The 53,275-nt window shown below is 69.1% G+C and carries 60 protein-coding genes and 2 pseudogenes (1 of these 62 cut by a window edge); 12 read left to right on the plus strand and 50 right to left on the minus strand.

Annotated features, from left to right (window positions below):
• From ACRWK7_RS12715 to ACRWK7_RS12730, 4 genes and pseudogenes are all read right to left on the minus strand, one after another.
• Nucleotides 1–311 (minus strand): annotated as a pseudogene (locus tag ACRWK7_RS12715) (SPRY domain-containing protein); the annotation flags it as partial.
• The gene (locus tag ACRWK7_RS12720) at nt 308–1,198 is read right to left on the minus strand and encodes a hypothetical protein (protein WP_431856598.1); all 891 of its coding nucleotides are present in this window, start codon (nt 1,196–1,198) and stop codon (nt 308–310) included. The gene ACRWK7_RS12720 and the pseudogene ACRWK7_RS12715, both read right to left, overlap by 4 nt.
• Before the next feature lie 10 nt (nt 1,199–1,208).
• Nucleotides 1,209–2,774, minus strand: coding sequence for a hypothetical protein (locus ACRWK7_RS12725; RefSeq protein ID WP_431856599.1), 1,566 nt, complete (start codon nt 2,772–2,774; stop codon nt 1,209–1,211).
• Nucleotides 2,774–9,145: a tape measure protein gene (locus tag ACRWK7_RS12730; RefSeq protein WP_431856600.1), complete on the minus strand. Its 6,372-nt coding sequence runs from the start codon at nt 9,143–9,145 to the stop codon at nt 2,774–2,776. Before ACRWK7_RS12730 ends, ACRWK7_RS12725 begins: the two co-directional genes overlap by 1 nt.
• 99 nt (nt 9,146–9,244) lie before the next feature.
• On the opposite strand from ACRWK7_RS12730, the gene ACRWK7_RS12735 reads away from it, so the two are divergent.
• Complete coding sequence (locus ACRWK7_RS12735; protein ID WP_431856601.1) at nt 9,245–9,832, plus strand: hypothetical protein; 588 nt, start codon at nt 9,245–9,247, stop codon at nt 9,830–9,832.
• A 10-nt stretch (nt 9,833–9,842) separates the two neighbouring features.
• Here ACRWK7_RS12735 and ACRWK7_RS12740 read toward each other — a convergent pair whose 3' ends face one another.
• The 24 genes from ACRWK7_RS12740 to ACRWK7_RS12855 all read right to left on the minus strand — a co-directional run bounded on the left by ACRWK7_RS12740 (nt 9,843) and on the right by ACRWK7_RS12855 (nt 27,365).
• The gene (locus ACRWK7_RS12740) at nt 9,843–10,082 is read right to left on the minus strand and encodes a hypothetical protein (protein WP_431856602.1); all 240 of its coding nucleotides are present in this window, start codon (nt 10,080–10,082) and stop codon (nt 9,843–9,845) included.
• A gap of 20 nt (nt 10,083–10,102) precedes the next feature.
• Entirely contained in the window at nt 10,103–10,504 is a 402-nt protein-coding gene (locus ACRWK7_RS12745) for a hypothetical protein (protein ID WP_431856603.1), read from the minus strand.
• A 102-nt stretch (nt 10,505–10,606) separates the two neighbouring features.
• A complete protein-coding gene (locus tag ACRWK7_RS12750; RefSeq protein ID WP_431856604.1) occupies nt 10,607–11,083 on the minus strand; it encodes a hypothetical protein in 477 nt (158 codons plus the stop codon).
• A gap of 67 nt (nt 11,084–11,150) precedes the next feature.
• A complete protein-coding gene (locus ACRWK7_RS12755; RefSeq protein ID WP_431856605.1) occupies nt 11,151–11,540 on the minus strand; it encodes a DUF3168 domain-containing protein in 390 nt (129 codons plus the stop codon).
• A complete protein-coding gene (locus tag ACRWK7_RS12760) occupies nt 11,537–12,016 on the minus strand; it encodes an HK97 gp10 family phage protein (protein WP_431856606.1) in 480 nt (159 codons plus the stop codon). The genes ACRWK7_RS12755 and ACRWK7_RS12760 overlap by 4 nt, the downstream gene beginning before the upstream one ends.
• Complete coding sequence (locus ACRWK7_RS12765; protein ID WP_431856607.1) at nt 12,016–12,339, minus strand: phage head closure protein; 324 nt, start codon at nt 12,337–12,339, stop codon at nt 12,016–12,018. The genes ACRWK7_RS12760 and ACRWK7_RS12765 overlap by 1 nt, the downstream gene beginning before the upstream one ends.
• Entirely contained in the window at nt 12,336–12,647 is a 312-nt protein-coding gene (locus tag ACRWK7_RS12770; RefSeq protein WP_431856608.1) for a head-tail connector protein, read from the minus strand. Before ACRWK7_RS12770 ends, ACRWK7_RS12765 begins: the two co-directional genes overlap by 4 nt.
• A 49-nt stretch (nt 12,648–12,696) precedes the next feature.
• Nucleotides 12,697–13,161, minus strand: coding sequence for a hypothetical protein (locus tag ACRWK7_RS12775; RefSeq protein ID WP_431856609.1), 465 nt, complete (start codon nt 13,159–13,161; stop codon nt 12,697–12,699).
• A gap of 50 nt (nt 13,162–13,211) precedes the next feature.
• Nucleotides 13,212–14,735 (minus strand): phage major capsid protein, encoded by a 1,524-nt coding sequence (locus ACRWK7_RS12780; protein ID WP_431856610.1) that lies wholly within the window; start codon nt 14,733–14,735, stop codon nt 13,212–13,214.
• A 37-nt stretch (nt 14,736–14,772) separates the two neighbouring features.
• On the minus strand, nt 14,773–15,378 hold the full coding sequence (locus ACRWK7_RS12785; protein ID WP_431856611.1) for an HK97 family phage prohead protease: 606 nt from the start codon (nt 15,376–15,378) through the stop codon (nt 14,773–14,775).
• Complete coding sequence (locus tag ACRWK7_RS12790; RefSeq protein WP_431856612.1) at nt 15,368–16,663, minus strand: phage portal protein; 1,296 nt, start codon at nt 16,661–16,663, stop codon at nt 15,368–15,370. The genes ACRWK7_RS12785 and ACRWK7_RS12790 overlap by 11 nt, the downstream gene beginning before the upstream one ends.
• Entirely contained in the window at nt 16,660–18,339 is a 1,680-nt protein-coding gene (locus ACRWK7_RS12795) for a terminase large subunit (RefSeq protein WP_431856613.1), read from the minus strand. Before ACRWK7_RS12795 ends, ACRWK7_RS12790 begins: the two co-directional genes overlap by 4 nt.
• Nucleotides 18,329–18,904: a phage terminase small subunit P27 family gene (locus tag ACRWK7_RS12800; RefSeq protein WP_431856614.1), complete on the minus strand. Its 576-nt coding sequence runs from the start codon at nt 18,902–18,904 to the stop codon at nt 18,329–18,331. The genes ACRWK7_RS12795 and ACRWK7_RS12800 overlap by 11 nt, the downstream gene beginning before the upstream one ends.
• Before the next feature lie 144 nt (nt 18,905–19,048).
• Nucleotides 19,049–19,207: an HNH endonuclease gene (locus tag ACRWK7_RS12805; protein WP_431856615.1), complete on the minus strand. Its 159-nt coding sequence runs from the start codon at nt 19,205–19,207 to the stop codon at nt 19,049–19,051.
• Between the two features lie 298 nt (nt 19,208–19,505).
• Nucleotides 19,506–20,153 (minus strand): hypothetical protein, encoded by a 648-nt coding sequence (locus ACRWK7_RS12810; protein ID WP_431856616.1) that lies wholly within the window; start codon nt 20,151–20,153, stop codon nt 19,506–19,508.
• A 327-nt stretch (nt 20,154–20,480) separates the two neighbouring features.
• Nucleotides 20,481–22,160 (minus strand): DNA primase family protein, encoded by a 1,680-nt coding sequence (locus ACRWK7_RS12815; protein ID WP_431856617.1) that lies wholly within the window; start codon nt 22,158–22,160, stop codon nt 20,481–20,483.
• 225 nt (nt 22,161–22,385) lie between these two features.
• Nucleotides 22,386–23,126 (minus strand): MT-A70 family methyltransferase, encoded by a 741-nt coding sequence (locus ACRWK7_RS12820; RefSeq protein ID WP_431856618.1) that lies wholly within the window; start codon nt 23,124–23,126, stop codon nt 22,386–22,388.
• The gene (locus ACRWK7_RS12825) at nt 23,123–23,434 is read right to left on the minus strand and encodes a hypothetical protein (RefSeq protein WP_431856619.1); all 312 of its coding nucleotides are present in this window, start codon (nt 23,432–23,434) and stop codon (nt 23,123–23,125) included. Before ACRWK7_RS12825 ends, ACRWK7_RS12820 begins: the two co-directional genes overlap by 4 nt.
• Nucleotides 23,431–25,128, minus strand: coding sequence for a bifunctional DNA primase/polymerase (locus tag ACRWK7_RS12830; RefSeq protein WP_431856620.1), 1,698 nt, complete (start codon nt 25,126–25,128; stop codon nt 23,431–23,433). The genes ACRWK7_RS12825 and ACRWK7_RS12830 overlap by 4 nt, the downstream gene beginning before the upstream one ends.
• 130 nt (nt 25,129–25,258) lie before the next feature.
• Nucleotides 25,259–25,783, minus strand: a complete 525-nt coding sequence (locus ACRWK7_RS12835; RefSeq protein ID WP_431856621.1) for a GNAT family N-acetyltransferase — start codon at nt 25,781–25,783, stop codon at nt 25,259–25,261.
• Nucleotides 25,776–26,228 carry a hypothetical protein gene (locus ACRWK7_RS12840; RefSeq protein WP_431856622.1) on the minus strand — a complete coding sequence of 151 codons (453 nt, stop codon included), beginning with the start codon at nt 26,226–26,228 and terminating at the stop codon, nt 25,776–25,778. Before ACRWK7_RS12840 ends, ACRWK7_RS12835 begins: the two co-directional genes overlap by 8 nt.
• Before the next feature lie 9 nt (nt 26,229–26,237).
• Entirely contained in the window at nt 26,238–26,507 is a 270-nt protein-coding gene (locus ACRWK7_RS12845; protein ID WP_431856624.1) for a hypothetical protein, read from the minus strand.
• The gene (locus ACRWK7_RS12850; RefSeq protein WP_431856625.1) at nt 26,504–26,863 is read right to left on the minus strand and encodes a hypothetical protein; all 360 of its coding nucleotides are present in this window, start codon (nt 26,861–26,863) and stop codon (nt 26,504–26,506) included. The genes ACRWK7_RS12845 and ACRWK7_RS12850 overlap by 4 nt, the downstream gene beginning before the upstream one ends.
• Nucleotides 26,864–26,873: 10 nt before the next feature.
• Entirely contained in the window at nt 26,874–27,365 is a 492-nt protein-coding gene (locus tag ACRWK7_RS12855; RefSeq protein ID WP_431856626.1) for a phage regulatory CII family protein, read from the minus strand.
• A gap of 240 nt (nt 27,366–27,605) precedes the next feature.
• Here ACRWK7_RS12855 and ACRWK7_RS12860 point away from each other — a divergent pair, with 240 nt between their 5' ends.
• Nucleotides 27,606–27,890 (plus strand): hypothetical protein, encoded by a 285-nt coding sequence (locus ACRWK7_RS12860; RefSeq protein WP_431856627.1) that lies wholly within the window; start codon nt 27,606–27,608, stop codon nt 27,888–27,890.
• Between the two features lie 104 nt (nt 27,891–27,994).
• Here the strand turns inward: ACRWK7_RS12860 and ACRWK7_RS12865 are convergent, their stop codons facing one another.
• Complete coding sequence (locus tag ACRWK7_RS12865) at nt 27,995–28,216, minus strand: hypothetical protein (protein ID WP_431856628.1); 222 nt, start codon at nt 28,214–28,216, stop codon at nt 27,995–27,997.
• 87 nt (nt 28,217–28,303) lie between these two features.
• On the opposite strand from ACRWK7_RS12865, the gene ACRWK7_RS12870 reads away from it, so the two are divergent.
• The 4 genes from ACRWK7_RS12870 to ACRWK7_RS12885 all read left to right on the plus strand — a co-directional run bounded on the left by ACRWK7_RS12870 (nt 28,304) and on the right by ACRWK7_RS12885 (nt 30,465).
• Nucleotides 28,304–29,023: a LexA family transcriptional regulator gene (locus ACRWK7_RS12870; RefSeq protein ID WP_431856629.1), complete on the plus strand. Its 720-nt coding sequence runs from the start codon at nt 28,304–28,306 to the stop codon at nt 29,021–29,023.
• A 164-nt stretch (nt 29,024–29,187) separates the two neighbouring features.
• Nucleotides 29,188–29,397, plus strand: coding sequence for a hypothetical protein (locus ACRWK7_RS12875; protein WP_431856630.1), 210 nt, complete (start codon nt 29,188–29,190; stop codon nt 29,395–29,397).
• A gap of 388 nt (nt 29,398–29,785) precedes the next feature.
• Nucleotides 29,786–29,992, plus strand: a complete 207-nt coding sequence (locus ACRWK7_RS12880) for a hypothetical protein (protein ID WP_431856631.1) — start codon at nt 29,786–29,788, stop codon at nt 29,990–29,992.
• Between the two features lie 8 nt (nt 29,993–30,000).
• On the plus strand, nt 30,001–30,465 hold the full coding sequence (locus tag ACRWK7_RS12885; RefSeq protein ID WP_431856632.1) for a hypothetical protein: 465 nt from the start codon (nt 30,001–30,003) through the stop codon (nt 30,463–30,465).
• A 51-nt stretch (nt 30,466–30,516) separates the two neighbouring features.
• Here ACRWK7_RS12885 and ACRWK7_RS12890 read toward each other — a convergent pair whose 3' ends face one another.
• On the minus strand, nt 30,517–30,948 hold the full coding sequence (locus ACRWK7_RS12890; RefSeq protein ID WP_431856633.1) for a hypothetical protein: 432 nt from the start codon (nt 30,946–30,948) through the stop codon (nt 30,517–30,519).
• A gap of 240 nt (nt 30,949–31,188) precedes the next feature.
• Here ACRWK7_RS12890 and ACRWK7_RS12895 point away from each other — a divergent pair, with 240 nt between their 5' ends.
• Both ACRWK7_RS12895 and ACRWK7_RS12900 read left to right on the plus strand, forming a co-directional pair.
• Entirely contained in the window at nt 31,189–31,503 is a 315-nt protein-coding gene (locus ACRWK7_RS12895; protein WP_431856634.1) for a helix-turn-helix transcriptional regulator, read from the plus strand.
• On the plus strand, nt 31,439–32,563 hold the full coding sequence (locus tag ACRWK7_RS12900; protein ID WP_431856635.1) for a tyrosine-type recombinase/integrase: 1,125 nt from the start codon (nt 31,439–31,441) through the stop codon (nt 32,561–32,563). Before ACRWK7_RS12895 ends, ACRWK7_RS12900 begins: the two co-directional genes overlap by 65 nt.
• Nucleotides 32,564–32,817: 254 nt before the next feature.
• Here ACRWK7_RS12900 and ACRWK7_RS12905 read toward each other — a convergent pair whose 3' ends face one another.
• The 3 genes and pseudogenes from ACRWK7_RS12905 to ACRWK7_RS12915 form a co-directional block, all read right to left on the minus strand.
• On the minus strand, nt 32,818–33,495 hold the full coding sequence (locus ACRWK7_RS12905) for a hypothetical protein (RefSeq protein WP_431856636.1): 678 nt from the start codon (nt 33,493–33,495) through the stop codon (nt 32,818–32,820).
• A gap of 94 nt (nt 33,496–33,589) precedes the next feature.
• Nucleotides 33,590–33,811 (minus strand): hypothetical protein, encoded by a 222-nt coding sequence (locus tag ACRWK7_RS12910; RefSeq protein ID WP_431856637.1) that lies wholly within the window; start codon nt 33,809–33,811, stop codon nt 33,590–33,592.
• A 513-nt stretch (nt 33,812–34,324) separates the two neighbouring features.
• A pseudogene (locus ACRWK7_RS12915) lies at nt 34,325–34,978 on the minus strand (phage capsid protein); the annotation flags it as partial.
• Nucleotides 34,979–35,369: 391 nt separating this feature from the next.
• Here ACRWK7_RS12915 and ACRWK7_RS12920 point away from each other — a divergent pair.
• Entirely contained in the window at nt 35,370–37,448 is a 2,079-nt protein-coding gene (locus tag ACRWK7_RS12920) for an ATP-binding protein (RefSeq protein ID WP_431856638.1), read from the plus strand.
• 154 nt (nt 37,449–37,602) lie between these two features.
• Here ACRWK7_RS12920 and ACRWK7_RS12925 read toward each other — a convergent pair whose 3' ends face one another.
• From ACRWK7_RS12925 to ACRWK7_RS12955, 7 genes are all read right to left on the minus strand, one after another.
• Nucleotides 37,603–39,453: a putative bifunctional diguanylate cyclase/phosphodiesterase gene (locus tag ACRWK7_RS12925; protein WP_431856640.1), complete on the minus strand. Its 1,851-nt coding sequence runs from the start codon at nt 39,451–39,453 to the stop codon at nt 37,603–37,605.
• Nucleotides 39,454–39,638: 185 nt separating this feature from the next.
• Nucleotides 39,639–40,304: a capsid assembly protein gene (locus tag ACRWK7_RS12930; RefSeq protein WP_431856641.1), complete on the minus strand. Its 666-nt coding sequence runs from the start codon at nt 40,302–40,304 to the stop codon at nt 39,639–39,641.
• A gap of 19 nt (nt 40,305–40,323) precedes the next feature.
• Entirely contained in the window at nt 40,324–40,569 is a 246-nt protein-coding gene (locus ACRWK7_RS12935; RefSeq protein WP_431856643.1) for a hypothetical protein, read from the minus strand.
• Nucleotides 40,562–42,061 (minus strand): portal protein, encoded by a 1,500-nt coding sequence (locus ACRWK7_RS12940; RefSeq protein ID WP_431856644.1) that lies wholly within the window; start codon nt 42,059–42,061, stop codon nt 40,562–40,564. The genes ACRWK7_RS12935 and ACRWK7_RS12940 overlap by 8 nt, the downstream gene beginning before the upstream one ends.
• A 3-nt stretch (nt 42,062–42,064) precedes the next feature.
• Complete coding sequence (locus tag ACRWK7_RS12945) at nt 42,065–42,514, minus strand: hypothetical protein (RefSeq protein WP_431856645.1); 450 nt, start codon at nt 42,512–42,514, stop codon at nt 42,065–42,067.
• A 37-nt stretch (nt 42,515–42,551) separates the two neighbouring features.
• Nucleotides 42,552–42,923: a hypothetical protein gene (locus ACRWK7_RS12950; protein WP_431856646.1), complete on the minus strand. Its 372-nt coding sequence runs from the start codon at nt 42,921–42,923 to the stop codon at nt 42,552–42,554.
• A gap of 68 nt (nt 42,924–42,991) precedes the next feature.
• On the minus strand, nt 42,992–43,360 hold the full coding sequence (locus tag ACRWK7_RS12955) for a hypothetical protein (RefSeq protein WP_431856647.1): 369 nt from the start codon (nt 43,358–43,360) through the stop codon (nt 42,992–42,994).
• A 196-nt stretch (nt 43,361–43,556) separates the two neighbouring features.
• On the opposite strand from ACRWK7_RS12955, the gene ACRWK7_RS12960 reads away from it, so the two are divergent.
• Nucleotides 43,557–44,189 carry a S24 family peptidase gene (locus ACRWK7_RS12960; RefSeq protein ID WP_431856648.1) on the plus strand — a complete coding sequence of 211 codons (633 nt, stop codon included), beginning with the start codon at nt 43,557–43,559 and terminating at the stop codon, nt 44,187–44,189.
• A gap of 59 nt (nt 44,190–44,248) precedes the next feature.
• On the plus strand, nt 44,249–44,563 hold the full coding sequence (locus ACRWK7_RS12965) for a hypothetical protein (RefSeq protein ID WP_431856649.1): 315 nt from the start codon (nt 44,249–44,251) through the stop codon (nt 44,561–44,563).
• A 98-nt stretch (nt 44,564–44,661) separates the two neighbouring features.
• Here the strand turns inward: ACRWK7_RS12965 and ACRWK7_RS12970 are convergent, their stop codons facing one another.
• The 3 genes from ACRWK7_RS12970 to ACRWK7_RS12980 form a co-directional block, all read right to left on the minus strand.
• Nucleotides 44,662–45,048 carry a hypothetical protein gene (locus ACRWK7_RS12970; RefSeq protein WP_431856650.1) on the minus strand — a complete coding sequence of 129 codons (387 nt, stop codon included), beginning with the start codon at nt 45,046–45,048 and terminating at the stop codon, nt 44,662–44,664.
• Nucleotides 45,049–45,116: 68 nt separating this feature from the next.
• Nucleotides 45,117–46,055, minus strand: coding sequence for a DMT family transporter (locus ACRWK7_RS12975; RefSeq protein WP_431856731.1), 939 nt, complete (start codon nt 46,053–46,055; stop codon nt 45,117–45,119).
• 5 nt (nt 46,056–46,060) lie between these two features.
• Nucleotides 46,061–46,918 carry a branched-chain amino acid aminotransferase gene (locus ACRWK7_RS12980; RefSeq protein ID WP_431856651.1) on the minus strand — a complete coding sequence of 286 codons (858 nt, stop codon included), beginning with the start codon at nt 46,916–46,918 and terminating at the stop codon, nt 46,061–46,063.
• A 139-nt stretch (nt 46,919–47,057) separates the two neighbouring features.
• On the opposite strand from ACRWK7_RS12980, the gene ACRWK7_RS12985 reads away from it, so the two are divergent.
• The gene (locus tag ACRWK7_RS12985; RefSeq protein ID WP_431856652.1) at nt 47,058–47,246 is read left to right on the plus strand and encodes a hypothetical protein; all 189 of its coding nucleotides are present in this window, start codon (nt 47,058–47,060) and stop codon (nt 47,244–47,246) included.
• A 30-nt stretch (nt 47,247–47,276) separates the two neighbouring features.
• Here the strand turns inward: ACRWK7_RS12985 and ACRWK7_RS12990 are convergent, their stop codons facing one another.
• The 7 genes from ACRWK7_RS12990 to ACRWK7_RS13020 form a co-directional block, all read right to left on the minus strand.
• On the minus strand, nt 47,277–47,918 hold the full coding sequence (locus tag ACRWK7_RS12990; protein WP_431856653.1) for a trimeric intracellular cation channel family protein: 642 nt from the start codon (nt 47,916–47,918) through the stop codon (nt 47,277–47,279).
• A gap of 210 nt (nt 47,919–48,128) precedes the next feature.
• Nucleotides 48,129–48,905 carry a succinate dehydrogenase iron-sulfur subunit gene (locus ACRWK7_RS12995; protein WP_431856654.1) on the minus strand — a complete coding sequence of 259 codons (777 nt, stop codon included), beginning with the start codon at nt 48,903–48,905 and terminating at the stop codon, nt 48,129–48,131.
• A gap of 31 nt (nt 48,906–48,936) precedes the next feature.
• Nucleotides 48,937–50,724, minus strand: coding sequence for a succinate dehydrogenase flavoprotein subunit (gene sdhA / locus ACRWK7_RS13000; protein WP_431856655.1), 1,788 nt, complete (start codon nt 50,722–50,724; stop codon nt 48,937–48,939).
• A 6-nt stretch (nt 50,725–50,730) separates the two neighbouring features.
• On the minus strand, nt 50,731–51,132 hold the full coding sequence (gene sdhD, locus ACRWK7_RS13005; protein WP_431856656.1) for a succinate dehydrogenase, hydrophobic membrane anchor protein: 402 nt from the start codon (nt 51,130–51,132) through the stop codon (nt 50,731–50,733).
• A gap of 14 nt (nt 51,133–51,146) precedes the next feature.
• The gene (sdhC, locus tag ACRWK7_RS13010; protein WP_431856657.1) at nt 51,147–51,536 is read right to left on the minus strand and encodes a succinate dehydrogenase, cytochrome b556 subunit; all 390 of its coding nucleotides are present in this window, start codon (nt 51,534–51,536) and stop codon (nt 51,147–51,149) included.
• 278 nt (nt 51,537–51,814) lie between these two features.
• Nucleotides 51,815–53,200 (minus strand): glycosyltransferase family protein, encoded by a 1,386-nt coding sequence (locus ACRWK7_RS13015; RefSeq protein WP_431856658.1) that lies wholly within the window; start codon nt 53,198–53,200, stop codon nt 51,815–51,817.
• Between the two features lie 18 nt (nt 53,201–53,218).
• A protein-coding gene (locus ACRWK7_RS13020; RefSeq protein WP_431856659.1) for a hypothetical protein crosses the window boundary here: on the minus strand, nt 53,219–53,275 show its final stretch. 207 nt of this gene lie beyond the right edge of the window; the window shows 57 of its 264 coding nt (coding positions 208–264); its start codon lies beyond the right edge, outside the window — the gene reads right to left on this strand; the stop codon is at nt 53,219–53,221.

The following is a 53,275-nucleotide window of genomic DNA, read 5'->3' on the forward strand; positions in this document are numbered from 1 at the left end:
GCGTCGGTGGTCGAGACGTACAGCTGGGTGATCAAGGACAGCGTGGCGTGATTGCCGCGCATTTTACCAGCCCCAGGATCAGCATCGGCGGTGCCAGTGTCCCAGACCACCGCGAAGGTGGGCACCACCACCGCGAGCAGATCCGACATATTGCCGACAGCATTGCCGACTGTTGCCATATCAGCAACCGCCCGCTCCCAGTTGGCGTCCATACCGCCTGTGCCAGAGAGGCCATAGGGATTGGCAGAAGCGTCGTATCTGTCGAGGTTGTACAGCGCCAGACGCGCAACGGCTTCGGAGAGCGCGCTCATTCCTTCCATTCCTCCAAGGTGATGGTGCAGCCCACGTACTCCGACGACACATACTTGTGTTCGTGATCGTCGGCGCGGCGGAACAGGCCGCCGTAGCGGAAGCACTCTTCGGGACGGTCCACGTTCGGCAGCCACACCACCGGCTTGTTCTGGCCCGCGCGCTTGGACATGTCGAAGAGCGTGTCGCGCACCGGCTTGCCGACCGCCGGCATGGAGAGCTGCGCACTGCGGCGAGAAACGCCGGGTTCTACCCACACGCCGCCGCCGGGCGTGACGAGCTTGTCGTCGTTCGACTTCACGCCCTCGCCGGAGCCGCCAACGACGTGCTGAAGACCGACACCGTCACCCGCCCAGGCGAGACCAATCCGATACCCGGTATCGTTGCTGTCGTCGGCCCGGTACGCGCTACCCCACAGCGTCCACCGAACCGCGATGGGGCGGCACAGCGGTACAGCCACGTGCAGGTGCGTCGGGTACAGGCGGAAGTCCCTCGGTTCGAGGTCGCCTCTCATCTGGTTGGGGGCGCCGGCCCGCATGTACCGCGGATCGGTAAGGCCCGGCACGACACGGCGGTCGCGGCCGTCCGCCGCGGTGGTGGTGAACAGCAGGTCCGTCCGGTCTTCGTCGCCCCAGGCATCGAACCGGAAGTAGGACGCCTGCCGCAGGTTCGTGTCGTGAAGGCCGCCGTAGGTCAGGAAGATCGGCGCATCCCAGACGATGTCGATCTGCACCGGTTCGGCCGCTGTGCCGAGCGCCAGCGATTCCGCAGCGTCGATCATCGGCAACGTGCGCAACGAGGTGAGCGGTGCAGTCTCCGCCCAATCCACGTTGCTGGTGATCGTGCAGGCGCTGTCCGCAACCTCGTTGCGGTCGGCCAGATACCCCACTCCCATGGGTCTACCTTTCGACGTAGAGGGTCGCGCCGCCGCCGCGGTCGCGGTTGGTGCGGCCGGTGACGACGACGGTCGCCCCGGCCTCGAAGCCGGCGACATCGTCGGTCACCTTGCAGGCGCCGCCGATCCACAGGCCGGGGGCGCCATCTCTGACCTTCAGCTCGTACGGCATCGGCGGGTCGCCCTTCTCCGCGGCCCACAGCGGCGCTTCCGCTTCGGCGTCGGCCTGCAAGGTGAGCGCCGTCTCGATGTACGCAACCTTTGTCGAGGTGCCCCAGGCCGCGACGATGGCCGCGTCCACCTCGGACGCGGCTTCGCGCCACGCCTTCGACCACAGCGCCACGTCGCCGGCCGACGCCGACGCGGCGGTCTGGTCGCTGGGCGACGGGTTGCCGGCGTACCGTACCACCGCCTGTTTCGCGGGGACGGTGCGGGTTCCCGTCATCGGGCGAAGGCCGGGCGTTTCGCCTGCCACCTTGCGGTAGCTGCGCGACGGCGTGGCCTCAACCGCGCGCAGCAGGCGCGTCACGACGAGCTGGTCGGTCAGGTCCGTGTACCACCGTCCGCGCGGCACCGAGCCGACGAGGCGGTCGTACAGATCGGCGTGGGTCGTGGTGTCGCCGGCCGGCAGGGACACGCCGATGGTGCGCGGGATCGCATCCATCCCCGACACGTCCACCGTCGAGGCGAGCCCGGCCGTTGTGGCAAGGTGGCTGATCACCGCGCCGATGTGACGGCGCCACACCCCGCCGGTCTTGTCGCCTTTCACCTCGCAGCGGAAGTCTTCCGGCTTGGCGCCGCCAACGAGGATGATTCCGGTGGAGGTGTTGACGCTGTACTGCCCAGTGGTACTGGGCGTGCCGACGACGAGCGTGTACGGCGCGGCCTTGTCCCAGGCCTTCGGCACGCCTTCGATGGGGTGCCCGCCGTTGACCGAGTACATGTGCTTCCCGGTCACCGTATCGACGCCCAAATAGGTCGGGATGACCACGGCGTGCCAGCCGAAGCACCGTTCCTTGGTCACGTTCGCCAGTTCTGCCGGTCCCTCTGTGCCGCCGGTACCGGCGTAGGTCCCCGTCAGCACCGGCGCGTCGAAGTCGCCCTGCCGGTCGTACACCGGCAGGCGCAGCTCGGTCCGGTCCGGGGCAAGGATGCCGGCCTTGGCCCGCCACGTGACCACTGCCGTGCTGTAGGACGCGCCTTCCTCGACCTCCCGCTCGACGATGGCCTGCACCACGTAGTCGGTGACCAGCGGGTTGAGCGGGCGCAGGCCGAGGGACACGCGCAGCCACACGCCGTCCGTCAGGTCGAAGACGTTCGCCCAACGGGGCAGAGCGTCGGCCGAGCGGACGTTGATCAGCCTCAGATCATCGACGGCGATGCCCTGCCCGCCACCGCCCGAGGCCTGCACCGCCACCGACGCCCACTGACCGACGAGCGGCAGCCAGGTCACCGATGCCGGCGTGTCATCGCTGCGCGAGCGGTAGCCGGGCGCGGTCGCCAGATGCCACCGGTGCAGGTGGCCGGTGGCGCGGTGGTGGGCGACGATTTCGTACAGCCGGATCCGCATCACCTACCCCCTGCCGCCGCGATGCGGCGCGGCAGCTCTTCCAGTTCGGACTTGATCGCGTCGAGCTTCTGTTCCGCGCCCACGGCGATGCGCGAGCGCTGCCCCTGCGCCGCGCCCTCGTGCGAGCGCATGTCGCTGCGCAGCTCGTCGATCTTGCCGCCCAGGCGGTCCACCGCGGCGGCGAGCACCACCACGCCGCCATCGGTTCCCGACGCGCGGCGGTCGTTCGCGGGCGGCTGCCCCCAAGCGTCCACCATCGGCACCCGGCCGGTGCGGTTGATGGCGTCGAGCACCGGCAGGGTGCGGTCGTTGACGGCGGTTGCCCGCGTCACATGCTCGCCGCCGGCCAACAGGATCTCCCCGCCGCCCGCGTAGCGCGCCCGCACGCTGTCCACGTTCCAGAGACCGTTGCCGACAATGCCGCCGGCTTCGTAGCCGCCGACGATGCCACCCAGCCGGTAGGCCTTTCGAGATGCCGCGATCTGCTGGTGCAGGGCCAGCGCCTGCAACACCATCGCCCGCTGCACCGGGTTGTTCTCCAGCCACTTGATGGCCGCGCCGTCCTTGAACTCGCCGCCGAAGCCGGCGGCCCGCGTGAGGTCGCGCCACACGCGGCCATCCGCCGTCATGCCGAACAGGGTCACCTCGCCGGCCGGGCCGGTGTCCTGCGGAGACGTGCGGGCCGCCGCCTCCATCAAGGCGCCGCCAAGCGATTCGCCGCCGGTGGTCGAGGGCGACAGCTTCGACACCGCCGCGGTCAGAGCCGTGGTCGCTTCCGTGAGCTTCGTGGACAGGTCGGCCGTGCTGATCCGGTCAAGGTCGAAGGCCGCCGTCGCCTTCTCCCGCAGCTTCTTCAGCTCGCTCACCGTGTCCTGCTGCGCCTTGAGCTGCTGGTCGGCCAGGGTCGCGCCCACGTCCAGGCGGTCGGCCACCGTGTTCATGGCCGCCTGGGCCTCGTCGAACGTGGTCGAGCGGGTGGTCGCGAACACGGCCTTCTCCGCCTCGATGGCGGTGCGGCCGAGCGTGTCGAGGCGGGCCGCCGCCGCCCGGCTTTCCTCGTCCAAGGGGTCGTTGTCGTTGGCGACCGCGAAGGCGGCGCGGAACGCCGCTTCCGCCTTCTGGAGTCGCGTCAGGGGATCGTACTTCGACAGGCTGGCGTCGGTGTCCAGGCCAGCGGCCTGCTGGCGCAGAGAGGTGGCGAGCTGCTGACGCGCCGTCAGCTCCTGCTCGGCCACGCTGATGGAGCGCTCGCGGATGGAGATTTCCTTGTCGATGGCCGCGCCCACCTGCTCGACCATCGTCCGCGCCCGCTCGACGGCCAATACCTCCATCAGGCCGCTGACGTTCCCGCCCGCCGCCGCGGTCGCGCTGACCTGTTGGAACGCCTGGGCGTCGAAGGTGTAGAGGGCATTGCGGTAATCGCGACCGACCGCCGCGTTGGCGCGGGCGGCGAGGCTGGTGGTGTCGGCGCGCCACTGCTCGGCCTTCGCCGCGGCGGCGCTGGCGTTGGCAGCGTCGAGCATGCTCTGCGCCAAGTTGCCCATCCAACTGCCGAGGTTGCCGGCAGCGGTGGTCAGATCCTCGACCGACAGTCCCTTCAGAACGGCCTCAACCTGCCGGGTGACCAGCGAGGCGGCCATATTGGCAGCCTCGTCGGCGCTGTACCCGACAGCGACAAGGTTACGCCGGTAGGAATCCTGCTGCCCGGTGATACCGCCGATCTGCGTGAGGTAATCGCGCCCAAGAGCGCTGTTCATGAGCGCGTTGTATTCCGCCGTCGCCTGTTGCTTCAGCTTCATCAGGTTGTTGCCGAAACCCTCCTTGATCTTCTGACCCGCCTCCGCCGCGGTGTAGCCAACCGCCTCCAGGGTGGATTGCATGTTGTCCCACTGCGCCTTCATCTGGATGGCCGCAGCTTCCCAGGTCGTGTAGGTCTTCGGGTCGGCACCGGAGACCAGAGTATCCACCCACTGCTTGGTGGCGGTGTTGGCCGCGGTGACATCGAGCTTCAGCTCAACCGCCGTATCCCTGAACTCCTTGATGGACTTCGCCAAGTCATCGGACGCCTGCTTACCCGTCTTCTTGGCCTGATCCTCCAAGCCGACGCTGTCTGTCATCGCGGCGAGACGATCACGGAAGGTGATCGCATAGTCCAGGTGCTTAATCAGCGTATCGGAGTCCTGGGCCGTCGAATTTCTCAACGCCGTGATGACATCGGCGTTGCCAGTCACCGTCGGGCCGGCCTTCCCCGGGTTGTTGATCAGGTACTTCATCGCGGCGGCGGCGGCGACGGCTGGGTCTTCCGAGGTGGAGACCACCGGCCCCTGCCAGCCGCCCAGCTTGGTTGTCCACTTGCCGTTCTCGGTGGCCCCGGCCACGATCGTGTTGTGCGACAGCGTCAGGTCGCCGGCTTGGGCAATGGCAGCCATGACGTCGGACGTGGCCTTCACGTTCCGCTCGATGGCGGGAAGGTTGTCTTCCTGGGTGGAGTCGGCGCCGGAGCCCTGCCGCACGACCTTGCCGTTGGCGTCGGTCTCGACGTAGGCACCACCGTACAGGCTCGACTTTTTCTGGGTTCCCACCGCGCCCAGGATCGCACCAATGACGGCACCGATGGCGGTTCCCCAGCCCGGTAGGATCATGGTGCCGTACATGGCGCCGACCGCGGCGCCGCCGGCCGCGCCGACGGCCTTGCTGTTAGTCGCGGTGCCGAGCGCGCCGCCGATGCCATAGGCCGCCATCGCGCCGCCGATAACCGTGCCGGCGGCGCCCATCGCGCCACCCACCGTCATGCTGGAGGTGGCCGCCGCGCCGCTGGTGGTGCCGCTGTAGGCGGCGTTCAGATAGGCGAGGTTCCCCGCACCGGCGATGCCGTTGGCGGCGTTCAGCGAGCCGGCGGTGGCGACGCCGGTGGTCGCCAAGCTGCCGGCGCTGGTGGCGCCGATGGCGCCGGCGTAGGTCGCCGCGGGCAGCGCGACGGCGGTCCCGCCGAAGCCTAGCGACGTGTTCATGAAGCTGGTGTACTGGTCACCGTAGCCGAAGTAATCCGCGGCCCGACCGATCAGCCCCTGGGTTTGCGAGCCGCCAGCCGCCTGCCCCATCTGGTTAAAGACGTTGCCCCAGCCGCCGCCCTGCTGTGCCCCAGTCGCCCCGCCAGCCCCGGCCGGGGACTGGATGCCAAACAGCCCAGGCACAGCGCCAACAACGGTCTGCACCACAGGCATGATGAACTTCTGCGTGGCGATCTCAATCGCCATCCGCTTCAGCAGGTTGCGCCACCAGTCAATGATGCTGCCACCCTTCTCAAACATCTTCTCGGCAAGAGAGGTCGCGATGTTGGCCGCCGTCTGCCGCACCTCGCCCTGGAAGGTCTTCAGGGCCTGAACATCGGCGATCTGCTCCTGAAGCTTCACCCACTCCGCCACGTTCTCGGCGGTGGTGGACTTCATCATTTCGGCGGCCTGCTGCTGGATGCGCAGGCTGGCAAGGGCGCGCTCGCGCACCGGCTCCGCCTGCCCCATCAGGTCCAGTTCGCGCCGAGCGAGGGTCAGGTTGTCGTTGGCCGTGCGCTTCTGTTCCTCGAAGAAGCGGTTGTCGTTGGCTCCACGGTTGCGCCGGTACGCCTCCATGGCATCGTTCAGCGCCTTCTGGGCGTCGGTGCCCGCCTTGGTCGCGTCCGTCCCAAGCTTGCGGATCATCGACAGGCGGTACTCTTCCTCCTGCGCAGCCCGGTACGCCTCGCCGCCGGCCGCCATGGCGACGGTCAGGCGGTTGGTGTTCGCCGTCTCAAGGTCGAGGGCGCGAACCGTGTCGTTGCGGATCGACACGATGGCCGCCGCCTCTTCCCGCAGGTTCGCCTCACGCTGCTGGGACAGGGAGATGAGCCCCTTCGCGGCGGCCTCCGCTTCCTTGTTGGCGTAGTTGGCCGCGCGCTGCGCCGCCTCGCCGGCACCGGCTGCAGCCGCCAGCCGGTCGGCGGCATCGGCCTGCAACTGCATCTGCTGGGTGAGCTGCGCCACCTCGCCGGACAGCTTGGCCGACGCGCTCTTCTCCATGGCACCCCACAGGCTTTGCAGCTCGGGCGGCAGGGTCTTCAGGACGGTGCCGAAGTCCTTCGTCGTCAGGATGGTGTTGGCGGTGGCGGCGCCGAGGGCCGGGTACTTCAGCACCTCTTCCGCCAGGGCAACGCGGTTCTCCGCGTGCGCCTTGGCGGTCGCGGTCAGAGCGCCGGCCAGCAGCTTCTGGCCAGCGGCCTGCCGCTCGACCTGCGTCGTCTCGTTCTTCGTCTCCGCCGTCACCAAGCGCGACAGGGTGATGCGCGCGGCGGCCTGATCGGCCTGCCACTTCTGGAACGCCACGTCGTCGTCATTCGTCCGGCGGTCCTGAAGGCTGGTGACAACAGGCACCTTCGGTTCGGGCGCGGGGCCGGTGATCTCCGCAAGCCGGCGCTCGAAGCCCTCGGGGAACGCCAGCAGCTTCAGCTTGGCGGCGAGGTCGGCCACTGCCGCCCCCACCGCGCGGAAGGGTTGCGCGGCGGCGGTCGCCTTCTCCCCGAGCCCGATCAGCGTCTTCTGCCCTTCGGTGGCCGTGCCGTTCAGCACCGCAAGGCGGGCGTCCGCTTCCTCAACCTGCCGCTTCGCGACCGTCAGGGGCTCGGCCCAGGCGGCGAAGGCCTGCGCCACCGGCTTCAGGCGCTCGTCCTGCCGCGCCAGCTTGTCGATGGCGGCGAACAGCTCTTCGGCGCCGAGCTTGCCGTCAAGGAACTGCTGTTGCAGATCGCGAACCGGCCCGAACACCTTGGCCGCGTCGGCACGCGACAGGCCGCTATCGAAGGTGGCACGGTCGATCTTGAAGTTACCGGCGCGGGCGAAGGTCTCCTGTTGGGCGACGGCCTTCTGCGCGGCGTCGCGCGCCGCTTCCAACTGCTGAACGCGCAAGGCCTTCACAGCATCGGTCATGTCCTTGACCTTGCCGGTGCTGCGGTCGATGGAGTCGTCGAAGCTGCGCAGGGCCGCCTCGTGCAGGCGGGTTGCCTTCTCCGCCTCGGTCTCGGCCGTGGCGAAGTAGGTCACAGCACCGGCGGCGGCAAGGAAGGCGGCGCCGACCGGACCGCCGACGAAAGCGAGCGCCGTGTTCAAGCCAGCCATGGCGCGCGACGCTACCGTCTGTACGGTGGACAGTGCCACCGCCCCCGCAGTGCTGCGCGCCAACGCCGCCTGATAGGCGTCGTGCGCCGCCGACAGCGTGGCGATGGCGGCCCGCTGCCGAACGAAACCGCCGGTCACCGCATCCTGGGCGCGGGCAGCGATCAGTTGCGCCTGGGCGCCGCGCAGATTGGCGGTGGCCGCGGCAAGCGCTGCGTCCTTGCCGTCGAGCCACGCGTTCATCAGTCGCCGGCCAGCAACCACCGCCTCGGTCGAAGCGGCGACAGCGGCACCCACACCGCGGGCCACGTAGACCGCAGCGACAGCGCCGCCGGTTGCCAGCGCCGCCGCCGCGACAGCGTCGAGGTTGTCGGCGAGCGACACGACGCCCTGCGACAGCCGCGCCGTGGCTCCGAGCGCCTGATCGGTGCGACCGACCAAGCGCACAGCGGCGTTGCCCAGCATGGTCATGGCGTCCGACACCGTGACGCCCATCTTCTTGTATTCGGCGTCAATGGCGGTGGACTGCTTGAGCAGGGCATCGACCACCTTGTCGGCGGTGAGTTGCCCCTGCTCTGCAAGCGCGCGCAGCTGCTCGCGCGGCACCCGCAACCCATCTGCCAGCGCCTGGGCGAGGCGTGGCGCCGCCTCCATGACGCTGTTGAACTCGTCGCCGCGCAGGACCCCGGAACCGAGCGCTTGTGCAAGCTGGGTGATCGCGCCCGCCGCCGCCCCGGCCTCGGTGCCGCTGATCTTGAAGGTCTTGTTGATGGTCTCGGTCAGACCGACGGCATCGTCCTGCGTCTTGCCAAGACGATCCATCGACGTGGCGAGGCTGGCGTACAGGCCGATGGTCGGTTCCAGCGCAGCCCGAGACCGCTGCGCCACCCGGAACAGATTTTCATGAACCTGGGCGGCGTCATCCGCCGACTTGCTGTAAAGGGCGAGTTTGCCTTCCGCCCGCGTCCAGGCGTCGGCCGCTGCGAGCGCCTTCTGCGCCAGCGCGCCCAGCGTGCCGGCACCGGCGACGGCGGCGAGCTGGTCGAGGCGGCGAACCATCCCCTCGGTGCGGGCGTTGACGGCGGCAAGCGCGCCGTCGATTCGCCCCAGCGACGAACCAATCGACCGCTCGGCGCGGTTCACTGCCTGCTCGGCCGACATAAAGCCGCGACGCAGTGGGGCATCGTCAGCCGTCAGGCGGACGGAAAGGCCTTCAGTGTCAGCCATTGGGGCGCTCCGGGGCAGACCCGCCGCAGGGCGGCGGGTTGACAGGCGTCAGTGAGCGATACGACATTGGACCGGGCTCAACCGATGGAGGCGGCGCCCGTGGGGACGATCAGGATACTTGCCGGCGACATCGAGCCGTCGTGGGGCACGCCGGTAAGCCTGCGGTTCGGAAGCATCAGCTACACACCCAAGGGCGCGTGGACGCCGACGACGATCCGCGTTCCCGACGACGTGGCCGCGGTCGAAAAGCACGATGAGCATTCGGTCCGCAAGCTGGCGGGCATGGCCGGATGGGCAGCACTCGGCGGTCTGCTCGCCGGCCCGGTGGGCGCCATCCTCGGCGGCATCTTCGGCGGGCACAGCACCGACGTGGTCTTCGTCGTTAAGCTGACGGACGGGCGGCGCTTCCTCGCCACCGCGGAGCCGCAGACCTTCACCGCACTGCAAGCCCGCATGTTCGGCAAGCCCACGCCCGAAACCATGCCAACGCCCGCGCTGCCGTCCGCGTCACCTCTGCGAACCACGCAGAGGATTGAGGAAACCGCGGACGAGTTGCACCGCCGACGCGACGTGCTGCTGCGCGAGCAGCAGACGCTCACCCGCACGAACCCACCCGGCTCCGCCATGCGACTGGCCGCCATCGCCATCGAACTCGATTCCATCGAACGCGATCTCCCCGCGCGGTGAGCGGAGGCCCTCAGGCCTCCGCCGCTCCCCGGTAGTTCTTGTGCGAGCGGAAGAACTCGGCCAGCCCAGCAGCAACCTCGTCGTCGCTCTTGGGCGGCGCGGCCTGGGACGGCTCGTCGCCGCCCCATGGGTTCGTCATCCGCACGAACTCGACCTTGCCGTCGAGGGCCATCTCGATGTGGAAGATCGACGCCCGGAGGGTGACCCCCGGCGTCCACCCCAGCCATCCGGTGGCGCGCTGAAACAGCAAGGCCGCGTACTCCCGGTAGGTCAGGCGCCGAGCAAAGGGTCGGCGGCGTCCTTGCCGGCCCCCTCGGCGCCTTCGGCCTCGGCCGCGAGCTTCGCCGTCTCCTCCTTCATCACCTCGTCGGGGCTCTTGCCGGCGTTGAACATGCGGAAGACGAAGTCGGTGGTCGGCTCGATCAGGGCGGACACGCCGGCCTTCATGATCAGCGACGGGAGCGTCTTCGCCTCCTTGTCGCTGTAGCCCAGGCCCTGCCGCAGCACGAAGGCGATGGCGCTCACGTCGTTGCGCGTGATCTTCCGGATCAGGTCGGCGTAATCGTCGTACCGGTGGTTGATCTGGCTGAAGGCGGCCATGGTCGGCCGCAGCACGTGCTCGGTGCCTTCGACGGTGAAGCGGACTTCGCCCTTGGTGAGGGGGTTCGACATATCGGGAACTCCAGTCTTTCGGAATTGCATCGGGATCGGGAAGGATGGGCCGGCGGCGTCCCGATAGCGCCGCCGGCCCGGCTCTCGCGCGCGAGTTCGGTGTTAGGAGCCGGCGGCCTTGGCGCCTTCGAGCACGTCGCCGTCGATGCCGAGCTGCACGGTGGCGCCGACGACGCGGTTGCCGTCGCCGATCACCGGGCGGTACGCCATCACCTTGCAGGGGAAGAAGAAGCGGGTCGGCTTGGCACCGGCGCCGCTGGGCTTGTCGTTCAGCTCGACCTTGACGTTGATGTTGTCGTAGCTGGCGAGCGCCTCGATCAGATCGGCCTGCCCGGCGTCGTCGGGGTTGCGGGCGAGTTCGAGCTGAAGGTTGCCGTTGTCGAGCGCGCCCTTCAGGCGCTTGACGACGCCGGTCTCGATGGGCGTGTACGTGATCTCCTGATACTGCGGCCCGAACTCGCCGTAGTTGGTCACGTCCGAGACGGCGACCCAGGTCAGGGCGTCGTACTCCGACACGGTGTCGCAGGCGGTGGTGCCGCCGACGGACAGCTTGGTCTTGGATGCGGTGATGGCCCCCATGGGCTCTCTCCTTTCACGAAAAAAGCCGCCCGAGGGGGCGGCCGGGGACTTCGGCGGACCGAAGAACTCAGGGGCTCTGCAACAGCCCGGTGAAGCGGATCACGCCGTGCCGGGTCCGGCCGTCCGGCTCGACGAAGCTGGTCTCGAAGGCGAAGCGCAGCGACACGAGGTGCTGGCCGGCAACGGTCAGGCGCTGCTCGTGCAACGCGGTCTTGACCTTGCCCATCAGCTCCTTGATCTCCTTCCGCCCGGCGTAGCGGCTCCACACGTGCACGGTCGTGTCGAGCTCTTCACCGTCGCGGTCCACCGTTGACCAGTCGGTCACGGTGTCTTCGCCGATCACCACGTAAGGGAAGGCGGTGTTCGTCGACACGTCGTCGAGCACCGGCACCGGGTTCAGCGCCGGCTTCAGCGCGGCGACGATGGCGACCTGCAAGGGCCAGGAAGCGGCGCTCATCGGGCGGCGGCCTTCTCAAGGGCGTAGCGGACCGCCGCGCGAATGCGGCGGATGCTGCGTGCGCGGTTTGCTTTGTAGGCGGGGAAGAGGAACGGCTGCGCCCGCGCGCCGGGGTGGTGGATCACCGTGCCGTCAGGCTGCGGGATGTCGTGCGGGGCAACGCCAAACTCCACGAGGTGGATGTGTGCAGCGCGGCGGCGACCCCAGGAGCCGACGCGGGCCTGCAATCCGTCGCGGCTGATCCGTACCGTGAACTTGCGCTTCAGCTCGCCGGTGGAATAGGGGTGCGCGCCGGGCTCCGGAATGTGGGCGGACGCGTCGCGGAAGATATCCTGCGCCGCCTCAGCGATGGCGAACTGCAACTCGGCCTTGATCGCCTCGGGCAGGTTGCGCAGGAAGCGGCGCAGCTTCGCACCGCCGGAGATGCGGTTGCTGTCGCGCCAGCGAGCCTGGGCTTCACGGAAGGTCTCGGCCATCAGAGGGCAACTCCCGCCTCGCAGTCGAGGATCACGAACGGCTCGCGCGGGCCTGCGTCAGCCACGTGCCGGATGTTGTGGGCGCGGCTCAGCCAGATCACCCGCATGTCCGCCGACACGTCGGTGCGGCGGCGAATGCGGAAGCGGACCATCGCGGAGGCCTGCACCTGCTGCGCCTCGGCGCGCTCGCGGCCGGAGACGGGCCATTGCTCCGCCCAGACCTCGGCGAGCAGCGCCCAGCCCTCGACCGCACCGCCGCCCTCGTCTTCGACGCGGGAGCGCTGCTCGATACGGATGCGCTGATCAAGCTTGCCGGCGCTCATGCGAAGGGCACCTTCCGGTACGGCGACAGAAGCCGCTCAACCGTGGGGTTCACGGTGTGGATAGTGCCGACGATGGAAGCCTCACGGATCGCGTAGAGGTCGCCCAGCAGCAGCAGGACGGCGGCCTTGACCGAAGCAGGAACCGGTACTTCGATGCCCGCAGCATCGGCCCACGGCACCGGCCGGTTGAGGTACTGCACGGCAGCATCCTGCGCAGCTTCAAGCTTCAGCGTGATGTCCGCGTCGTCGTCGGCGCCATCGACGCGCAGGTGCGCCTTGGCTTCGTCCAGGGTCACGATGGAGGGCATGGGCTCGCCTCGGAACGGAGACGGGCGGCCTGGAGGCCGCCCGCTCGGATCACAGCTCGGAAGGGCTGGACAGGACGTAGACGACCGACACCTTGGCGGTGTCCGTGTCCGCCGCGGAGAGGTTCGGCTTTTCCTTGAAGCGCACGAACCGCTTGGCCTCGGCGAGGTTGCAGCCGAGAGCGGCGGCGCCGGTCTCGGTCGAGCCGCCGGCACCGCCGGTGAGCGTCAGCATCGTCTCGTCGGTGCCGATCTCCGTGTAGGTGGCGCCGTCGTCGGAGTGCTCCCAGATGCCCGTGACGACGAGCGTCGCGGCGACGGCGAGCGTGGCCGTCGCCGCGATGATGGCGATGGCCGTGCCGAAGCGCTTGGTGCCGAAGTCGTCGCGTAGGTCGAGCGCGGCGCATGTCTGCTCGGCGTTGTCCGAGCCGGCACCGGCGGTGAGGTCGTATTCGGCCTTGGCGAAGGCCGGGGTGAACAGAGCCGCGTCGTCGCGGCCCATGGCAGGCGTAAACATGCCGGTTGTTCCTTCTGCTGGTGATCAGGCGGGCAGGAAGCGGGTGGCGATCAGCCGCCCCACTTCACCGCGTTGAGCAGCGCGAAGGCCTGCTCGTGCCGCAGGGCGAAGTCGTGGCTCATGTCGAGCTTGATGCCGAGCATGCCCTGCGCCCACAGGTTCACCTGATTCCCGCCGGCATCCTTGAAGGACGCCTGATCGGACGTGGACAGCGTCATGGTGACGGTGTCGCCGATCATCGCAAACCGGTGCGCGCCGAAGAAGATTTCGCCACCGTCTCCCTCCGGCGCGGTGATCTGGGTGGTGGTGTCCACCGGGTAGCCGTAGAGCGTCGGGTTCTCACCCTCCAATGTCGGGAAGGCCTTGTTGTCGCCCTGGTACAGATCCTGAAGGTAGAGCAGCACCGACTCGTGCATGAACCAGCCGGGGTTGTTGCCGGCCTTCGGCACGTTGGCGTTCGCCACCACCTTCAGCAGCTTGCGCAGATCGGCGCGGACCTCGGCGTTGGTCGGCGCCGTCTTGTTCACGGCGGAGAAGCGGTGGGCGTCGGGGATGGCGAAGGCGTAGCCCTTCACCTGCTTGCCGGTGCCGGTGCCGTAGAGGAACATGCGATCCTCGAACTCCGCCGCAGCGCGGATCAGCTCGTCGCGGCAGTACACCTCGACGCCGAAGGCGGTGTTGCGCAGCAGCTTCTTGCTGATCGGCAGGATGGCGCTGATGTCCTTCTCGCGCATCGAGAGCATGCCCCAGGTGACGCCCGTCGCCTGCCCCTGCTCGTTCTCGCCGACGTAGCCCACGGCGGCGCCGGTCTTGCCCTTCAGGTAATCGGCGTTGCCGGGCACCACCTGCGCCCGGCGGCGGACGATGGTGGACGGACCGAACAGCTTGATGATCTCGGCGGCGTAGGTGGGCACCACCGCCAAGCCGCCGCTGGCGTTGTCGGACATCGTCTGCGCGCGGGCGACGTTCTCGGTCACCGGGTGGCGCTCGCCGTACAGTTCCTTGGCCGCCTCGGCGGCGGTCAGGAAGCCCGTGCCGGAGCGGATGGAGTACTGCGACATGGCGTAGGAGCGGACGAAGCCGCCGAACTCTTCGCCCAGGTTGCGCTGCGGTGCCGGTTGAGCGGCGAGCGGCAGCAGGGCAGCGCGCTGCTCGACCGGATCGCCAGCGCCCTGCCCGCCCGCCTCGGTGCCCTGCGGGGCGACCGACACCGCCACCGAGCGGCGTGCGTTCTCCATGGTCTCGGCGCGGCGGAGGTCTTCGTTGACCTTCGTCAGTTCGGCTTCCTTGGCGTCGAAGGCGGAGCGGGTTTCGTCGGTCAGGTCGCCCTTGGAGAGCGCCTCCATTTCCTCGATCAGCTTGGCGCGCTTCTGCTTCAGCTCGGCGACCGTGAAGCCGCCGAGCGCGACAGAGGCGAACAGCTCGCCGGGCGAGAGACCGAAGACCGACGTGGCGACCTCCGACAGGGAGGTCGCGGCGAAGGCAGCGGCCGGGGACAGGACATCGAGCAGGAAGGCGGCGGCCAGCACCAGGCACAGCGTGGCGAGCGCCGCCGTCAGGGGACGGTGCGTCATGAAGGGAACTCCCGTTAGGTGGACAGGCGGTGAAGCGTCAGGCCCGGAGCTTCGCGATGCGAAGGCGGAGGTCGAGCGATCCCGGCAGCAGAGAGGCCGACCGGGTGATCAGCGAGCGGATCGCCACGCTGGTCTTGGGGTAAGCAGGCATCGACGTAATGGTGATCTCACGCAGATCGACCGACTGGTGCGACACCCGCACCAGCCGGCCGCGCTCGTCGAAGTCCTGCTTCATCTTCAACGGCATGAACCCGAAGGACATGCCGGTGTAGTTGCGCACCCGGACGTTCTCATACGTGTCGCGGCCGAGCTGGGTGTCCGGCAGGTTCATGCTGAACTTCAGGCCGCGGGCATCCTCTTCGAGCACGAGGTTGCCCGCCGAGGTGCGCGCCAGCAGGGAGCGGTAATCGTGCTCGACCAGCGCGCGCACGTCAGCCTGCTTCGCCAGCGTGTCGGCGAAGCAGGCCGGTTCGAGCACCTCTTCGAACTCACCGGACCATGACCGGATCTTGGTCTTGACGTTGAAGGCAGCGGCATAGCCCTGCAAGGTGCGCGCAGTGTCATCGACAGCCCGCATTTCGATATCGACGGCGAATCGCACCTCAAGATCCGCCGGCTTCTCACCATCGGGTTCACGCAGCATCGACCGCATCCCTCTTCTGCTGTTCGGCCGCGGGTTTCGCGCCGATGCCCTGCGCGGCCTGCCGCAGCGGCACCGAAGCCGAGTTGATGTACAGCTCGTCGCCGCCCGGCAGCGGCGGCTTATTGCTGATGGCGCGGGCCTCGTTCGGCGTATAGCGGGCGCTCTGGATGCCCTTTTCCAGCACCTCCCCCAGCGTCTTCTGATCGCCGAGCAGCAGGATGGTGGGGTCGTGCTCAACGTAAATCGTCTCCCGCTCGGCGGGCGTGAGCAGATCCTTACGCATCGTCTGACACAGGTCGATCAGGTGCGGGGTCAGGCAGTGCTTGTAGTGGGCGAGGTCGAGGTGTTCGATGTTCGAGAACGTCGCCTTTTCCAGATCGTTGATCAGGTGCGCCGAAACGCGCAGGATGCCGGCGATCACCGACCGGTTGAACTTGCGCGTTTCGAGCTGCTGCGCCTCTTCCGCCGTTTGGTTCATGCGAACGAAGGTCGCGTCGTGCCCGAATACGCCGATCTTTCCGGCGTTGCCGGGGCCAGCGTAGCGGTCCTGCACCTGCTCTCGGATCTCCTTCGCCACCGGGTCCGACAACGGCGCCTTCACCGAAATCAGCCCAGACAGGACCGCGCCGTTGGCGAGAGCGCTGTTCGCCGATTGCTCGACCGACAGGGCGCCGCCGATGGTCTCCGCTTGGTAGTGTTGCCAGACCGACAGGCCGTCGAGGCAGTAGTACGCGCCGCGCAGGATCGGCAGGTTCTGGACGTGGAAGATTTCATCCTCCAGGAACACGGCGTTCCGACCGCTGGGCGCGGTCACGCGGTACGCACGGCGCTGAAGACCGGTCTCCGGATCGTTGTACCAGAACGGCAGCACCCGGCCGCGCTCGATGGGATAGAGGCCGCGCAAGCGCCCCGTCGCCGGGTCGATGTCCTTCAGCGAGTAGTGTTTCCCGTAGTGCAGCTTTTCAAAGATCACGAGCTTGAAATAGGCGAACGCCGTCATGAACGGGTTCGGCGCCACCGTCAGCAGTTCGAACAGGTCATGATCCGTCGCCAGTTGCTGATTGGGCTTGCGCCCACGGTACGGGTAGAGAGGCAGCATCGCCACGCCCTCGGCGATGACATTGATGCACGAGAACACCGTGTGGTGGCTGATTGGGTTCTCGGACGTGACGGCAACACCGGCCGCCGTAGCCCCATAACCAAAGAAGGGGATGTTCTGCCACTGATCGTAAGGCGCTTCCGAAGAGCGACGCGACAGACGAAACTCGAACGGACCGATCTTCATACGAAGCCTCCGAACACTTCTGCGGCCGAAGCCGGGACGCAGCCCCCCTGCTCTTGCGGAGCCGTCGCGCGCCCCAACGCCATGATGCCGGCGACGATGCCGTCGATGCGGTTGGGGGTCTTCCGGCGCGGCGGCTTGACCGGCTTCATGTTGCCGGCCGCGTCTTCCTCGAAGGTGGTGCAACGCGCCATCCAGCGGGCGACCGGGTTGCCCCCGTGGTTGATCCGATGGCCGATCACCAACCGCTCGAACTCCTTGGACGGGGCGGACATGGACACCATGCCCTGCCCGAACGGCACGACCGTCACACCGTCGCTGGTAAGCTGCGTCGTGATGTGTGTGGCGTTGAAACGGTCGATCGCGAGTTCACGCAGGTCCACGACTTCGACCAGGGGGCGACCGCCGGGAAGGCCGATCAGACGAGACAGGTCGGTGTCACCGCCGGTGATCTCCGCGCGGATCACGTCGTAGTCGATCACGTCGCCCTCGGTGCCGCGGATCCAGCCATCCTTGATCCACTGGTCGAGAGCGACGCGGTCGCGGGCCACGCGCTCAGCCAGCGCCTTGGACGAGGGCACCGGCAGCCAGAAGCGCCACCACACGTCCCAGACGCCGGAAAGATCCTCGGCCGGCGAGAACAGGGCCAGCGCCGAGAGGTCGGTCGTGCTCGACAGGTCGAGGCCGCCCCAACACGGGCGACCCGCGAGCAGGTCGAGGGTGACGGGACGAAGATTGCACTTGTCCCAATCGTCCATGGGCAGGCCGCCGTTGACCTGATCGACCCATTGATTGAGGTGGAAGCGGCGGAAGTTCGCCTCCCGGCGCGGATTGCCCTGGATCTTCGCCACCTCGGCGGCGAGGTAGTCGGGCTTCACCGACGTGCCAAAGTTCGGGTTGGCCTTCTTCCAAGCGGCGGGGTCGCGGTAATCCGCCTCGGGATCGGCGGCGAAGATCACCGGCAGGAAGGTCGGATCCTCGATCTCCCCGCCCAGCACCTTCAGGGCGTAGTCGTGCAGTTCCCAGCCGTAGCCGACGCCGGTCTGCCCGGCGGTGGTGATCAGGATCTCAAGCGGCTGACGGCGCGCCGCCGTGCCCTTGTGCACCACGTCGTGCAGTTCGCCGTCCGGCCACTCGTGCAGCTCGTCGGCGACCGCGCCGGACGGGCTGAAGCCGTGCTTGGACGAGGGCGACGACGACAGCGGCTTAAAGCTGGCCGCCAGCTCCGGGCAGTAGAGCGCGGTCTTGTAGACCTCGACCGCGGCGGCCAAGTCGGGCGACAGGCCGACCATGACGCCGGCCTTGCGGAAGACGATCTCCGCCTGCTCCTTGTTGACGGCAATCGAGTAGACCTGTCCGCCGTACTCGCCGTCGGCCACCATGATCAGCAGCGACAGGCCGGCGGCGAACTCGGTCTTCCCGTTCTTGCGCGGAACCTCAAGGTAGCCCTGCCGGATCAGGCGCGTGCCGTCCGCCCGCTTCCAGCCGAACACGGCGCGGACGAAGTTCGCCTGCCACACCGACAGCTCGAAGGGCTTGTTGTACCACTCCGCCTCGGTGTGGCGCAGGTACGTGGGGAAGAAGGCGACCGCCGCGTCGGCCGCTGCGGCGTCGAACCACGCGCCAAGCTTATCGCCGCCGCGCGGCATCGGCGGGACGGCCTGCATCTCAGTGGACACGGGTCTGCGCCTTCGCGAGCAGGCCAACCGGAGAGGCGGGCGGCTTCGGCGGGCTGACGGGCTGATCACCGGCGGGCTTGGCCGGATCCTCGCCAAACAGACCGCCGGCCGGCAGCGCCGGGGGCGGCGCCGACATCATGCGCTGCAAGAGCTGCTGACGCGCCGCCGGGGAGAGGCCAAAGCGATCCTCCAACGTCTCAAGGCGCGATTCGATGCGCTCGCGCACGAGGAAGTCGGGATCCACGCGGCGCATGGTGCCGTGGGCGCTCTCGGTCACGTAGGTCTCGCCGCCCTTCTTCTCCAGCGCCTTCGTCAGCTCCCACCACCGGCATAGGTGCAGGCAGTAGCGCGCGAAGGCTTCGCGGTCGGTCGAGCGCAGGAACTTCAGGCGGGCCAGCTCCGGAGCCAGCTCGTCCCAAATCTTGCGGGCACGCGCGGGCAAGTCGGCCGGGGCGGTCGAACCGAGCGCGGGCAAGTCGGCCGGCGTCTGGGCAACGCGGCGCTTGCCGGGGTTGCCCTTCGCCTGCTTGACCTCGGCCGGCTGCGGCTTACGACCGCGGGTCATGTCCAACGCTCAAAAAAAAGTTCGCGATTTCTGCGGAGCAGAAAATTTGGGGAAGCGTCCGGTCTTCAGGGGTCAGGGTCGGAGCGATTTGCACCCCCCTACCCCTGCCCTCGGTCAGCCTTACACGGTGTAAGGGTCGCAACATTATTGCGCGCGCTCCGCCCGCTGCTTGTCGCTGTCGTGGCAGGACTTGCACAGCGACTGCGTGTTCTGAGGGTCGAAGAACTTGGCCTCGTCGCCGCGGTGCGGCTCGACGTGGTCGGCGATGGACGCCGCCGTGATGCGCCCTGCCTCAGTGCACATGCGGCACAGCGGCTCGGTGGTGAGCCGCCACGCACGAAGCACCCGCCACCGTGCCGTGTTGTACCAAGCACGCCACGGCTGCGAGGCTCGGCGCGTCCGGTCGTGCTCGCGATGGTGCTGGCGTTCGTGCGCCTCACAGTATCGCTGTGAGGCAGGCACGAGCGCTCCGCAGCCGGGCGCGGCGCAGGGTTTGTTGGGCTTCCAGGGCATGGTTGAAAAGAAAACGCCCGGTCGGGTTAACCCGCCGGGCGTACTTCGGTAGCATTACAGGGACGGTGCCGAAAGCGTCCCCGATCTGTCAAGCGGAAAAGTGCATCCGCGCATACGTGCGCAACTCGCTGAGCACCGCCTGCTGTGCCCGACCGTGCTTCAGGCCAAGCTCTGCATCGAGCCGCCGCGGGGCAACGCCCTCCACCAGAACGCGCAGCACCAGGGCATCGACCGGCATCTTGCCATGGCTGCCCCTCACCACCGCGCGCATGGCTGGGCGCTCCCGTACCTCGGCCCGCCACGCTTCCACCCGCGCCACTTCGGGTGCGGTGCGCGTCATGCCACCTAGCGAGAACGTCGGCAGCTTGCCCCCATCGACCACGAGCCTGGATGGGTCCACCGCCCGAAGACCGTCAGCCACAACGACCACCGCCTGCTCGATGCCGCGCCCGATGTCACGCGCAGCGCGCAGTTCGGTGTCGGTCAGCTTGCCGCCCCGATGCATCACCCCCACCCAGCCCTTTAGACTGGCAAACTCTTGGGTGCTCAGCTTGGTCAGCATCGCCAAACGCATCGCCAGTTCGTCGCAGCCCGGCACCTCCGAAAGGTGCCGTGCCAAGCCAGCGATGGCCTCACGGCCTTCCTTGCGCCCAGCCGCAGCAGCAGCGACGCCCAGCACCGCCTCCCACACCTGCACCGGCAGATCGGCGCCATCCCCTTCCGCCCGCTCGTCCATGCCCGTCCGCTCCTTCACCGCTCAATTGCTCCCTACAAAAACCGGATAGCTCCCTAAGCTCCCTGCCGGCTCGCCTTGTAAGGCTTTGATTTCATTCCATTTTGGGAGCTTAGGGAGAATAGGGAGCAATACCGGGCGTCTCCGCACACGCTCGCGCAAGCGCGCTCGCACACGCGCACGCACACCTGCACCAGACCCTCCGAAATCGCTCCCTAAGCTCCCCATTGCTCCCGACCCCCTGCAAATCCTAGAGTTCCGCCCCCGCGCCCCAAGGGTGGCCCGCCGGAGATTGCTCCCTCGGCTGGCGATTGCTCCCTAGCGACCGCGTCACAGGCCCATCTCCGGCGCATCGACGCCCTGAAGCAGGTCGAGGCCACTCCAGAACAGCACCGAGACCTTGACCGTGCGGAAGCCCCGGTCCTTCATCCGCCGGGAGAAGCCGTTCTGCTTCAGGGGCTCGACACCGTTGCGCTTGCACCAGTCCTCGTACCGCTCGTACAGGTCGGCGGTCTTTACGCGCTTGCCGGCCTCGGCCACGGTCTCGCTGTCGAGGAACTCGCCCAGCGGGTCGCTGTCGGCCTTGTATTCCGCGACGGCGTCGAGGATCTCCTGCGGCGGGTTCAGCCCCTGCTCGTGCCACTCCTTCAGCCCGTCGAGCATCCAGTTCAGGATGCCGTCGCGCTCCGTCCACAGCGTCTCGCCGAGGCGCTTGTCGCGCTCCGCCGCCGGGATGGTGACCGGGAAGCCCACGAGATGGATGCGGCCCCAGATGCCGGGGTCGAGCCCCCGCACCTCCGGCTTATGGTTGGTGCTCATGATGGGTACGAACTGCGGCCGGAACTCAAACGGGTCGCGGTTGAGCCTGCGCGTCTCGATGGGCTCGCCGCCCGTCGTTTCCTTGACCATGCTCTCGTCCAGGCGCGAGCCCTTCTTCGGCTCCGACATGAACACCACCCGCACGCCCGGCAGCTTGGCGAGCGACGGTCTCGGCCCGTCGGCCCGCACGTGACCATCGTCGAGGAACAGCCCCACCGGCACCGTGGCGGCATAGTCGCCATAGACCCGGCGCAGCACGTCCACCAGCGTGGATTTGCCGTTGCGCCCAGTGCCAAAGAACACCACGAAGACGTGCTCGTCGGCCCGGCCGGTAAGGCGGTACCCGAACAGGCGTTGCAGGTACTTCCGCACAGGCTCACTCGGCTGGATGCGTTCGAGGAACGTCTTGAAGCGCGGGCAGTCGGCCCCCGGTCTATAGCTGGCCGCGACGCGGCGCGTGATCAGATCCGCGCGCCGGCTCGACCGGCGCCGGGCCGACCAGGGCGGCGGATCGGAGCAACCGTCCGCCGCTTGCCCCGCGTCCGCCTCAACCGGGGAGAGGTCGAGCGTCCCGTTCTCGACCGTCAGCAGCCAGGGGTGCGCGTCCATCGCCTGCATGGGCTTGGCAAGATCGGGCTTTGCCATGTCGAGCATGGCCGTGATCTTGCCGGCGTTGCCCGATTGAAGGGCGTGCCGCTGGGCGGCCTTCAGGCTGTCTTCCCAGGCTTTGATGCGCTCCCGACGCAGCATTTTGCGGATGGTCTCGTCGGTCTCGCCTTCTTCCTCCGGCGAAGGTGGCGGCGGCCCCTCCTTCCTCAGGGCCTCGACCTCGTCGTACATCTTGGCCTGGGTCCACTGGCAACGCCGCACACCCTCCAGCTCGCCCAGCTCGAAGGCAAAGCGGCCTCCGTCCTCCCGACTGTCCCCGTCCCAGCAGACCCAGCCCATCCCGTCCACGTAGACGAGGTCGGCGCCGAAACGCTTGATCAGCCGGGCGGCGTTGCCGGTGTCGTTGCGCTCGAAGTCGGCAAGGTGCCGATCATCGGGCGGGTCACCACCCTCTTCGCGCTCCGGCGGTCCGGGCGGGGAACCGCCCGGCGGCGTCGCGACCGGCTCAGCGTTGTGGATGCTGTCGCGCAGGTCGGCGATGGCGTCGCGCATGTCGTCGGGGATCCGCGCGTCATCCGGCATGACCACCCCCGCTGCACAAAGCGACTAGTTGCTCTTCGCTGGCAGCCCGCCCACATAATTGCGCCCGATTGCCCGCACCACGGCAGCCGTCAGAGCAGCCCCTGCCCAGGCCAGCGCGCCAGACGGCAAGCCGCCCGAAGGGCCACTCTTGGGGGAAGGGGTGCGGGGAAGGGCGGAGAGGCCGCCGCCTGGGCTGCGCTCCCCTTCCGGCCGGTTGGCGCGGCGTCAAGGCGTCTCTCCCTGTGCCTGGAACTTGTCGGTTTCGTTGCCCCACGCTTCCCAGCCGGGCCACGCCTGCCGGGCGAACAGCTCGCAAGCCGGGCCGTGGGGGACGAGGCGGCGCGCCTTGGCGTACTGCTCGTCGGGCTTCCGGCTGTGCTCACGCGCCAGCGCCTCGATGGCGAGCGGCTCGCCGTCCTCGAAGTGGTGGGTTTCGATCAGGCCGCGCTCGGACGTGCAGCCCGGCCCGTAGGGCGGGGAGCCCATGCGGCCGAGCAGGAAGAACTCGGTGCACTCGCGCAGCACGTAGCCCGGCCCGAAGGCCCGCTTCCCGTGCTTGGTGGTCTTCAGCCACGGGCCGCCGGTCACGTAGGTGAAGCCCCACGCGTCCATGGTCTCCCAGGCCAGACGCGCCATAGCCCACGTGCCCCACAGCCAGAGCAGGCAGCCATCGGGGTGGGCGAGCTGCCGCACCGGCATGGCCTTGATCGCCGGCAGCGGCATGCACCGATAGTGCTTCTGGGGCGCCTTGCCCTCACCCTTTGGGCTGCGCAGAGCGAATTCCCACGCCGGGTCGGCCATGATCAACCGATAGCGCTGCGGCACCAGAGGCGCGAACAGCCACTCGGACGGACGCCACGCGTCTGCAGGCGGCGCCGCACCGCCCGGCGCAACCTTCACCTTCGGCAGGTCATCGAACAGGAGGGGAACGGGGAGGGAAGGTTCGGACTTGGTCGAACTTGTCACGCGACCGCCCTCCCCATCTCGCGCGCGACCGCCCGCCGCTCCGCGGCGGCGATGGTACGGCGGATGCGGGCGGCATAGGTCGGGGTCTCGACGAGCACCGGCCACATGAGGTCGTAGACATCGCCCCAGCGCCAGCGGTAGGCACGGGCCGCCTTGCTCGGCTTGTGACCGAGCAGACGGCGCAGGTCGCGCACGGCCTTTGCCGCCCCGCGCTCCGGGTCGAACTGGTGGACCTGGGAGGCAACTTGATAGATCCACTGCCGCGCCAGAACCTGCGCCTCAGCTTCGGTCATGGTCGAGTTCGTCATGCGGCCTGATCCCTCGTCCGCACCACGTGCTTGACCACCCGCCCACGGCCCTGCCCCAGGCCGGCGCAGACGGCGGCGATGGTCTCCGGCTTCGAGCGCCCCGCGCCGAGCAGGATCACTTCGCGGATGCCCTCCGGCACCGACACGCGCCCCATGGCGGCCACCGTGCCCGCCACCCAAACCGGGAACTCCGGGGTTGCCAGCCGCGCCCGCAGCCCTTCGAGGATCCCGCTTACCAGCAGCAGCGTGGCCGCACCCTGCTGGCCTCGACCGAGACGCACCGCCGCCCCTTCCCAGGCGCCCAGCAGGCCGCGCGGGGGCACCACCTCACCCGTACCGGGGTCGTAGAAGTCGGCGCGGCTGCCGTCGCGGCGCAGCCAGTAAGCCAGCACCGCGACAATCTCCGGCCGCTCGCCACGGTCCGGCCAGCGCGCCATACCGGCGACGAGCGCGGGCGTGGTGCCCAGGCAGACGGGATCGCCGCCCGGCCCCGGCCACAGCCGGTCGAGCGCCGGCACATAGCCGAGCCAAGGCCCAACCGCCGCCGGGTCGATGCCCTCGCCGCGCAGGAAGTCGGCGGCGGGCGTCCCGTCCAGCGGCTGCCGCGCTTGCCAGATCGCCCGCGCGTGACCGATCAGCGCGCCACGGTCGCCGGCCGAGGCCTGCGGTGGGGCGGAGCGACCGGGCCGCACATAGCGCGGGCGCCCCTGCTGGCGCGGCGGCTGCGGCTCCGGCGGGTCACGCGGCTGCAAGACGCCAGCCTCCAGGGCGCTGATCAGCGTCTTCTCGTCGCGCTGCCGCTTGGCCGGCTCGACGCCGTCCCAGGTCAGCATGGCGGCGCGCAGATGCAGCTCGGCCACGTCGCGCGGCAGGGCGCCGGAACCGACGAGGCGGCCCAGCGTGAAAGCGCTCTCGTTCAGCGTCTGATTCCGCGTTCCCGGAGGGGCGGCGCGGACCTTCAGGCATTCCTCTTCCAGGGCCTTGCGCACATAGGCGGACACGCGGTCGGCCTTCGGCGGAGCGGCGGCGCGGGAGGCTTTCGGCGGGGCGATGCCGATGCGCTTGCTCAGCCAGTCCGGCAGGTCCTTGCCGTCGAGGTGCTGGCGCAGCCATTCGAGGTCGTCGGCGGCGCCGAACAGCAGACGCAGCAGCCAATCCGGCGCCTTGGCGATGGTCGCGGTCTTTGGGTCGGAGGTCCACTCGTACCGCCGACCATTCGGATGGATGGATGGCGCCACCAGGATGTACCCGCCGTCGCCGCGCGTATCGAGCCCCGGCCCCAGCCGCTTGCGCGCCGAGTTCGGCACCGGCCGCCCCGGATACTGGAACAGCCAATGCTGCCCGCCGCTCGGAGTCATCTGCCCCAACGTCGCCGGCAACGGCTCGCCGAACAGCTCTTCCAGAAGCGCGATGGTGGCGAAGCCGTCCTCGCCCGTCTCCGCCTTCACGTCGGCGTCGAGCGCCCACCAGCCGGACGCCTCGCCCGCCGCCGCCGAGACGTTGGCGGTCGGCCACTGCGCCCAGAACTTCCGAATCCAGAAGGGCGACCTCTTGGCTTCCTTGACGCCGTGCTCGAACAACCCCTCCTTCTTGACCGGCATCTTGCCCCGCTCTGCGCAGGGGAAGACCGCGAAGCCACGCTCCGCATAGGCGAGCGCCGCTTCCACCAACTCGGGGCCGGGGACTTCGGTCATGGCCGAACCTCCCGAAGCGGGCCGAGCAGCGCGACGGCGACGACGGACAAGGCCAGCACAGCCATCAGCACGGGCAGCAGGAAAGGCATGACACAGCGGTCGAGCCGTCCACGAGCGGGAACGGGAGCGCTCATGCCGAAGCCCTCACCTCGACCGGCTGCGCCGCCGGCATCGACATGCCCACCGTGCCGACCAGCAGCAGCGGATCTGACACGGACACCTGCCGGAAGCCCAGCCGGATGAACGTGCTCGGTCGGCCGGACCGGGCGATGATGAAGTCGCCGGTGCTGCCCGCCTGAGCGATGGCGTCAAGACGGGCGCGCAGAAGCGCCATGCCGACACCGATGCCCTGCCACGCCGGCAACACAGCCCCATAGGCCAGCTCCCAGCCGTGGCCGGAGCACCAGGCCGGACGGTAGCCGCCGACGCCGATCACCGCGCCGTCCGCAAGCGCGACGAGGAAGCGGGCGCGGTCGCGGATGACCGAGTACACGCCGTCGTACACCTGATCGAAGAGGGCCGGAGACAGGAAGCGCTCCGGCAGAGTGCCGTCGCTGCGGCGGTGCGCCGCCTGGATCACCTCGACCACCTGCTCGTGCAGGCGCGCCGGAGCGTCGGCCATGACCAGCGGCCGGACCGTGAAGGCGTCACCCATGGGACACCTCTGCGGCTTCCGCCAGCGCAAGCACGTCGTCGGTGAGCGTGAAGAACCCGAGCATGCCACGGCACGGAATGGGCGTGACGAAGGCCACCGGATTGGCGAGCACGAACCCGTACTCTCCGACGAACCAAGGGCTCGTGACCGGCGCCTGCGGCGAGTCTTCGATACACCCGACGATGTCCACCTTACCGACGAGGTGCCCGCCGAACGGGCGCACCATGTCCATGGTCACTTTCGGCGCACCGAACCGCTCGGCCAAAGGACCGGCATAGTGCATGTCTTCCAACGCCTCGACCGTGCGCCACCACTTCGAGGCGTGCAGATAGACGGTCCCACGGAAGCGCGTCGGCCAGTCGCGGTTTTCGACGTCCTTCCCACCGTGGAGGATGAACCACCACCACGGCGAGCGGACACTGAGGGCCTTTACAGGGCGAGACATGGCCGCACCTCACCCGAGCAGGTCGGCGGCCCGGCCGCGCATCCGCGCGGCGAGCGCCCGGTTCGTCGCGGCGAGCGAGCCGAGCCCCAGGCCGTCGAGGCAGGCGGCGCACCGCTCCGCCTCCCCGGCGACAGCGAACAGGCCGCGCACTCCGCGGCGCTCGAACAGGTCGCGGGCATCGGTGGCCGTGCGCTTCGCGGCCAGCACCTTGGCGAAGCGTGTCACGGTGACCACATCGCCGGAGGAAAGCCCGTTCGCGGGCAGCACCATCACGGTCATGACCGATCCTCCAGAAGTTCCGACGCCATCGCGGCCCGCGCGGCGTGGGTAGGGTTGGGGGGAAAGAGCGACGGCTCCGCCGAGGCCGCCGGCTTGCCGCGCGGGGGCACCACGGCGGCGGTCTGCGCCAGCTCGGCCGCGCTCAGCGCGTCGAGGCTGCCGGAGCCGGCGAGGTAAGCAGTCGCCGCGTTGAGCAGGGCTCGCTCGGTGGGCGTGTGCACCCGGTCGCGCGCGACCACGACCGCAGCCTTCAGCCGCGCGCGGTCCGTTTCCGCGCCCCGGCCAAGCCGCACCTGGGCAGCGGCGAACAGCAGCATGGTTTCAGGGGTGAGGGCGCGAGGCTCGCCGTACTGCATGGCCTCGCCCTCACGCCGGCTCGCGGTGCGCCAACTCGGGCACTGCGGCGATGACATCGGCTTCCAAGCGGTCGAGCGAAGCCCGCGCCTCGGCGATCTCCCGCAGCACGTCGCGCCCTTCGCTGGCGGTGATCGCAGAACCACCGGCACCGTCCGGCCGCAGGGCTTGGCGCAGCTCTCCGGCCACGTCGCCCACTTCGGACATGACCTCGCTCAGCCGCGCCATGGGGTGCTGCGGATCGACAGCGGCGACCGCCGCCCTGCGCATCAGCACCCGGTAATGCTGGTAGAAGGGCGCCTGCGCCCCGGCGGCGATGCAGGCGAGGTCGAGCGCCTGCGCCTGATGCAGCGGGATGCGGTGGCCGTCATCGTCCGGATCGCCCCAAAACCTCACCAGACGCGCGCTCTTGCCGGTGGCGCGCGCCGCTCCCTCGTCGCCGAGGATCGCCAGCGCCTGCGTGGCCGCATCCTCGACCGTCAGCGGAGGCCGTTGCTTCGTCATCGTCCGAACCCTTGCGAGCGATTGAACAAGACGGCTTGCTCTCGCGCTAGGATACTCGCCCCATGCCGAGACACAGCCGAAACACCGAAGGCCAGCGCCACCACGATCCACAGGGCGAGTGCTGCGAGCGCGGCCAGCAGCACAAGGCCCAGGTCGGGTTGGTGGGGATTCCGCAGCGCCATGGCGGCCTACCCCCCGCGGCGGCTACCATCGGCGCCGTGCGACCGATGGAGCGATGCGATGGACGAGACGGAGCCGGGCGCGCTGTCCCCGGAGGGGCGGCAGATCGTCGAGGCGATGGAGGCGATCACCGGCCGGATGGGCGCGCAGATCGCCGCGCTGACGGCGCTCTGCGCCGTGCTGGCGCGCGAGCTGGCGGCGAGTGGCGCCGGCCTGGAACGGGTCGAAGGGGCCGTTGCCGACACGCTGAAGCTGCTGCCGGCCGGCGGGCGACAGGACGCGGCGGCGGTCATCGAGACTGTCCTTGCGGCGCTTCGGGCGCACGAACCGCGGACGGCGCACTGACGGGCGACGACGTCTTAGCGAGCGACGCGAGCAGTTCGCGGAGCCGGCTGGCGCCGGGCGTCTCGGACAACGGCGTGTGGAGGTCGGCCATGCTCGGCGCCTCCCTACTCGGCCGCATGCACAGCGGCGCATTCGCAGCTGTTGCCGTGCGCCGCCATGTAGGCTTCCGCCTTTTCGATCACCGTCAGCGTGATGCCGGCCCCGGAGGTCAGCCGCTTCAGGAACTTGTGGTCGCCAACGGCTTCGGTCCCGAAGCGGGCGGCGGACATGCCCGACGAGTTGAGGAACGCCTCAACGCGGGCACGAAATGCGTCACGAGTGTTCATGACGGGCGATGCTGGGATATTTTTACCCCTTTCGCAAGGGTAATTTTATCCGTTTGGGTGAGCGCCTAGGCTGGGTAAACTTCCCCAATGACTTCCGACATCGCCCAACAGACTGATCTGGCGCGCGAAATCCAACGAAGGATGAAAGCGCTGAAGCTCACCATCGCGGAGCTGGAAAGGCGAGCGGGAGTGCCCGCCGGCCGGGTCAAAAATATCCTGCTGGGCAAGTCGAAGAACCCGCGCACCGACACGATTCGGAAGATCGCTAAGGCTCTCGGCTGTGCGGCGAGCGATCTGACGGGCGAAGATGAATCGGGAGAGAACATCACCACCTCGCCGGATCTGCCACCCGAACCGCACCCGCGCGATGATGGAGGGGCAGAGCCCAACGGCACCATGCCTATCACCGAACTGGATGTGCGCGCGAGCGCCGGCCCAGGCGCACTAGTTGAGGCGGAGAACCCCACGCATATCTGGCGCGTGCCGCAGGATGTGATTCGCTCCTACACGCCGGCACCAGCGTCGGATCTGAAGATCATCACCGTGTTCGGCGACTCGATGGAACCGTCGCTCATGCCAGGGCAGCGGGTCATGGTTGACACGGCCGACACCACCCCGTCGCCGCCCGGCATCTTCGTCGTTTGGGACGGGCTGGCGCTCGTCATCAAGCGCGTACAGGTGGTTGCGCATTCCGATCCTTTGCGGGTCGTGATCAGCTCCGACAATCCTCGCTACCAGCCTTACGAGCGGACGCTCGCCGAGGCGCACATCCGTGGCCGCGTCATCGGCGGCTGGAAATGGATGTAGGTCAGAACGGGTAATTTTATCCGAAAGCTGTTGACAGGGTATTTTTACCCCGTATAGGCTCGGTCTCGCCTATCCGGTCGGGGTATTTCGACCGGATGCGTTTCCTCCCTTAGCCTTCCCGGCGGGTGCGTCCCACCCGCCGGGGCTTTCACGGAGACCGACCAATGCGCCACGCACCGACCGCCAAGACCAAGCACCCCGCCATCGTCCGCCGCATGGCCGACGCCATCGTCCAGGCCACTGAGGGGCGCGGCTCGTGCAGCATCGCCGACCTGCGCAACGCCGGCTTCACTACTGACGAAATCACGCAGCACGGCGAAGCGGCCCGCGACGCGGCTGCCGAGCGGCTCCGCCACTTCGCCGAGGCAGCGTGAGGCATCACCGCCGGGGCTTCGGCCCCGGCGACGGCTGCCCGAGCGGGTGAGGCTTCGCCCCTTCCGGTAGCCGCCGCAGTGGCGGTGAGGGCGCCGGCCCCTTGTCCGGCAATCACGCGCATGTTCCGACCCGAGAGCAGGCCAGCCGGCGGCACTGGCTGGCCTGCACCCGCGCGGCTGCGTCGAGCGGACGAGCGCCATGCTCTGCGGCAACGACAAAGCAACTAGTTGCTCTTCGCAGGATGCCCCAGGAGTGGTCTCCGGCCCTGCGCGGGCACGGACGGTGCGGACAACCTACCCGCCGTGTCCCTGCCGCGAATGTGGAACCGAGTACACGCCCCGTCACCTTCAGCAGGAATTCTGTTCGCCGCCCTGCCAGAAGGCATGGATGAACCGCGCGATGACGCGCGGCATGGCCGCCTATGAGCTGCTGATGCAGTGGCGCACCGGCGGGCGGCGCAGCCGCAGCCTGATCAGTGCCTTGAGCGCCATGGTCCGCGACTGGCGGTACGACGACCAGGCCGCCGGCCGCGTCTACCGCGCCCGCATCTACAACCCGTTCACCGGCCGGCGCGCAGCGCCGCCGCAGAAGTGAGGCCAGCAATGCCGCTCGACCTCCCACCTACCGAAGCTCTTGCCGTACCACCCTCAGTTATAGACGCCTTGCGGCAGGCCGCCTGTCTGTCCGACGAGGCACGCGAGCGGTCGGTTGGCGGGCAGGATCTTGACCACCGCGCCCGCGTGCAGCTCGACCGCATGGCAGCGCTGCTGCCGGCCGACTCCATCACGCTGCCGAAGTCCGACCGAAACGGCTGGCCGGCGGCCTACACGCGTGACGACGGAGACCTTCGGGCAACCCTCAAGGCGATGCCGGCGGGCTGGCGCATCGTCCAGTACCGGTACGAGCCGGTAAGCGGGCGCGGATGGCGATGGCTCGCCACTCTGCGCGCCCCGGATGACTCCCGATGCGTGTTCGAGGCCAGAACCATCTGCAACGCGGCCCTGCGCGCCCTGCTCGCTGCCGTTGCCGGCCTGCTGCTCAATCAGCAGCCGCCCCCGGCGGACTGATCAGCAATCGACCGTTTGATGCCGCATTCAAAGGGCGCTTGGAAGCCAGTCCTAGTCGCTATGGACCCCGGAGGTTCCGGCCTGAAAGTCATTCGGTGACGCAGCAACCTTTCTCCAGAATTCTTTCATCGGAGCCGTCAATGCATCCTTCCCATAGAGCGCAAAATACTTCGACATGGCTCGATAGATCCAAAACTTGGCAACTGGATCTGTTATCACAATATGCTGTGGCTGATCAGCGTTATAATGCTTCAGCCAGTCGCGCTCCCTATTCATTACACTTACAATATCCCTTTCAGGGGACTGCAGCTGACCAAATAATTTTCTTTTGGCCTCAGCAAACACATAATCCTTTTGCGGCTGAGGCAATGCGCCTTCCGCTGCCCCGCACAAAGTCGCTACGCATGCATAATTCCCCTGAAAGTACAAATAGATTGCAGCCTCAATATGCAAAGCGGCGGCGACTTTCTTGTCAAATATCACGGCAGCGCTCCGCTTCTATACTGACTTGTGGTTCGCATCCACTATCGCGCATTCACAAGGTCGGTCAAGCCCAGGCGCTGCGCAAACGGAACCGTCAGCTTTGCGCTCTTTCAGTCCGCGTCAACATGCTGCACCGCGGCAAGGAGCGGGGCATACGGCTGCTTTCAGTCCTATCACGCTGCACCGCAATCACCACGCGCCGCTAACCGTGCTTTTGACGCCCAACCAGTAGACCCACAGATGACCGCCAAGCTGGCCGACATTGCCGGACTGCCCTTCTGGCCTCGCTTCCTCAGTCGCGAGCAGGCCGCCGCCTACCTCGGCGTGTCGGCCAGCACCTTCGACGAGGAAGTCACCGCCGGGATCTGGCCGCCCGGCGTGCGGCGCGGCGCCCGAGAGGGCCGCATCACTTGGGATCGCGTCGCCCTCGACCGAGCCGTTGACAACGGCCCGTTCGCGTCGATGAATCAGACGGCGGAGGATGACGACTATGAACGGCGACGCGCGGCCCACGAAGCCAAAAGGCATAAACACCGTCAAGCGCACGCTCGCTGACGGCACAGTCCGCGTCTACCACTACGACCGGAAGAGCGGCCAGCCCATCGACGGCGAGCCGGGAACCCCGGAGTTCGACGCCAGCCTTCGCCGCGCCCGCCGCGCCGGACGCCCCCGCAGGGGCAAGATGAAGGCGCCCGAGTCCGCCTGGAAGATCATCGCGAAAGCCTATCAGGAGAGCCCTGAGTACAAGGCGCTCGTGCCCAAGACGCGGCAGGATCGTGACCGCATGATCGGTGAGATCATCGACAAGTTCGAGTTCCAGACGGTCGGCGATCTGGGCAAGCGGCGGGTCCGGGAAGACTTCTACAACTGGCGCAACGAGATGGCCGACACGCCGGCCAAGGCCGACAAGATGATGGGCCTGCTGTCACTGTTGCTCCAGTTTGCGTACGACCGCGGAACGGTGGACGTGAACCACGCCGCCCGAATCAAGCGCCTGACCGGCCACGGCACGCGCAAGGACATCATCGTCACCGCCGACCAAGAGGCTAAGCTGCTGGCCGCCGCCTCGCCCCACCTCGGCCGGGCCATGCGCTTTGCCATGCTGACGGCGATGCGGCAAGGCGACATGTGCCGCATCACGCGCGATCAGGTCCGCGACGGATGGCTGCACTACACGCCGTCGAAGACAGCCAAGAGCACTGCCGCCCAGGTGTGGCTGCCGGTGTTCGCACTGCCGCCGCTGAAGGAGCTGATCGACGAGCTGCTCGCCCTACCGGATTGCGGCACTCTGCTGCCCTGGGACGGCGAGCGCGGCTATCGCGCACTCGAACCCGGCAACATCGACTTCCAGTGGCGGAAGCTTCGCGACAAGGTGCTCGGGCCGCAGACGGACCTGCACTGGCACGACCAGCGCGGCACCGCGATCACCCGCCTGTTCGAAGCGGAATGCACCGACGCCGAGGTCTCATCCATCTCCGGCCACGCCGGACGATCCGAGACCAGCCTGCGCGACTACCAAGCGCGAACCAAGAAGCTGGCACTGTCTGCCTTCACCAAGCTGGCGCGGTCCATGGCGCAGCCGGTCGTCGGCAACGTGGTGGCGCTGGCTCGATAGGCCGCTACCAGACCGCTAGTGGTGCGCACCAGACGGACCGGTACGTATGTAGCTCGGCGCAGACCCCGGAGCGCCTTGGGTCTGTCGATATGCAAACGGTACGATCTGTCTGGTTCAGTGCACTAGCTTTGTGCACCGCTCGCCCTCATGAAGATCAGACTGCTTATCTCAACTTGAGGAACGCGCATCAGCCCAGACAAGCAGAGAGATGACAGGACGTGGCTTCATAATTGGAAGCCACGTCATATTATCTTCTAGCCAGCCTCGCCTTGACGCGAAACGACCCTAGGCTTCTGAGCTGGCAAGAAGCGCGCACGACCCTGCTTCCGCACATAATCGTGGTAAACTGGATTGAACAGGAAGTTTACCACCACAAGCGGAATACTAAACCGCCTTGCAATAGCGTCCTTTGAGAGTGTGCCAGCGACAAGATCTTTCATCATGATCTCGCGAAACTCAAATGGACAGAGAAGCTCCATTGCAGCGATAAGCGCTGCATCTTCTGTTACCTTCTGTTCGCAAGATTCTTCGCTGTCGAAAAAGCGGTCGCTCATCAAGCGTTCCGCCAGATCAATGAGATGATGCCTGTCCGACACACGCGTTGCAGGCAGGTCAACCCAAATCAGCTGGCACAGCTCCTTACATACGACAAAATTCCTCCACTCTTCGGAGAGGTCTTCAAGATAGTGGACATCCGCAACAGTTGTAGCATCAGCGTACACGCCTGCGCTGTAAGTCCACACCTTAACAAAGCCAACAATGATCCCATCAGGCGCCGCCGGAAATGGCACAAACTGCACCTGATCAACGAGAGTTTCCCCAAGGATAGCTTCGGTGATCACATTCAGATCGTACGGATGGAAGCGGTATCCATCACGTTTATCAACACCATCCAAAATGCGATCAACACGCTTATACAAAAGCTCCGACACCGGGGACCTCGGCCAAAAGAGAAGGGCGGATCAGATGATCCGCCCTTCATACGCGATCCCAAACCGCCTGTCTACGCTGGCAAGTTAAATAGGATCAAAGGCTGTCAACCCCGAATTCGTAGCGGACCTTGGGAGGCGGCCACGAAGCATGGCGGCGCGAGCGATCATCCGCAACCGCATCGTGGATCCGGTTCGCATCGGCGAAGAACTTGTCGACGGTATCTTCCGAGCCTGGGGTCACGAAGAACTTGATGTCGATCAATCCACGCGCCTTCATGTCCTCAAACCGGGCGAGAAACTTGTCCTGCTCGGTCATAGCAACCTCCCAAAAATAGCATAAGCATGCGCGCGACTGGACAGCCGCAAGCGCGAGAAGCGTCGGAAATCGGGGCGGCAACACCGCTTTCCGGCGCCGAGGACGTAGGTGGATAATGCGCACGCACCCACAAACGAGTCAACCCGCATACGAAAAAAGGCTTGACGTGGCGACAAAATATCTCACCACACCAGATTGCGAGCGAACTCGAATAAGTTGATACCACATTTGCGCATCTGCTCCTTCCTAAAAGTGGGACACCATGCGGCGATGCATAGAGCCCTTTCCGTGTCAAGAGATACAATTCTGTGGATAACTCTGTGGATATCGACAAGCTGTGGGCACGTAAAGGGAACATTGTAGGGAGATCGCGCGTACCCTGCACGCCGAGCCAAGGCGACTCCGTTCAGCAAATCGGCATGGGGGAGTGCGTTCAGACGCGTTAACTGAGCCGTTTGCAAAACTTTGCAAAACGGCAGAAAAATCCAACAAGATCAATATCATTGGATTTCAGTGGCACAGGCGCACGGTGCCGTTCAGCGTCAGGCCGGAATGCGGCACCCACAGCGTTCCCAGCCAGCGCTTGGCCTGCGTGCCGCGCCACGGCAGCTCGTCGGGGCCGACGTAGTCGCTGCTGGCGAACTCCTCGATGGAGAGCAGCTGGCTCCACTGCTTCCAGCCGACCACGGCGTAGCGCTGGCCGTCGTCCGGCACGTCGGAGGCGCCCAGCAGCTCGAACGCCTCCAGCACCTTGCTCCTGGTCAGGCCGTCGGCGGCGGTGCCGGCGAAGACGGTGGACTTGTCCAGTTCGGCGATGATCAGCTCGTCGGTCTTGCGGCCCAGCGCGTAGGCGCCGGCGTTGGCGATGACCTGCCGCTCGTCGATGTTAGTCTTCAGCTCGTCCAGCTTGTCGACCCAGTCGCCGGCGTAGTAGTCGGCGAGCAGGCACTCCACCGGCTCGTGGTCGAGGTTCATGACCGGCACGGCGCCGTGCCGCGCCTTCACCATGGCGGTGCCCTTGCCGACCTTCTGGAAGACGGTCGAGGCACCCTGGACATTGTTCTTGCTGCGCACCGTGTTGCGCAGCTTGGAGCCCATGCGCTGGTAGGATTCGTGGACTTCGCGCTCGAACTGCTTGACGAAGGCCTGGGCGACCGATGTGGACATAGGAATACGCTCCTTCCGGACGAAGAGGGATGGGCATGTCGGGAGGTGCGCACCCGCCCCATCGGTTGTCGGCGCGCGTGGGCCCACGCGCCCGGCCGCGGGCGTGCGCAAAAAGAAAAGGCCGGCGGGCCCTCACGGGTTGTCCAGCCGGCCTTTCCCAGGGTGCATCGGGGGATGCGGAAGCGTCGCGGACCGGGGTGGAGGGGAGACGCACCTCGGGCCTTGACGAGAACATATGTAGAACGATCACCGCCCCGCGTCAAGGAAAAAATTCCAATCTTGCCGTCTGCAATGTCACGGGTGGCGCTGTAGGATTCCTCGCGCGGTGCGGTTATGCTGGTGCTTGCCGCCCCCGCCCACATCCGCCGCCAGCCACCATGACCCCGGCCCCATGAATCGCCGCCGCCCCCTCGTCCTGCTGGTCCTGGCCGCGCTGCTGCCGCTGGTCGTGCTGTCGGCCACGCTGAGCACCGCCTGGCTGATGCACCTGCAGGACGAGATGCGCGACGGCGCCTTCGAGCAGGTGGACCGCGTGGCCGCCCTGCTCGACCGCGAACTGGCGGCGCAGATCGAGGTGCTGCGGGCCCTGGCGCAGTCGCCGCTGCTCGACGGCGCGGTCGATGAGGCCGCCTTCGCCACGCTGGCCGAGCGCGTCCGCCAGGGCCGCCCGCTGTGGCGCCGGGTCAGCCTCAGCGACCCGGAGGGCAACCGGCTGGTCGACGTTCCCGGCCCGGTCGGCGGCCGGATGGGCAAGGTGGTGGAGCCGGACAGCCACGCGCGCATCGTCCAGACGCGGCGCCCGGTGATCGGCCCCATCGTGCGCGGACCGCGCCACACCGCCTTCGCCATCCGGGTGCCGGTGCAGCGCGGCGACCGGCTGCCCTACGTGCTGTCGGCGGTGGTGATGCCGGACGGCGTGCGCGGGCTGCTGGACCACGGCCTGCCGCCGGGCTGGGTCGCCGCGGTGGTCGATTCCGAGGGCCTCGTGGTGGCGACCAGCCGTGGCGGCAACCCCGACCACATCGGCCGCAAGGCCAGCGACGGCGCCCTGGCGGCGCGGGCGGCCGCCGCCAAGGGGCTGTACGACGGCCCGAACACCATCAACGGCCACGCCACCAAGGTTGCCTACCGCGTGCTGCCCGACAGCTTCTGGTCGGTGCACGTCGGCATCCCGCGCGACATGTACACGGCGCCGTTCGTCCGCGCGGTGTGGCTGCTGGCCGGCGGCGCGGTGCTCAGCCTGCTTCTGGTCGCCAGCTTCCTCTGGCTGCTGGCGCGCGAGATGCGCACCCGCCGCGCCGAGGAGGCGGCGCTGGAGGAAGGCCGCCGCATGGAGGCGCTGGGCCGCATGACCGGCGGCGTCGCGCACGACTTCAACAACCTGCTGATGATCGCCCAGGGCGGGGCGGAGTCCATCCGGAACCGGCCGCACGACACGGAGAGGGTCGTCCGCTACGCCGACGCCATCCTCACCGCCGTGCAGCGCGGCGAGGCGCTGACCCGCCAGCTGCTCGCCTTCGCCCGGCGCAGCCCGCAGGAGCCGGTCAGCTTCCTGCTGCAGGACCGGGCGGACGAGCTGCTGACGCTGCTCTCGCGCTCGACCCGCGCCGACATCGCCGTCACGCTGGCGGTCCCGGCCGAGCTCTGGCCGATCTTCGCCGACCCCGACGGGCTGGAGGTGGCGCTGGTCAATCTGGCGGTGAACGCCCGCGACGCCATGCCCGGCGGCGGCCGGCTGGACATCGACGCCGAGAACGTCACCCTGGCCGGCGGGCGCCGCGTCGCGGGCCTCGGCGGCGATCCCCTCGGCGGCGACTATGTGGTGGTGCGCGTGCGCGACACCGGGACCGGCATCCGCGCCGAGGACCTCGGCCGCATCTTCGAGCCGTTCTACACCACCAAGGCGGTCGGCAAGGGCACCGGCCTGGGCCTCAGCCAAGTGATGGGCTACGCCCGCCAGTCCGGCGGCGCGGTGACGGCGGACAGCCGGCTGGGCGAGGGCACCACCTTCACGCTCTACCTGCCGCGCGCGGTGCAGCCGCCGGTCCGCCCGGCGCGGCGCACCGACGAGACCGTTTCCGACGACGCCGGCCGCATCCTGCTGGTCGAGGACAACCCCGAGGTCGCCCGCGCCGCCGAGGGCATGCTGGCCGCCGCCGGCCACCGCGTCACCTGGGCGCCGAGCGGCCCGGCGGCGCTGGCGCGCATCGACGCCGGCGAAGCCTTCGACGCGGTGCTGTCCGACATCGTCATGGAGGGCGGCCTGTCCGGCCTGGAGCTGGCGCAGCGCCTGCGCGAGCGCCGTCCGGCGCTGCCCATCGTGCTGATGACCGGCTACAGCGAGGCGCTGGCCGCGGGCGTGCCCGACGGCCTGTCGGTGCTCAGCAAGCCCTTCGGGCAGGCGGAGGCGCTGGCGGCGCTGCGGTCCGCGCGGGCGAACGCCCGGCGGGAGACAATGGGAACGGCGTAGCGGACATTCTTGCCCTCCCCCGCCCCCGGCGGGGGAGGGTTGGGTGGGGGCAGCGGCGCACACGAGAAACAACGCCTGCCAGTCCCGCCGTAGCCCCCACCCTTCCCGCTGCGCGGGCCCCTTCCGTCCCCCCGCCGGGCGTGGGGAGGGAGGTCTACGCCGTCTGCTTCAGCCGCACCGCCAGCAGGTCGCCGGCCTCCTTGGCCGGGGCCGGGCGTCCGGTCAGCCAGCCCTGGACGGTCAGGCAGTTGTGATGGCGCAAGAAGGCGGCCTGCTCCGGCCGCTCGACGCCTTCGGCGACCACGTCCAGGTCCAGCATGCCCGCCATGGCGATGATGGTGGAGACGATGCCGCAGTCCTCGCGCCCGCCCGGCACCCCGGCGACGAACGAGCGGTCGATCTTCAGCGTGCTCAAGGGCAGCCGCTTCAGGTAGCTGAGCGAGGAGTAGCCGGTGCCGAAATCGTCCACCGCCACCCGGATGCCCACCGCCTTGAGGCCGGCCAGCACCGACAGCGCGTGATCGAAGTCCTGCACCACCGCGCCCTCGGTGATCTCGACCTCGATCAGCCCCGGCGGCAGGCCGTGCCGGGAGATGGTGGCGAGGACATCCACCGCGGTGCGCTGGCGCAGCTGGCGCGGCGAGATGTTGACCGCCACCGGCACCGGTGCCAACCCGTGGTCCAGCCACGCGCGCTGCTGCCGGCAGGCCTCCTCCAGCACCCAGTCGCCGAGCTGGACGATGAAGCCGGTCTCCTCGGCCACCGGGATGAACTCGCCGGGCGACACCACGCCGTGCCCCGGCCGCTCCCAGCGCAGCAGCGCCTCGAAGCCCTTCAGCGCGTGGTCGGCCAGCGACACCTTGGGCTGGTAGAACAGCCGGAACTCCCCGGCCGCCAGCGCCGCGCGCAGGTCGCGGTCGAGCGCCAGATGCCGGCGCGCCTGGTCGGCCATCTCGCGCCGGAAGAAGGCCCAGCGCTTGCCGCCCTGCCGCTTGGCGGCGTACAGCGCGGTGTCGGCGGCGCGCATCAGCTCGGCCGCGTCGTCGGCGTGGTCGGGGAACAGCGCGATGCCGATCGACGGCCGCACGTAGTGCCCGGCCCCGTCCAGGTCGACCGGGTCGTCGAACGCGGCCAGCACGGTGCGGGCGAGGGCGGCGGCGTGCTCGGGCTCCGGCAGGCGGTCGAGCAGCACCGCGAAGTCGTCGGCGCCGATACGCCCCACCACGTCGACGCCGGATACCGTGGCCTGGATGCGCGCCGCCACCTCGATCAGCAGCCGCTCGCCGGCCTGATGGCCCAGCGTGTCGGTGATCAGCTTGAAGCGCGACAGGTCGAGGCACAGCACGCCGAACCGCGTGCCGTCGCGCCGCGCCTCCGCCACCGCGGCCTCCAGCAGGGACTCGATCATCGCGCGGTTGGGCAGGCCGGTCAGCCGGTCGCGGGTGGCGAGGCGCAGCAGCTCGCGCTCGTGCTTGAGGCGCTGGGTGACGTCGGCCAGCACGGCGATGGTGCTGCGCCGGCCGTGCACGTCGAGGCTGGAGATCGCCAGCGACGCCTCGATCCGCGCTCCGGCGCGCTCGATGCCCAGCGCCGGCTCCTGCACCGAGGCACCGCCGCGCATCCCGGCGGCGAGCAGCGCCGCCACCCGCCCGCGCTCGGCCTCGGCGAACAGCGCGGCGAACGGCGCGCCGTCGAGGTCGGGGCGGCCGAACAGGGCTTCGGCGGCGGGGTTGTGCTCCTCGACGGTGCCGTCGTCGGCGACCAGCACGATGGCCTCGCCGACGTTGCGCATGATGCCGGTCAGCCGCTCGTCATGGTCGATCAGCCGCGCCATGCGCTCGGCCACCAGCCCCGACGCCGGCCACGCCAGCGCCAGCGCGCCCGCGACGAAGAGGAGAAACGGGAAAACGCCGTGCTGCAGCAGCACATAGGCCGGACCCGCCGCCGCGAGGCAGCCGATCAGGCTGAACAGAGCCAGCCAGCGGATCTTCCGACGCAGAACCATACACCGCCGCGGGGGACCGGTTAGCTTCCTGCTGCGGAACCTGCCGCTTTCATTTCAAATTAGCAACATCGAATCCCGACGGGGTGAAATGAAGTCGCGGAGGTGTCTGCGCCGGCCCCCACCCAGCCCTCCCCCCGCGGCGTTGGGGGAGGTCGGGAGGGGGGACCCGGCGCGAGAAACGCAGCTCACCGCCCCCCGGGATACAGCCTCTGGAAGCCCTCGGTCACCCGCGCCACCACGCCGGGATCGCGGTCGCGCCAGTAGCGCGGGTCGCGCATCAGGGTGTGCAGCTCGGTCTCGCCGCCCTCGGCCGGGGCGTCGCCGCGGGCCAGGGCCGAGGGCTCGGAGCCGGTCATCATGCGGTACAGCGCCATCACCCCCTCATAGGTGGTGGACAGCCCCTCCACCGCCGGGGCCGGCAGGTTCTTCGCCGCCCAGGCGAGCAGCTGGCGCGACACCGCCCGCCACTTCTCGTCGCCGCCGAAGTGCTGGACGAGGCGCTGCACCTCGCGGTCGGCCTGGAACTCGGCGACCAGCTCCTGGATCAACGGCATCAGCCGCTCGGCGGCGAGGTCGTAGACCAGCTGCGCCTGCGCCGGCGCGAAGCCGGCAGCGTGCAGGCGGGCGTTGACCTCCGGGCACGGCTCGAACAGGCCGTGGTCGCAGGCGATGGCGTACCCGTCCGGGGACGCGGGGGCGGGGACGGCGCCGCCGGCCGCCAGCCGGCGCTCCAGCTCCTGGTACGACTTCACCAGGGCATCGACGCGCACGGCGCCGGTCTGCGGGTCGAGGAACTTGTCCGGCACACCCGTCGGCGCGGCGGTGGAGGCGGTCAGCAGATTGTCGGCCATGGGGATCTCCTTGTGCGTGTCAGGGGGCCTCGCCGCGGCCGCGGGCGGCCAGCGCGAGGATGGTGGCGACCAGCGCGCGCTGGCCTTCCAGGTGGCGCAGCGCCGCGTCCGAGGCGTCGGGGCCGAGCGCCCGCTCGACCGTCATGGCGCGCAGCACGCCCAGCACCCGCGCGCCGTCCGGCCCGGCGAAGCAGCGCGCGAAGCTCGGCGCCGGGTCGTCCGCATCGAGGGCGGCGGGTTCGGGGGGCCAGGGCCACTCAGCCATGCGGCGCCTCCTCGGGCGTGGGGACGGGCTGCGCGCGGATCAGCTTGGCGGGAACGCCGAACGCCTCGCCCAGCCAGCGCGCGGTGGCGGCGGCGTCCACCGTCTCCAGCGCACCGCCGCCGAGGCGCTGCGCGGTGTCGAGCCAGCGCAGCGTCGCCTGCACGTCGCGCAGGCCCTGTGCCTGGGCGAGCGGCGAACGGTACTGCAGCTCGACCAGCCGCCCGTCCACGGTGAAGTCGGGAATCTCGCCGCGGCGGCGCAGGATCGACACGGCGCGCAGCAGCAGCGGCGTCAGCAGCTCCGCCTGCAAACGCCCGTAGGTGGCGCCGAGCAGCCGGCCAACCTCGGCCGAGCGTTCCAGCACCTCGGTGGCGGTCATGCGGGCGTCGTTGAGCGGCGCCAGCCGGTCGGCCAGCAGTGCGTGGCGGATGCGCGCGCGCAGGTCGTCGAGCACCAGCTGCGACACGTCGAACCGCCCCGGGTTGGCGAGCGGCGTCAGCCCGGCCGAGCCGACCGCCTTCGGGATGATGGTGCCGGGCACCAGCCGGATGGCGGCGGGGTTGAGCACGCCGTCGTCGTCCGCCTGCCAGATGCCGGTGACGGCGATGGAGGCGTTCTTCAGCACCAGCTCGACCACCTTGTTGGCCGTCTTGATGTCCGGCAGCGCCTTCATCACCGGCGAGCGGCCGTAGACCTCGCCCGGTGCCTTCAACCAGCGGAAGTTGACGAACGGCGACTGCGCGAAGCGGCCGTCGGCCAGGGTCGCCGCCTCCTCGCTGCCGCCATCCAGAACGACGGTCCAGCGGTAGGCGATGCCGTCCGGCAGCACCGCCTCGACCACGTCGAAGCGGGCGTCCGGGTCGTCCTCGCCGCGCCGTCGCACGCCGGGCGGAAGGGCAGCGCCGGGGAAGCGGCGCCCGATCTCCGCCAGCGTCAGCGCACTGCCGCGCCACGTGGCGTCGAGGCGGCCGTGCGGCCCTTCCTCCAGCACCGCCTCGGCCATCGGCACGGCGGTGAAGCGCAGCGAGGACGCCTCCCCGGGCGCCGCCTCCTCCATCAGCAGGCTGGCGGTGCCGACGGTGACGAGGTCGAGGAACGCTTGGTGCGCCTCAACCGCGAAGTTGGAGCGGTCGAAGTGCGACTGCACGATGCCGGCGGCGCGGTCGAGCATCGGGGCGACGCGGTCGCGCTCGGCATCCGACAGGTCGGGGCCGGGAAGGAAACCGAACCAGCTCGACCACGGCGGCGTCAGCTGCGACAGCAGGCTGGCGGCCAGTTGCTCCACCGCGTCGGGCGCAGTGCCGTCGAACAGCCGGTCGACGCGCCGCTCTCCGGGCGTGCCGGCGTGGTTGAACGGCCGGCCGTTGGGCAGCGCGTAGTCGTAGCAGTCCTGCCAATGCGCCTCCCAGACCGAGCGGCGCGCCTTGGCGGCGCGGAAACGCTCGATCAGCGCGGACGGGGCATCGGCCTTGGGGTCGGGGGATCGCGCCATCGCTCACTCCCCCAGCAGGCGCTTGCGGCCGGGCACCACGGCGTCCGGGTTCAGCACGCCGCGCCACGAGGTGGCTACCGTGCCGGTGCGGCTGCGCGGCCGGCGCTGAATCGCCGCCTCCGCCGCCTTCTCCACCGCCGCCGGGTCCGGCTGGGCCGGGGGCGGCGTGGGAGCGGGCGCCGGCGTCGCCGCGGGCGGATCGACCACCGGGGCCGGCGGCGGCGGCGGAGGCGGCGGGTTGGTCACCCACCAGGGCGGCTCCGGCTGCGGCTGGGGCGCGGGGGCCGGCGGCGGCGCGGGCGGCGGAGGGTCCGGCACCGGGGCCGGAGCCGGCGGGGGTGCCGGTACGGGGGTCGGCGGCGGAACGTACACCGGCTGCGGCGGCGGAACGTACACCGGCTGAGGCGCCGGCTGCGGCGCCGGCGGCCGGGGGGCGGAGAAGATCTTGGCCATGCGGGGGATCTCCCGGTGGGGCGTAGGGGAAGGGGCGTCAGCCGCCCGGCCGGGTCAGCCGGCGGTGGAGCTGCCACGGGGTCAGGACGAAGGGGGCGTGCAGGCCGAGGACGCGCTTGACCGCCTCCACGCAGGTGAAGGGCCCCCACGGCGCCGGCCGGGCGAGCCCCCGGCGCAGGCGCGCCCGCACCACGGTCATGCCGAGGGCGCGGAACCAGCCCGGCAGGTCGTAGGCCGGCGGCAGGTCCAGCACCGCCACGTCGGTGAAGGGCGCCAGCGGGTCGATCACCACCCAGTGCCGGCCGTCGTGCAGCGCCACGAAGCAATGGCGGAACCCCGGCCGCAGCAGGCGCAGCCACCACAGCTCCGCCTGCCCGCAGAACACGACCCAGGCGGTGAGCGATGGCACGGGCAGCGGCCCTTGCCCCCTCCCCATCCCTCCCCCGCTTTCGCGGTGGCGGGGGCCGAGCGTGGCCCTCATTGCACGATGCCCTTGTCGCGCAGCAGCGGGCCGATGTGGTCGAAAGCCTCACGCCACAGCACGCTGGCGCGCTGCTCGCGGAAGCGGTCGGGGTCGGGCGGCATCAGGCGGCGGCCGTAGTGCACCAGCACGTGCAGGTGGTCGCGCACCAGCCGGCGCTGGCGGTACAGCCGGTCGACCGCGCGCATCACGTCGAACGGCTCGCACGGGCGCGGCACCAGCCCCAGCCCGGCGGTGCAGCGCGCGCCGTCGGCCCGCGCCTCCTGCGCCTGGACCGACCAGAACCACGCCTCCTCGGCGCTGCCGAAGGGGACGCCGCCGGGCGAGTCGGTCGTGCGGGGAACGAAAATGCGCGCGCGGGCCATCAAGGACACCTCTTGGGAATGCGGACCGTGGGATTGCCGATGCGGAGGCCGATTCGCCGGAACCGGGCACCCCACCCGGCCACTCGCGGCGGAGTGGAACAGGCGTTCCCCTTATGTTCGGTTTATATTCCTCTGTCAAGGAATTTATGAATATGATCCTAGGGACGGAAAGATCGGTTTGTGAGACTATGGTCCCATGCTGAAACATTCGGACATCTGGCGGGCGATCGACCGGCTGGCGGCTCAGAACGGGCTGTCCGCTTCGGGCTTGGCGCGGCGCGCGGGCCTCGATCCGACCACGTTCAACAAGAGCAAGCGGACCACCGGCGACGGCAAGCTGCGCTGGCCGTCCACCGAGAGCATCGCCAAGGTGCTGGAGGCGACCAGCGCCTCGCTGGGCGAGTTCGTCAGCCTGATCGGCGAGACCTCGGGGCCGGGCACGGTGCAGCGGGTGCCGGTGATCGGCTACGCGCAGGCGGGCAACGCCGGCTATTTCGACGACGCCGGCTACCCGGTGGGCGCCGGCTGGGACGAGCTGCTGTTCCCCAGCCTGGGCGACCCGCACGCCTACGCGCTGGAGGTGTCGGGCGAGAGCATGGAACCGGTGTACCGCGACGGCGACACCGTGATCGTCTCCCCCGCCGCGCAGATCCGCCGCGGCGACCGCGTGGTGGTGCGCACCAAGGGCGGCGAGGTGATGGCCAAGCAGCTGGTGCGCGAGAGCGCCAACAAGATCGAGCTGATGTCCATCAACCGCGCCCACCCCGACCGTTCGCTCGCGCGCAACGAGGTGGCCTGGATGGCCCGCATCGTGTGGGCGAGCCAGTAAAATTCTCCTAGGATAAATTTCCTTGACGCAGATGTGCCGGCGGGCCCACAGTGGCCCGCATGGCGCGTTCTTTGCCCTTTTCCGACCGGATCGACGACCTCCACCGCCGCTACGACGGGCCGCTGCCGGACACGGTGGCGCGCGTGGCGGCGCTCGGCGGGAGGGCGCGGGCGGAGGCGCTGAGCCGCGAGGTGGCGTGGGCATTCCACCAGAGATTGGCGGCGGACGCGCGGCTGGGCGCGGCGCGGCGGCGGGCGGCTTTGGCGGCTGCCGAGGTCAGCGGGGATGCGTGGCTGGCGCGGCTGTGCGCGACGCTGGCGCATCATCGGCATACGGCGACCGGCTTACGCACTCGCGTCGGGCCCCCACCCTGACCCTCCCCCACTCCGCGGGGGAGGGGATCGACTCCTCCCCCCGCGCAGTGGGGGGAGGTTGGGAGGGGCCCCAGCGAGGAGACGCCGCCGAAACGCCCCTACGCCATCTCCTTCGCCGCCTTCGCCGCCTTGCGCAGCTTCTCCTTGGAGAACCCCGCGTCGCGCATCGCCTCCTTCAACTCGTCCCAGGCGCCGCGGATCTCCGCGGCGAAGGCCAGCGCGGCGGCGTCGTGGTGGCTGCGGAAGTAGGCCGCCGCCTTGCGCATCTGCTCGGGCAGGGCATCCGCGCCGACCGCGCGCCGGCCGTCCAGGAAGCGCTTCACCTCCTCCAGCTCGTCGGCCGTGCAGGCGGCGCGCAGCTCCTCGCCGATGGCGGGGGCGGCCTTGTCCAGCGTGCCGAGCAGCGTCGAGCGGCCGCGCTTCAGCGCCGGGTCGTAGGTGGTGCGGATCACCTGGATCACGCGGCGGCGTTCACGGAACTGCATGGCCCACCCCTCGGAGATACCACCACAGGGTGCCTCAAAACGCCCCCCGCCGCCAGCCCGGCCTGGGTTCAGTCCGTCCCCGCCCCGGCCGGCTCCGGCACCCGCAGCGGCGGCGTCCTGCGGTTCACCAGGTTGATGCCGACGGCGACCAGCGCCAGCGCCGCGACCAGCGCCGGGGTGATCGGCTCGGACAGCAGCACGCCCCCGGCCAGCACGCCGAACAGCGGCGTCAGGAAGGAAAAGGCCGACAGCCGCGACGCCGGGTAACGGGTGATCAGCCAGAACCACGTCAGGTAGCTGGCGAACGCCACCACGACCGTCTGGAACAGCAGGCTGCCCGCCACCACCGGCGTCAGATTCACGATCCCCGGCTCCCCCACCGCCAGCGACGCCAGCGGCAGCACCAGGGCCGAGATGCCGAGCTGGTAGAACAGCGTCTTGGCCGCCGGCACGCGGATCAGCGCGGTGGCGCGGATGGTCACCGTGGTCGCCGCCCACAGGATGCCGGCGAGCAGGAGCATCAGGTCGCCGGTCAGCTCCCGCCACGTCGGCAGCCGCAGCGCGTCGGTGAAGGCCACCGCGACGCCGACGAAGGCGCAGGCCAGCCCGACACCCTGGACGCGGACCAGCCGCTCGCCCGGCACCGTCAGGTGCAGGCCGATGGCGGTCCAGAACGGCGCGGTGTAGAGGATCAGCACGCCGCGCGACGCGCTGGTGTAGGCCAGCCCGACGTAGATCAGCAGGAACTCCGCCGCGAACAGCAGCCCCGCCACGACGCCCGGCAGCAGCGCGCCGTCGCGGGCGAACAGCCGCTGTCCGCGCAGCGCCGACCACCCCCACAGCAGCAGCACCGCCCCCGCCGAGCGCAGCCCCCCCTGCAGGATCGGCGACACGCCCGCGTTGGCGACCTTGATCGCGACCTGCTGCAGGCCCCACAGGGCGCACAGCAGGACCATGCACCCGACCGCCGTGGCGTCCAGGTGCGTCCGGCGTTCGGAACTCACCATGGGGGTCACGAGTGCGCGAACTCCCAATACAAGGCGCGGGCGCGGGCGGCGAGCGGGCCGGGCTGCAGGTCGCGGTCCTCGATGCGGGTGACCGGCACCACCTTGGCGTAGTTGCCGGTGGAGAACACCTCGTCGGCCGCCATCAGCTCGGCAACGGTCAGGGTGCGCTCGTGCACCGTCACGCCGGCGCCGCGCAGCAGGCCGATGACGCGCTGCCGGGTGATGCCGTTCAGGAAGGTGCCGTTCGGCACCGGCGTGTGCACCGCGCCGTCCTTGGTGATGAACAGGTTGGCGGTGGCGAACTCGGCGACGTTGCCGACGGGGTCGCGCATGACGGCGTTGTCGAAGCCGCGCTCCTGCGCCTCCTTCAGCGCCAGCCCGGCGTTGGGGTACAGGCAGGCGGCCTTGGCCTCGGTCGGCGCCATGTCCGGCGCCGGGCGGCGGCGGGTGGACAGGCAGGCGGTGAAGCCGCCGGCCGACGGCATCGGCGACTCGTTGATGGTCAGCGCGAACTGCGTGCTGTCGGGGTCGGGCGCGACGAAACCGTCCTCGGCCCAGAACATCGGCCGGATGTAGAGCGCCGCCTCGCGCGGGAAGCGGCGGATGCCGTCCCAGCACAGCTCCTCGATCTCGCCGGCGGTCAGCATCGGCTTCAGCCCCATGGCCTGCGCCGAGCGCACCGCGCGGGCGCAGTGCAGGCCGAGGTCCGGGGCCACCCCCTCGAAGGCGCGGGCGCCGTCGAACACCAGCGAGGCCAGCCACATGGCGTGGCTCATCGGCCCGATCAGGCCGGGATTGCCCTCCAGCCAGGCGCCCCTGACGTAGGTGAGCGCGCCTGCTCCTCCGGTGCCGTGCCCGGCCATGGCTTCCTCCCATTGTTTGACGTTTGGTGACGAACCCCTGTCGACAGAGGATACCCCCTCAGCGCACTCGGTCAACGACGACCAAAAGCCCATCTGCCTTGTTGAGTGGTCTCGTCCCGAACGTCCGAGGAGTTTCCCAATGGGTTGGATGTCGATGACCCCGTCGCCGCGCCCGCTGCGCCCCGCTCCGCCGAAGAACACCGACGCACCGTCGCCCGGCAGCCGGCCGGCCACCGACAACCCGGACCTCGCCACGCCCGGCCCCGGCCTCAGCGACGCGCCGACGCCCGGCAGCGACATCCAGCCGTCGGTGCCGACCGAGCGTTGATCAGGACCCCAAAGGTCAGGACCCCAAAGGTCAAGACCAGGGTGCCCGCGGCGCGCTCCAGTTCCGCCAGACGCTGACCAGGCGCAGCACGAAGGCGGCGAGCGCGCCGGCCACCGCCACCGGCAGCTCCGGCAGGCCGAGCCGCGTGCCGACGATGACGACGACCGCCGCCAGCAGCGCCGCGACGGCGTAGATCTCCTCGCGCAGCACGCGGGGCACCTCGCTGACCAGCACGTCGCGCAGGATGCCGCCGCCGATGGCGGTGACCACCGCCAGCAGCGCCGCCGGCAGCGGCGCCAGCCCGTAGGCCAGCGCCTTCTGGCAGCCCGCCACCGCGAAGATCGCGAGACCGGCGGCGTCCAGCACCATGACCGGCCGGCTCACCCGCTCGATCCAGCGGTGGCCGAAGAACGCCGCCACGCCCGACAGCAGCGCCGACCACAGGTAGCGCTCGTCGCGGAAGGTGGCCGGCGGCACCGCGCCGATCATCAGGTCGCGCACCACGCCGCCGGCCAGCGCGCAGGCCATGGCCAGCACCAGCACGCCGAAGATGTCGAGCTTGTGCCGCACCGCCAGCGTGCCGCCGGTCAGCCCGAAGATAAAGATGCCGACGAGGTCCATCCACAAGAGGAGGACCGAGGGTTCGACGGGGAGCGTGGGAAGTGCGGGCATGGGGAACGAACAAAGATATTGATGGCGTGGCCGCACCGGGCCCCCACCCAACCCTCCCCCACTGCGCGGGGGAGGGCCTGTTCCTCCCCCCGCGAAGTGGGGGGAGGTTAGGAGGGGGACCGGACGGAGACGTCGGAAAAAAACAATACCCCAAAACGAAAACGGGGGCCTTACGGCCCCCATTCCCGTAGTGCAGGACTGCTACGCCGCTCAGCGCCGCACCACCATCAGCTTCTTGATCTCGGCGATGGCCTTGGCGGGGTTGAGACCCTTCGGGCACGCCTTGGTGCAGTTCATGATGGTGTGGCAGCGGTACAGGCGGAACGGATCCTCCAGCGCGTCCAGACGCTCGCCGGTCATCTCGTCGCGCGAGTCGGCGATCCAGCGGTAGGCCTGGAGCAGGATCGACGGGCCGAGGTAGCGGTCGCCGTTCCACCAGTAGCTGGGGCACGAGGTCGAGCAGCAGAAGCACAGGATGCACTCGTAGAGGCCGTCCAGCTTGGCGCGGTCCTCCGGCGACTGCAGGCGCTCGCGGCTCGGGGCCGGGGACTGGGTCTGCAGCCACGGCTTCACCGACGCCAGCTGGGCGTAGATGTGCTTCAGGTCGGGGACGAGATCCTTCACCACCGGCATGTGCGGCAGCGGGTAGATCTTGACGTCGCCCTTGACCTCCTCGATCGCCTTCAGGCAGGCCAGCGTGTTCGTGCCGTCGATGTTCATCGCGCACGAGCCGCAGATGCCCTCGCGGCACGAGCGCCGGAAGGTCAGCGTCGAATCGAGGGTGTTCTTGATGTAGATGATCGCGTCCAGGATCATCGGGCCGAACTTGTCGAGGTCGACCACGTAGGTGTCGACCCGCGGGTTCTGCCCGTCGTCCGGGTTCCAGCGATAGATCTTGAACGTCTTGACCCGCTTCGCACCGTTGGCCGCGTTGATCGTCTTGCCAACGCCGACCTTCGAATTGGCGGGAAGGTTGAATTCAACCATGTCTGTCTTCCTTGCCTTCTGAGCCGGGGCCTTAGTAGACGCGCGCCTTCGGCGGGAACACCTGGACGTCGTTGGTGAGCGTGTAGAGGTGCACCGGCCGGTCGCCCAGCTCCACCTCGCCCTTCTCCGTCACAGCCACCGTGGTGTGCTTCATCCAGTTGGTGTCGTCGCGCTCCGGATAGTCCTCGCGGGCGTGGGCGCCGCGGCTCTCAGTGCGGTTGCGGGCCGAGTGCATGGTGCCGACCGCCTGGAACAGCAGGTTGTCCAGCTCCAGCGCCTCGACGAGGTCCGAGTTCCACACCATCGAGCGGTCGGAGATGCCGATGCCGCCCTTCTTGGCGAAGGTCTGGTCGATGAGCTTGCTGCCCTCCTCCAGCACCTCGCCGGTGCGGAAGACGGCGCAGTTGTTCTGCATCACGCGCTGCATCTCCAGACGCAGGTCGGCGACGCGGACCTCGCCCTTGGCGTTGCGCGTGCGGTCCAGGCGGTCCAGGGCGAAGTCGGCCGAGTTGGCCGGCAGGTCGCGCACCTTGCCCTTCTCGACGATCTGCGCGGCGCGGTTGGCGGCGGAACGGCCGAACACCACGAGGTCGAGCAGCGAGTTGGAGCCCAGGCGGTTGGCGCCGTGCACCGACACGCACGCCGCCTCGCCGATGGCCATCAGGCCGGGCACGGTGGCGTCGGGGTTGTCGGCGGTCGGGCGGACCACCTCGCAGTGAACGTTGGTCGGGATGCCGCCCATGTTGTAGTGCACCGTCGGCAGCACCGGGATCGGCTCCTTGGTGACGTCGACGTTGGCGAAGATCTTGGCCGTCTCGGCGATGCCGGGCAGGCGCTGGTGGATGATCTCCGGCGGCAGGTGCTCGAGGTGCAGGTGGATGTGGTCCTTGTGCTCACCCACGCCGCGGCCCTCGCGGATCTCGATGGTCATCGAGCGGGACACCACGTCGCGGGACGCCAGGTCCTTGGCCGACGGCGCGTAGCGCTCCATGAAGCGCTCGCCGTTGGAGTTGGTGACGTAGCCGCCCTCGCCGCGCACGCCCTCGGTGATGAGGCAGCCGGAGCCGTAGATGCCGGTCGGGTGGAACTGCACGAACTCCAGGTCCTGCATCGGCAGGCCGGCGCGCATCACCATGCCGCCGCCGTCGCCGGTGCAGGTGTGCGCCGAGGTGCACGAGAAGTAGGCGCGGCCGTAGCCGCCGGTCGCCAGCACCACCAGCTGCGCGTTGAAGCGGTGGATGGTGCCGTCGTCCAGGTTCCAGGCGATGACGCCGCGGCAGGCGCCGTCCTGATCCATGATCAGATCGAGCGCGAAGTACTCGACGAAGAACTCGGCCTCGTGCTTCAGCGCCTGCTGGTACAGGGTGTGCAGCATGGCGTGGCCGGTGCGGTCGGCGGCGGCGCAGGTGCGGTAGGCCTGCGTCTTGCCGTACTGCGCGGTCATGCCGCCGAAGGCGCGCTGGTAGATCTTGCCCTCGGCCGTGCGCGAAAACGGCATGCCGTAGTGCTCGAGCTCGATGATCGCCGGGATGGCCTCGCGGCACATGTACTCGATGGCGTCCTGGTCGCCCAGCCAGTCCGACCCCTTCACGGTGTCGTACATGTGGTAGCGCCAGTCGTCCTCGCCCATGTTGCCCAGCGCGGCGGAGATGCCGCCCTGCGCCGCCACGGTGTGCGAGCGGGTGGGGAAGACCTTGGTGACGCAGGCCGTCTTCAGGCCCTTCTCGGCCATGCCGAAGGTGGCGCGCAGGCCCGCGCCGCCGGCACCGACGACGACGACGTCATAGGTGTGGTCGATGATCTGATAGGCGTTCGCCATGGCGCGTCAGGCTCCGAACGAAATCTTGAGGACGGCGAAGATGCAGGCCGCGGCCAGCGCGTAGCAGAGGAACTTCACGGCGATGATGGCCGCGAGCTTCTGCCACTCGACGTGGACGTAGTCCTCGATGACCACCTGCATGCCGCCCTGGGCGTGGTGGAAGGTGACCCCCGCGGTCAGGACCAGCAGGATCGCCGACAGCGGCGAGCCCTTCAGCCAGGCGGTGAACTGCGCGTAGTCGGCGCCCAGGTGGGAGATCACCGCGATGACGAACCAGATCGTCAGCGGGACGAGCGCGATGGCGGTGAGGCGCTGGTGCCACCAGTGCTCGGTGCCGTACTTGGAGGAGCCGAGGCCGCGGGCTTCGGACAGCGGCGAGCGGAGGTTCTTGGCCGAGTGCGTCGTCATTTTTTCTTATCTCCTCACCACACCGCCAGACCGACGATCCAGGCCAGGATCGTCAGGCCGAGCGAGGCGCCGGCGACGATGTAGGCGCCCAGTTCGGCGTTCTTCAGGTCGAGCGCGTAGCCGGCGTCCCACACCAGGTGACGGATGCCGTTGGCCAGATGGTAGAACAGCGCCCAGGTCCAGCCGAACAGCAGCAGCAGCCCCATGCCCGAGCCGATGAACTTCTGCGCCTTCGCGAAGGCCTCCGGTCCGGCGGCGGCGGCGACCAGCCACCAGGTGAGAAGCAGCGTGCCCAGGAACAGCCCCACGCCCGTGATGCGGTGCGTGATCGACAGCGCCATGGTCCACTGGAAGCGATAGACTTGAAGGTGCGGTGAAAGCGGCCGACTGCTGCCGTTTGCCATTGGGTCGTCCTCTGATCGGCTGCCGGGCGCTGGAAGAAAGCGCCGCGCGGCGGGTGAAGCGGAGACGGAAAAGAACGGTGGCGTATTGATTGGCGCATTGAATTACCCCTCCGGACTGCCTGAGTCAACGACGGGGGCTTGACCATGACGTTTTTGCGCCTATGCGCGCAAAGCGCTGGAAACGCTGGTCGAAATGTCGATGGTACTACCAGCGTTGCAGCGCACAACGACGAGCGGTCATAGGACGTTGCGCCAAGGGCAGGAGCCGCTGCGACCGCTCAGAACAGCCGCCCCAGCAGCGCCCGCCAGAAGCGGTCCGCCCCGAAATGGCGGCGGTGCCAGTCGAACGCCTGGTCGGCGATGCGTCGCCGATAGTCGTCGTTCTTCAGCAGGAAGCGGGCGAAGCCCACCAGCTGGTCGGTGTTGGCGAAGGGCACGTAGTGCACGAACGGCAGCAGGAAATCCGGCAGCCGGCTGCCCGCCTCCTCCAAAAGCACGGTGCGGGCCAGCACCGCCTCGAAGCAGCGCCCGGTGACGATGCTGAGCGCGCGCGCCTTCTCGACCCGGCCGGTGTTGAGCGTCAGCTTGCCCTTGCGGGTCAGCAGGCCGTACTGCTCCAGGGTCGGCGCGTTGCGGGTCAGGCGGTGGTGCAGGCAGGCCGCCACCTCGACGCCGTAGGCCTGCAGCAGCACCAGCATCTCGCGCCGGCTGCGGGTGTTGCCGCCGATGACGGCGACGTCGAACTCCTTCTCCTCCTCCGGACCGGCGAACAGCGCCGCGTCCATCGGCAAGCCGTGCGCGGGAAACGCCTTCTCCACGTACCCGGAGCGCAGGGGCTGCGTGGTTTCGCTGTTGAAGTGGACCAGCGCGTCCGCTTCCGGCGCCCAGAAGCCGAACACGTCGGGCTCGGTGTCGTACACGTCGCTCAGCACGACCACGACGCGGCAGCCGTTCTCCCGCAACCGGCGCGCCCAGGCGAGGTCGAGCGTCCGCTCGGTCGGCCAGTCGCTCTGGATGAGGACGATCTCCGGGTCGAACTCCGCCACCGTGCGCTGCAGGTCGGCCCAGGCCTGGGCGATCTCGGCGTCGGTCCAGGCGGCACGGTTCGGCGTGTCGAAAACCAGCCGGTCGGCGGCAAAGGTCCGCACGTCCAGCCCGTACGCCGCGGCGCTGCGGGCGACGTGGTGGAAGACGTCGCTCTCGATGAACTCCGGGTTGCCGTGGATGCGCTCGGCCATCACCGCCAGCGCGCGCCGGCCGCGGCCGAACCCCTCGGGCGCGGCGCTGTCGTACAGGCCGGCCAGCGGCGGCGCGGCGCCGGCTTCGAAGCGGCGCTGGTGGTGGTCGAAGAGGCCGCGCACCAGCGCCTCGGTGTCCGGGTCCAGCGTGGGGCCGGCCGGACCGAGGATGGCGCAGGGCCGGGCGATCTCCGGCCCGCGCGGGCTGTGCATCACCAGCGTGCGCGCGGCCATGGCGCGCAGCGGCGCCCCCTCCGTCTCGGCGAGCGCGGCCAGCGCCGGCAGGTGCAACTGCGCCGCCTGGGTAAGGAACGCCTGCGCCTCCCCCACCCGCCCGGTGGCGAGCAGGTGCGTCGCCGCCTCCAGGCAGGCCTCGGCCGCCGCACGGCCCTGCTCGCCCGGGTCGCCGCCGGAGAAGTCGGACATGACGAAATCCCCTCCCGGCTATTTGTCGAAGCGGCGGACGTTCTCGACCATCATCGAGTACATCTGGACGATCAG

It is taken from the genome of Azospirillum sp., from assembly GCF_050789165.1.

Coding starts and splice junctions, on each gene's coding strand:
- ACRWK7_RS12845 (WP_431856624.1), bottom strand. CDS start 26,507: ATGACCGTGATGGTGCTGCCCGCGAACGGGCTTTCCTCCGGCGATGTG.
- ACRWK7_RS12755 (WP_431856605.1), bottom strand. CDS start 11,540: ATGAGCGCCGCTTCCTGGCCCTTGCAGGTCGCCATCGTCGCCGCGCTG.
- ACRWK7_RS12985 (WP_431856652.1), top strand. CDS start 47,058: ATGGGTTGGATGTCGATGACCCCGTCGCCGCGCCCGCTGCGCCCCGCT.
- ACRWK7_RS12920 (WP_431856638.1), top strand. CDS start 35,370: ATGAATCGCCGCCGCCCCCTCGTCCTGCTGGTCCTGGCCGCGCTGCTG.
- ACRWK7_RS12885 (WP_431856632.1), top strand. CDS start 30,001: ATGCCGCTCGACCTCCCACCTACCGAAGCTCTTGCCGTACCACCCTCA.
- ACRWK7_RS12880 (WP_431856631.1), top strand. CDS start 29,786: ATGAACCGCGCGATGACGCGCGGCATGGCCGCCTATGAGCTGCTGATG.
- ACRWK7_RS12725 (WP_431856599.1), bottom strand. CDS start 2,774: ATGCGGATCCGGCTGTACGAAATCGTCGCCCACCACCGCGCCACCGGC.
- ACRWK7_RS12790 (WP_431856612.1), bottom strand. CDS start 16,663: ATGAAGATCGGTCCGTTCGAGTTTCGTCTGTCGCGTCGCTCTTCGGAA.
- ACRWK7_RS12990 (WP_431856653.1), bottom strand. CDS start 47,918: ATGCCCGCACTTCCCACGCTCCCCGTCGAACCCTCGGTCCTCCTCTTG.
- ACRWK7_RS12970 (WP_431856650.1), bottom strand. CDS start 45,048: ATGCAGTTCCGTGAACGCCGCCGCGTGATCCAGGTGATCCGCACCACC.
- ACRWK7_RS12935 (WP_431856643.1), bottom strand. CDS start 40,569: ATGGCTGAGTGGCCCTGGCCCCCCGAACCCGCCGCCCTCGATGCGGAC.
- ACRWK7_RS12940 (WP_431856644.1), bottom strand. CDS start 42,061: ATGGCGCGATCCCCCGACCCCAAGGCCGATGCCCCGTCCGCGCTGATC.
- ACRWK7_RS12840 (WP_431856622.1), bottom strand. CDS start 26,228: ATGTCTCGCCCTGTAAAGGCCCTCAGTGTCCGCTCGCCGTGGTGGTGG.
- sdhA (WP_431856655.1), bottom strand. CDS start 50,724: ATGGCGAACGCCTATCAGATCATCGACCACACCTATGACGTCGTCGTC.
- ACRWK7_RS12750 (WP_431856604.1), bottom strand. CDS start 11,083: ATGGGGGCCATCACCGCATCCAAGACCAAGCTGTCCGTCGGCGGCACC.
- ACRWK7_RS12810 (WP_431856616.1), bottom strand. CDS start 20,153: ATGGACGAGCGGGCGGAAGGGGATGGCGCCGATCTGCCGGTGCAGGTG.
- ACRWK7_RS12785 (WP_431856611.1), bottom strand. CDS start 15,378: ATGCTGCGTGAACCCGATGGTGAGAAGCCGGCGGATCTTGAGGTGCGA.
- ACRWK7_RS12865 (WP_431856628.1), bottom strand. CDS start 28,216: ATGAACACTCGTGACGCATTTCGTGCCCGCGTTGAGGCGTTCCTCAAC.
- ACRWK7_RS12930 (WP_431856641.1), bottom strand. CDS start 40,304: ATGGCCGACAATCTGCTGACCGCCTCCACCGCCGCGCCGACGGGTGTG.
- ACRWK7_RS12910 (WP_431856637.1), bottom strand. CDS start 33,811: ATGACCGAGCAGGACAAGTTTCTCGCCCGGTTTGAGGACATGAAGGCG.
- ACRWK7_RS12875 (WP_431856630.1), top strand. CDS start 29,188: ATGCGCCACGCACCGACCGCCAAGACCAAGCACCCCGCCATCGTCCGC.
- ACRWK7_RS12900 (WP_431856635.1), top strand. CDS start 31,439: ATGAACGGCGACGCGCGGCCCACGAAGCCAAAAGGCATAAACACCGTC.
- ACRWK7_RS12805 (WP_431856615.1), bottom strand. CDS start 19,207: ATGTGCACTGAGGCAGGGCGCATCACGGCGGCGTCCATCGCCGACCAC.
- ACRWK7_RS12975 (WP_431856731.1), bottom strand. CDS start 46,055: ATGGTGAGTTCCGAACGCCGGACGCACCTGGACGCCACGGCGGTCGGG.
- ACRWK7_RS12800 (WP_431856614.1), bottom strand. CDS start 18,904: ATGACCCGCGGTCGTAAGCCGCAGCCGGCCGAGGTCAAGCAGGCGAAG.
- ACRWK7_RS12855 (WP_431856626.1), bottom strand. CDS start 27,365: ATGACGAAGCAACGGCCTCCGCTGACGGTCGAGGATGCGGCCACGCAG.
- ACRWK7_RS12765 (WP_431856607.1), bottom strand. CDS start 12,339: ATGAGCGCCGGCAAGCTTGATCAGCGCATCCGTATCGAGCAGCGCTCC.
- ACRWK7_RS12870 (WP_431856629.1), top strand. CDS start 28,304: ATGACTTCCGACATCGCCCAACAGACTGATCTGGCGCGCGAAATCCAA.
- ACRWK7_RS12945 (WP_431856645.1), bottom strand. CDS start 42,514: ATGGCCAAGATCTTCTCCGCCCCCCGGCCGCCGGCGCCGCAGCCGGCG.
- sdhC (WP_431856657.1), bottom strand. CDS start 51,536: ATGGCAAACGGCAGCAGTCGGCCGCTTTCACCGCACCTTCAAGTCTAT.
- ACRWK7_RS12825 (WP_431856619.1), bottom strand. CDS start 23,434: ATGACGAACTCGACCATGACCGAAGCTGAGGCGCAGGTTCTGGCGCGG.
- ACRWK7_RS12730 (WP_431856600.1), bottom strand. CDS start 9,145: ATGGCTGACACTGAAGGCCTTTCCGTCCGCCTGACGGCTGACGATGCC.
- ACRWK7_RS12995 (WP_431856654.1), bottom strand. CDS start 48,905: ATGGTTGAATTCAACCTTCCCGCCAATTCGAAGGTCGGCGTTGGCAAG.
- ACRWK7_RS12745 (WP_431856603.1), bottom strand. CDS start 10,504: ATGTCGAACCCCCTCACCAAGGGCGAAGTCCGCTTCACCGTCGAAGGC.
- ACRWK7_RS12895 (WP_431856634.1), top strand. CDS start 31,189: ATGACCGCCAAGCTGGCCGACATTGCCGGACTGCCCTTCTGGCCTCGC.
- ACRWK7_RS12815 (WP_431856617.1), bottom strand. CDS start 22,160: ATGCCGGATGACGCGCGGATCCCCGACGACATGCGCGACGCCATCGCC.
- ACRWK7_RS13015 (WP_431856658.1), bottom strand. CDS start 53,200: ATGTCCGACTTCTCCGGCGGCGACCCGGGCGAGCAGGGCCGTGCGGCG.
- ACRWK7_RS12835 (WP_431856621.1), bottom strand. CDS start 25,783: ATGGGTGACGCCTTCACGGTCCGGCCGCTGGTCATGGCCGACGCTCCG.
- ACRWK7_RS12925 (WP_431856640.1), bottom strand. CDS start 39,453: ATGGTTCTGCGTCGGAAGATCCGCTGGCTGGCTCTGTTCAGCCTGATC.
- ACRWK7_RS12780 (WP_431856610.1), bottom strand. CDS start 14,735: ATGACGCACCGTCCCCTGACGGCGGCGCTCGCCACGCTGTGCCTGGTG.
- ACRWK7_RS12960 (WP_431856648.1), top strand. CDS start 43,557: ATGCTGAAACATTCGGACATCTGGCGGGCGATCGACCGGCTGGCGGCT.
- ACRWK7_RS12850 (WP_431856625.1), bottom strand. CDS start 26,863: ATGCAGTACGGCGAGCCTCGCGCCCTCACCCCTGAAACCATGCTGCTG.
- ACRWK7_RS12965 (WP_431856649.1), top strand. CDS start 44,249: ATGGCGCGTTCTTTGCCCTTTTCCGACCGGATCGACGACCTCCACCGC.
- sdhD (WP_431856656.1), bottom strand. CDS start 51,132: ATGACGACGCACTCGGCCAAGAACCTCCGCTCGCCGCTGTCCGAAGCC.
- ACRWK7_RS12980 (WP_431856651.1), bottom strand. CDS start 46,918: ATGGCCGGGCACGGCACCGGAGGAGCAGGCGCGCTCACCTACGTCAGG.
- ACRWK7_RS12955 (WP_431856647.1), bottom strand. CDS start 43,360: ATGGCCCGCGCGCGCATTTTCGTTCCCCGCACGACCGACTCGCCCGGC.
- ACRWK7_RS12860 (WP_431856627.1), top strand. CDS start 27,606: ATGGACGAGACGGAGCCGGGCGCGCTGTCCCCGGAGGGGCGGCAGATC.
- ACRWK7_RS12760 (WP_431856606.1), bottom strand. CDS start 12,016: ATGGCCGAGACCTTCCGTGAAGCCCAGGCTCGCTGGCGCGACAGCAAC.
- ACRWK7_RS12830 (WP_431856620.1), bottom strand. CDS start 25,128: ATGACCGAAGTCCCCGGCCCCGAGTTGGTGGAAGCGGCGCTCGCCTAT.
- ACRWK7_RS12770 (WP_431856608.1), bottom strand. CDS start 12,647: ATGCCCTCCATCGTGACCCTGGACGAAGCCAAGGCGCACCTGCGCGTC.
- ACRWK7_RS12775 (WP_431856609.1), bottom strand. CDS start 13,161: ATGTTTACGCCTGCCATGGGCCGCGACGACGCGGCTCTGTTCACCCCG.